We start from the raw sequence: 53,581 nt of genomic DNA, 5'->3' as shown, positions 1-53,581 counted from the left end.
TGGGCGCCGACTACGCGCTGGGGCAGAACGAATACCTGGCCGCCGCCACCTCCAGTGCCAACGCGGCGCTGGCGCGCGGCGTGGCCGCCCTGGCAGCCGAGGGCCTGCACAGCGACCAGCGGGTGATCGACGGCCACGTGGTGCACGAAGGCATCGTGGATACCGCCAATGCCCTGGGTTGCGACCTGATCGTGATGGGCTCGCACGGCCGCCACGGCATCGAGAAGCTGCTGCTCGGCAGCGTGACCCAGCGCGTGCTGCAGGACGCGCACATTCCGGTGCTGGTGGTGAGGAGCTGAGGCCGCCTCAGCTCAGAACGTCGAAGCCGCGCAGGATCCACGACACCTGGTAGGCCAGGCTGCCGGCGGCGAAGGCGCTGTGAAAGCGCCGGCTGGGCGTGGTCGCCGCCACCCACGACAGCAGCAGGTAGGCGCCGATGCGGATCGGGTACTCGATGCCGAAGGCAGCAAAGTGATCGCGCCCCTTGAGCAGCGAATCCACCGCGTCGAACACGATGGAGATCGCCAGGAGCGCAAAGAACCAGCGCCGGCGCGACATGAAATAGTCGCCGTAGTCGCGGTACTCGCGGATGTCTGCCGGAAAGAGCACGGCGCACATGAAGTAGTACAGGATGGCGAAGAGGATCACGAAGAAGTACAGCTCGAAGCGCCAGGCGACGATGCTGCTGAGCCGGTATTCCCACCACCAGAAGCTCAGCATCGACAACAGCATCGACAAGGTCCAGGCCAGGTGGATCCAGTCCGGCTTGTGGCGGTCAGGATGCTGAACGAAGCGCGCCACGCCGGTCAGTACGCTGGCGATCGCCAGGCTGACGACCATGCCGATCGCCACCTTGATGTGGATGAAAAGGGCGGGGTCCTGGATGCTGCTGTCCATGCTGACCGCAATCTTCCCTTACTTCGCCCCGGCCGCCTTCAGCTTGTCCACCATCTGGCGGTAGCCGCGCGCACTGGCCAGCTGCAGCGGCGTGCGGCCCTCGCGGTCGGCCAACTGCAGGTTGGCGCCGGCATCGACGAGCAGGGCCAGGGTGCGCTGGTGGCGCGGGCCGCCGTCGCCCAGCACGATGGATTCGATCAACGCCGTCCAGTGCAGGTTGTTCACGTGATCGAGCGGCGCGCCGGCGGCAATCAGCTGGCGCACCACCTCGTCGTGCCCCAGGTGGGCCGCGGCGATCAGCGCGGTGCCGTCGTAGCGGCTGGTGGTCTGGCCGGCGCTGGCGCCCAGCGAGAGCAGCAGGGCCAGGGTCTTGGGGTCGTCCGCCACCGAAGCGATGGTGACGGCGTCGTAGCGCTCCCCTTCGAAGGCGTCGAGCTTGGCGCCGGCCTGGGCCAGCAGGCGGATCGCCTGGCGCTGGCGCGCATAGGTGGCCACGTGCATCGGCGTGCGCCCGTCAGCGTCGCGCGATTCGGTGACGACGCCAGGCTGGGCCAACAGGCGCTTGAGCTCCGGCAGGTCGCCGCGCCAGGCAGCGCGGTGCAGGCCCTGGTAGGCCTGGGCCTGGGCGGGGGAGGGCGGAACCTGCGCGGCAGCCGGCGGGGCCAGGGCCAGCAAGGCGGCGCCGGCGAGCGCGAGAGCCGTGGCGCGGCGAAGAACAGTGGTCAGGGTGATCAAAGCGAAGTCTCCTCGCGAGGCACTATAGGTGCGGCGCGCCGCGGGCGGCAGTCGTGGCGCTACGGTCGGCGCTCCGTAGTGCTACGGAGCGCTACGGAGCGATATCGGCGCCGCCGAAGGGTGCCGCGCTCTCGAAGCGCAAGGCTTGCTGCGTGAAGGGGTGGACGAACGCCAGCGCGGTGGCATGCAGCAAGAGCCGCGGCGCACGCGCCTGTGCCGCCTCGCCGGCATACAGCATGTCGCCCAGGATCGGGTGGCCGATGTGGGCCAGGTGCACGCGCAGCTGGTGCGTGCGGCCGGTCTGCGGGGCCAGCTCCAGCTGGGTGGCGTTTAGCTGCGGCAGTGCCTGCTTGACGCGCCAGCGGGTCAGGCTGGGCTTGCCGCTCACCGGGTCGATCACGCGCAGCGGGCGGCGCGGCCAATCGGCGGCGATGGGGGCGTCGATCTCCTGCCACTGGCCATTGCCATCGTCCGGCAAGAGGCCGTCGACCACCGCTTCGTAGCGCTTGTCGACCTGCTGCGTCGCAAAGGCGTGGCTCAGCGCGCGCTGCATGTCGGCGCCGCGCGCCATCAGCACCAGGCCGCTGGTGGCCATGTCCAGCCGATGCACCACCAGGGCATCGGGCCAGCGCTGCAGGGCACGGCTGCTCAGGCAGTCCTGCTTGTCGGCCCCGCGGCCGGGCACGCACAGGAGGCCGGAGGGTTTGTCCAGCACCAAGAGGCCGGCATCTTCGTGAATGAGTCCAAGCAAGGGCGAAATCTGTATCGGGAATGAGGCACGGAGCGTAACCTGGGTCCTCCCGCCAGAGGATGCGCAGAGGGCGGGAGCGCCGCATGATGGTGCTCTCCGGCGCGGCCTGAGGGCGAGCACTCCAACATGACAAGCGTGCGACAGCCCGGCCCCGCTGGGGACTTCCATCCCTGTCATCGCTCGGCCATCCGACATGTCTAGTCTTCCGCCCGGTGCGACGTTCTTCGCGCCACGATCCACTGCCACATCTCGTCTTTCCGCCCCGGTCATGAGCTCTTCCGTCGTCCATCGCGTCCTGTCCACCACCGCCCTTGCCTGGCGCCTGGTGGACCCTTTGGGAAAAGGCCCCGCGCCTGCCGGCAAGTAAGCGCTGGCCTCGATTGGGCCCTCTAACACCGACGGTGGCATGGGGCTTTGTCACACTTCGACAGACCCTCCGGCCGCACAATCGCGCCTCCATAGGCGTCGTTGGAAGGAGGATCCATGAACGCGATCAAGCGTGCCCGCAGGTTCATCGAGCAAAGCCCGCAGGACAAGTCCGCCCTGGTGCTGTCGCGCCTGGTGCTGGCGCTCGAGACCGAGCACAGCTTCGAGCTTGCCGAACTCTACGAGCTCGACCTCGAGATGTTCGATCTGGCCATCGACATCCTGAAGGAATGGCGCTTGGACCGCTACTACGCGGGCAAGGCCAAGCTGTTCGACTTGTCCTTGCAGGTCACCGAATTGCAGCCCTGACGGCGCTCGAAACCCGCTGAAACCCGCTGTGTGTGACTTGCGTCACGCGCACCGGGCAGGCTTACTCGGTTCTGTCATGTAGCGCACGCAGCATGCGCGGCGCATGAAAAAGAACTCACTCGCCGCAACACCCACCCCTTTTGCAGCCGTGCAGCGGCGCCAACTCTTGCGCGGCATGGCAGCCGCGGCGGGCCTGGCCTCGATCTGCGCAGCCCCTTTGCGCCATGCCGCCGCGCAGGCCCGTCCGGCCGACGCCGGCGTGATGCGCATGACGCAACTCCTGGACATGTCGCCAGACCAGCAGCAGCTGTCGCGCGACTACGCCACCGGCATCCGCCTGGCCTTTGCCGAGCTGAAGAAGAGCAACATGGCGGTGCCGCTCTTGTCCACCGTCGAAACCGACGGCAGCGCCGCCGCGGCGCGCAGTGCCCTGCAAGCCATTCGCGACGACCCGGCGCAAGTGGCCATCCTGGGCACGGCGGGCGAGGGCCTGGCGCTGGCGAGCCTGACCGAATCGGCGCAGCTCAAGCTGGACATCGCGCATGTCGCGCCCTGGCTGGCCGACCCGCAGATGGACCACAACCCGCGCCTGTTCGCGCTCTTTGCCTCGCGCGAGGAGCAGATCCGCTACGTGCTCAAGACCCTGTCGGTGGTCGGCGTGACCGAGCTGGGCCTGGTCTATCCAAGCCAGCAGCATGCCGACACCCTGCAGGCCGGCATGGCGGTGATCGCCAGCCGCCTGCAGCTGAAGACGCGCAGCCTGGTCATTCCCAAGGGCCAGGACATTGCCGGCTACGCGGCCAAGCTGCCGGCCAGCGCGCCCTTCTTCCTGATGTTCATGGGCGGTGCCATCGAGCTGGCGCTGTTCACCCAGGGCCTGGGGCAGAAGAAGATGCAGCGCTACGTGCTGTGCCTGTCGGACGTGGACAGCAACACCTTCATGCAGCTCAACCCGGGCAAGTCGGTGCCGGTGATCTTCACCGACGTGGTGCCCAACCCGCACACCAGCAAGCTGGCGGTGGTGCGCAACTACCGCAGCGCGCTGCAGCGCCTGTTCGACGAGGCGCCGACGCCGGTGAGCCTGGCCGGCTACCTGGCCGGACGCTACGCCGCCGCGGTGCTGGCCGGCGCCGGACCGGGCGCGACGCGCGCCCGCGTACTGGCCGAGTTCCAGCGCCGCCGGCCGCTCGAACTCGACGGCTGGCACCTGGCGTTCAACCCGCAGGGTCGGGCCAGCAGCTTCGTCAGCCAGACCATGTTGAATACACGCGGTAACTTCGTCGGCTGACGGCGCCCGATTCACCGCGCTGTCACGGCGCATCCCTAGCCTCCCGGACTTCGACGCGCCCAGGGCCCACCTGGGTGCGCCGTCGACCACGCCTTCACGGCATTTCCGAGGAGTACCCACGATGCGATCCACTGCCAGCCCAAGCAGTTTCTCTTTTTCACTTTCATCCCTGGTCCGTTCGCCGCGCGCTCTGATCGCGGCGGTGTTCGTGCTCGCCCTGGCCGCCTGCGGCGGTAGCAGCGGCGGTGATGGCACGGCAAGCACGTCCACCTCGGGCAGCGCCAAGCCTGACGCCAGCACCAGCACCAGCAGCACCACGCCGTCCAGCAACAAGGACGACGGCGAAGTCCGCTACGCGCCCTGAACACCCACGCCACACGAGGAGGACCACTTCATGACCAACGACCGCCGCAAATTTCTGCAGCAAACCGGCATGGCCGCTGCCGCCATCGCCGCCTTTCCGCCCAGCATCCAGCGCGCGCTGGCCATTCCCGCCCACAACAAGACCGGCACCATCCGCGATGTGGAGCACATCGTGATCCTGATGCAGGAGAACCGCTCCTTCGATCATTACTTCGGCACCCTGCGCGGCGTGCGCGGCTTCGGTGACCGCTTCACCATTCCGCTGCCACAGGGCCGCAACGTCTGGCAGCAGAACGGCACCAACGGACAGCCCGTGCTGCCCTATCACCTGGACGGCAACACCGGCAATGCGCAGCGCTTTTCCGGCACGCCCCACAGCTGGGCCGACGGCCAGGCCGCCTGGGACGGCGGCCGCATGGAGCAGTGGGTGCGCTACAAGACGCCGGCCGCCATGGGCTATTTCAAGCAGGCCGAGCTTCCCTTCCAGTTCGCGCTGGCCAATGCCTTCACGATCTGCGACGCCTACCACTGCTCGATGCACACCGGCACCAACTCCAACCGCATGTTCCAGTGGACCGGCACCAACGGCCCAAGCGGCGCCGGCGTGGCCACGGTGAACAACGAATGGGACGGCATGGACAGCTCGGCCAAGGGCTACGAGTGGAAGACCTATCCCGAGCGCCTGCAGGAAGCCAAGGTGAGCTGGATGGTCTACCAGAACATGCCCGACAACTTCGAAGACAACCCGCTGGCGGGCTTCAAGAAGTACCGCCTGGCCAACGAGGCCTCGGGCAAGCCGGTGAGCAACAGGCCGGAGCTCTCGCCGGCCTACGACCCGGCCAGCGACGATGTCGGCAATCCGCTGTACAAGGGCATTGCCAACACCATGCCGGGCCCGCTGGGCGACGCGAACGCCTATCTCCAGACCTTCCGCAACGACGTCAAGAACGGCAAGCTGCCGCAGGTGTCCTTCCTGATCGCTCCGGCCACCTACTCCGAGCACCCCGGTCCCTCGAGTCCGGTGCAGGGCGCCTGGTTCATCCAGGAGGCGCTGGATGCGCTCACCGCCGTTCCCGACGTGTGGAGCAAGACCGTGCTGTTCGTCAACTTCGACGAGAACGACGGCTACTTTGACCACGTGCCTTCGCCCTCGGCGCCGGCGCTCAACGCCGACGGCACGCCCGCTGGCAAGACCACCATCCCGGCCGCCGACCTGGCCTTCGAGTACTTCAACCATCCCAAGCCGCCGGGCACCACCAGCCAGCCGCTGCCCGATGGCCGCGTCTACGGCCCCGGCGTGCGCGTGCCGATGTACGTGATCTCGCCCTGGAGCCGTGGCGGCTGGGTCAACTCCGAGGCCTTCGACCACACCTCGGTGATCCGCTTCATCGAGAAGCGCTTCGGCGTGAAGGAGCCCAACATCGGGCGCTTCCGCCGCGCGGTGTGCGGTGACCTGACCAGCGCCTTCAACTTCGCCAACCCCAACAACGAGCCGCTGCCCTCGCTTGCAGGCCGCAAGACCAAGTCGCAGGCCGACCAGCTGCGAGCCGAGCAGCAGCTGATGCCCAAGATCCTGCCCCCGGCCAACCCCATGCTGCCGGTGCAGGAGAGCGGCACCCGGCCGTCGCGCGCGCTGCCCTACGAGCTGCACGTGAGCGCCCGCACGCGCGAGCGCCAGGGCGTGGTTCGCCTGGTGTTTGCCAACAGCGGCGATGCCGGCGCGGTGTTCCACGTCTACGACAAGCTGCACCTGGACCGCCTGCCGCGCCGCTATGCGGTGGAAGCGGGCGAGAAGCTGGACGACGACTGGGACACCCTGGCCGACGCCGGCCTGTATGACCTGTGGGTGCTGGGCCCGAACGGCTTTCACCGCCACTTCAAGGGCGACCTGAACCGCATTCGCCCGGGCGGCGCGCCGCAGCCGGAGATCCGCGCCGGCTACCACCCGCGCCGCGGCGAGTTGCACCTGAAGCTGCGCAACGAAGGCGAGCGCGACTGCACCTTCACCATCACCGCCAAGGCCTATCGCAACGACGGCCCGTGGGTGGTGAAGGTCAAGGGCGGCGAAGATGCCGAGAAGCGCTGGAATCTGGACGCCAGCGGCCAGTGGTACGACTTCGAAGTCAGCTGCGATTCGGACACGGCCTACCTGCGTCGCCTGGCCGGCCGCATCGAGACCGGCCGCCACACGGTGAGCGACCCGGCCTTCGGCCAGCCCTTCTGAAGCGAACTTGGCCGACCGGCGATTCGGATAGTTCCCACGCGCTGGTCGGCCCGGAAAACCTAGGATCGGATTGCGGTCGTACTGTCTGCAACCGAATCCTCGACCGCTTTTCAGCTCCACCTGTGCGGTGGAGCTTTTTTGTCAACGCACCGCGGCCTTCCACTGGCGTGCCCAATTGATCATGGGCATCAGCGCCGCGTACAACTTGCGCCCCTCGTCGGTCAGCCGGTAGCCGCCTTCGTCATGTTCGACCAGGCCGAGCGCCCGCAACTCGGCCAGTCGCGTGTTCAACAGGCTCGAGTTGGTTTCGCAGGCCTCCTGCAGCGCGCGAAAAGTCAGATGCTCGGCACGCAGCTCCCAGAGAATTCGAAGCGTGGACCGTCTGCCCAACAGGTCCAGCGCCACCATGATGGGGCGGCCGGTCTTGGAGCCACGAACCGGGGCGCCGATCTTTGGCGTGTTTGGAGTGGCCATGCTTTACTTTTCAGAGCGGCATCGATAGAGTCATCATGCTTTAGAAAATGTAGCAGACACCGGAGGCTCGCCATGGTTGCCCGCATCGCTCCCGCTGAACCGCCATTCGCTGAAGGAATCCAGTCTTCGCTCGATCGGGTGATGCGTGGCAGGCCGCCCCTGCGGCTCTTCACCACGCTCGCCCGAGACCCGCGCCTGTTCCAGAAGTTCTTCGCGGGCGGTCTGCTGGACCCTGGAAACCTGACGCTGCGCCAGCGCGAGCTCGTCATCGCACGCACCACGTCGCTGTGCAAGTCGGAATACGAATGGGGCGTTCACATCGCGCTGTTCGCGGCGCGGGCCGGCATCGACGATGCCCAGATCCTGTCCCTGGCGTGCGGGCGGCCGCAGGATGCCTGCTGGACCCATGAAGAGCGGCTGCTGCTCGCGCTGTGCGACATGCTGCATGCCGACTGCACGATCGATGACGCACTGTGGCAGTCGCTGGCATCGGCGTTCAGCGACGAGGCCATGCTCGAGCTGCTGATGCTGGCGGGCTTCTATCGCACGGTCAGCTACTTGACGAACGCGCTGCGCCTGCCGAACGAAGCGGGTTCGGCGCCGTTGCACAGCCTGCGATGCCAAGGAGGCTGACGCGGCCCGCCGTCATCCTCATTGGCCCGAAGCCACTTCCATCGACTCCCGCGCGCAATTGCCGAACTCGCAGCGCAGGACGACCTGCTGTCCGCTGCTGCTGCAGGCGACGCGGTAGCGCTCGAAGCCGGGCCCCTTGCTCTCGAGCACGGCGCGGGCGGAGTCCTGATGGCAGAAGCTCGACCGGGCGTAATGTTCGGCGACGTACGTGTCGCGGCCGCCTTGCTGCATGCCGGGCCCCGAACGCTGCGGCGGCGCCACGTAGGTGACGGTCACCTGAGGGTCGATGTTGCGGTAGCCTTTGCGGGCCATGCAGTTGACCAGGGTGCTTTGCTGCAGCTTGGCGCCTGCGGGTTTGGCGGTGGGAACTTCGTCGGCGAACTCCGCCGCGATGCTCGAAATCAGGGTCATGCCCACGAAGCCGAAGGGCACGAAGATCCCCACGCCCAAGAGGACCGCGTCGGCGATGTCGTTGCTTTCGCCCTTGAGCGGCATCACGCGCACGTTCGAAGCCACGTCGCGGCAAGCGGCCACGTCCGTGGCAAACGCGTCGGCATCCACGCCGTGCATGTCGACCAGGGGCGCGTACCCGGCGCCTGCCCCCGTCCCCGGCGTCGTGGAGGGGTGTTGTGTGGCGCAAGCGCAAACCAGCGCTGTCGCGCAGACGGATGCGAAGACCCTGCTACCCATGAATGCACTCCTGCCTGTCCCAAGCCAAGCGGGCTGCGATTTGAGCACACGTTTCGTTACCTGTGAACGGGAGGCGTCTCGCTTGCCCAACGCCGTGGCGCCAACTTAGTACCTTGGGCCTAGCATCGGCATTCCACGCCCTTGCCTCACTACACTGGCCCCCGAATGAGCCACAGCCCTCAACCGCAACATCGCGTGCGAGACCTCCTTGCTTCGTACTTCCGAAGTAGCGGCGATGCCATCCGCAGCCGCAGCGTGAGCGATGTTGTGCTGACAGGCACGCTCGACATCCCTGCGCCGCCTGCCCGTTTGGTGGCGGATTGGGAAAGAGAGACTTCCTCGCGCCTGGGCTTGGAGCCCGGAGACGTCGAGGCCTTGCCCTTGGCGCGAGCACGTGCACGCTGGCCGGCCTTGCGGCACTGCGTGCAGTCGGTGTCCGACTGGATACGCACGCTCGGCTTGCACGAGCCGCTGCTCGCCTCCAGCGACATCGCGCTGATGGCCTGCCGCGGTGCCAGGTACCACCATGACGGCGCGCAATACGGCGGCGCAGCGTTCTGCAATCTCTTCCTGACCGAAGACCGGGGACTGGATCTGCACTTTCCGTTTGCAGGCCATCGAATCCCTCTTGTCCGGGGGACAGCCGTGATCTTCGACACGGGCCAGCCCCACGCCGTCATCCCGCGCGGCAGCGAGGGCTTCGATGCGGCCGACTTCGCGCCCGAGCGCGAATGCATGCAGGTGTTCCTGACCTGGGAGCTGCCCATCGAAGATGTGCATGTCGGGCGCGCACTTCGAGTCGCCTTCGACGTCGATCCTTCGACCGCGTTGCAACTGGATGAAGAGCAGGTGCGGCTGAACGGCGCACCAGCCGTGGTCTGCGCGGATTCCGGGCGGTGGCGCGACGCTGACTGAATGAAGGTCAGGCCGCGGCTGCACCCGCGAACGCTTGGCTGATTTCGCGCGTTGTCTCCAGGAAGCGGTCGATGTCCGCGACGCCATGACAGTGCAGCGGCGACACGCGCACCGCGCCTTCGAGACCGAAGGAATCCAGCATCCGCTTCGAGTAGAGGCTGGTCGCGACCCGTTCATAGACGATGACCCCGCGCTTCTCGTATTCGCGCACAGCCTGGGCGTGCTCGAGCTTGTCAATGCCGATGGCGAGGATCAGGTCGCGCTTTGTCAGGTCTTCGTGGTCGAGGAACACGTTCACGTTGTCCATTCGGCGTAAGCCGGGCGTGCGCTCGTTGCCGTCGAGCATGCGCGAAAGCAGCGCGCGCTCATGCAGCTCGATGCTTCGAATGCCGGCGGCGAAGAGCGCCCGCCTGTCGCCGCCCGCGACGAAGTGGCTGCCGAGCCAGCAAACGTAGTTGACGACTTCGGTGATGACCGCAAACTGCCACGGCGCCGCGCTCCCCAGGTCCCAGAAGTCCCGCTTCTTGCCCGCCAGCTTGTGGTGCGGCAGCACCGACGCTCGCTCCGACAGCCAGGAAATGCCGGAGCCCCGGCAGCCAAAGAACTTGTAGGGTGCGATGTTGATGCCGTCCACGGGTGTGGACTGCAGGTCGATCAGTCCGTGTGGCGCGTGCTGCACCGCGTCCACGACGATGTAGAGATCCGGCTTGACGGCGCGTGCTTGTCGCACGATCTCCTGGATGTCGAGCTTCGCGCCCGAGATGTTGGATGCATAGATCACGCTCAGCACGGAGGTGTTGGCGTCGATCAGGCTGACGATGTCCTGCACGTCGACCCCGCCCGTGACCGGGTTTGACTTTGCGATCCGCAGTTCCTTGCCGAGCCGCTCGGCATAGAGGGACATGGCGTCAAACGAGGACGGGTGCTCCAGCACCGTCGTCACCATGTTCGTTCCGGGAACGTGCTCGGCGATCGCGCGGACCATATCGAACATCGCGCCGGAGGCCGTGAGCGACGCGTAGACGCTGCCGCCTTTGGCGTTCAGGATCGTGCGAACATCTTCGGTGCCCCGCGCTTGCACCTCCTGCAGATACAGCGCGAGCTCGTGGATGCGTTCTGGGCAATCCGGCAAGGCGTCGATGCGCGCCAGCGCGTCGACCGCTGCCTTGAGGCGGAACGACCCCCCCGCGTTGTCGAAGAAGAGCCGTTCGCGTCCGTTCATGTCAAGGTCGACGTAGTGGAAGCGGCCCTTGATCTCCTGCAGCAGCGCGTCGGAAAAGAGTTGGCCTTTATCGGTGTTGTTCATGTGCGGGAGCTCCTTGACGATGACGAATTTTCGAAGCAGTCATACATTTCTAAAAGCGATATTTTTCGATGAGATAAGATGAGCAAAAGCGCTTATTCAAGTTGCTCCGGGAAGCTGCTGCGATGATGACGTTCAAGCAACTCGAGGCCCTGTACTGGATCGGCGAGCTCGGCAGCTTCGCCTTGGCCGCTCACAAGCTGCATACCTCGCAGTCCGCGGTATCCAAGCGCGTGCATGAGCTGGAAATGGTGTTCGACACCGAGCTGTTCGACCGCAGCCAGCGCAACGCCCGCCTCACCGACAAGGGCGAAGAGATGTTCATGCTGGCAAAGAAGCTGCTCGAGCAGCGCGATGCCGCGGTCGAGCAGTTCAGCCGGGTCGATGTGATCGAGCGGCGCGTTCGCATCGGCATTACCGAGCTCACGGCGATGACCTGGTTTCCCCGGTGGGTCGAGCTGATCCAGGAGCACTACCCGAAGGTCACGTTGGAGCCGGACGTGGACAGCAGCATCAATCTGCGCGAGAAGGTGCTGGCCGACGAACTGGAGCTGATCGTCCTGCCCGACGCATTTGCCGATACGCGCATTCCCAAAAAGGCCATCGGCACCGTCGAAAGTGCCTGGATGTGCAAGCCGGGCCTCGTCAAGAATTCGAAGCCGATTCGCCTGCATGAGCTGGCCGGCCACCGCATGCTGATCCAGGGCGCCAAGTCCGGGACGGGGCTGCTCTACGACAGCTGGATGAAGGATTTGGGCGTTCAGCCTGCGAATGCCATCGTCGTTCACAACCTGGTGGCCTTGATCGGTTTGACCATCGCCGGCCTGGGCGTGAGCTATCTGCCCAAGAAGGCGGTCGGACAGATGCTCGAAGAAGGTTCGCTGGCGCTGCTCAAGGTGACGCCGGCCTTGCCCCCGGTCACTTATGTGGCCATGTACAAGGGTGAGCACCGAAGCTCGCTGCTGGCTTCGATCATCATGCTGGCTCAGGAATGCTGTGACTTCACTCGAATGTTCCAGGCGACGGGCAGTGGTGACGGCCGCTAGGCGAGCCGCGCCCTCGCAATCTCAAACGCCCTTGTTGTTGGGGTTCTTGTAGACCTCCTTGATCGCCTCGGTCATCGGAAAGTTGAGATTCGCGTTGGCCGGGGGGATCGGCTGGGTGAACCACTTGGCATAGATCTGCTCGATGGCGCCCGATTTCATCAGGCCCGTCACCGACTTGTCCACGAGCTCCTTGAATTGCGGATCGTCCTTGCGATACATGATGCCGTACGGTTCCTGGCGCAGCGATTCTGACGTGAGGATCCTGAAGTCGTCCGACTTGGGCGATGTGGCGATCAGGCCCGCGAGCTGTACATCGTCGAGGATGTAGGCCGCCGCACGGTCGGAGGCCAGGAGCAGAAAGCCGTCCGCCGTATCCTTTGCCGCGAGTTCCTGGACCTCGATGCTTCCGGACTTGCGATAGGCGCGCAGAAGCTGCACGCCGGTGCTGCCGGCAACCGTCGAGACTGTCTTTCCGTTGAGATCCGCCAGGGAGTTGATGCCGGAGTTCTTCTTGACGGCCGCCGTGATGCTGGTGACGAAGTGACTCGGCGCAAACGCCACCTGCTGTTGGCGCTGGACCGTGTTCGTGGTGGTTGCGCAATCGAGGTCGACGGTGCCGTTGGTCAGCAACGGGATGCGATTGGTCGAAGTCAGGATCGTGTAGCGAACTTCGAGATTCGGCATGCCGAGTTTGGCTTTGACCGCATCCACGATCTTCATGCAGATGTCAGTGGTGAAGCCGATCGGATCGCCGCCGCCATTGGGCTTGTAGGAGAACGGAATCTGGCTGTCGCGTCCCCCGATCGAAATAGCCCCACTCGCCTTGATCTTGGCCAAGGTGTCGCTTTGGGCCAGCGCGGTCGAACACAGCAGGGCGGCGCAGAGGCCGAAGGTTGCAGACAGTCGGGATTTCATGGGGGCTTCCTGGAAAAGTGGGCGGCGGCAGGCCGTGCCGCAAATTCTGGAAGTGCTGAACGTTTTCCAAAAGCGATTTATTTTCATTAACTATGACGAAATAAAGTAACCTAAATCCCCTCCGCAGGGGCGGATGTCAGCTTCCCCCCCGCCTGGCGACTCAGCCGCCGTTCTTGCCGACCCAGCGCCCCGGCCAGGCCCGCGACAGCACCATGCTCTGGATCACCTCCTGCGTCAGCGCGGTGACCGCCGCGCTGGCCAGCGTGGCGGGCCGCGTCACGCTCGTCGCGCAGACCACGCGCCGCAACATGCCGGGGCTGTCTATCTTTGCCGCCAGCAGCTTCCCCGCCGCGATCTCCTGCGCCACCGAGCCCAAGGGCAGGATCGTGCTGCCGATGCCTTCTTCGGCGGCGCTCTTGACGCTGGGCAGCGAGTCGATCTCGGCCACCACGTCAAGCTGCAACCCGAGCGGTGCGCAGGCTTCATCGATGATGCGGCGCAGACCGTGCTCGCGGCTCGGCAGAACCAGTGGCCAGCGCGCGAGCTTGTCCAGCGTGAGCTTCTTCGGCAGCCTCGCAGCCTGGGCGCTGGTGACAAAGACGAGTTCCTCGTCGAGCAGCGCGCGCTTGGCCAAGCCGCTCTCTGGCTTGTCGCCGTACAGGATGGCGAGGTCGAGCCGGCCCGACTGCAGCCATTCGCGCAGGAAGCCGCTGTAGGCCTCGACCACCTGTAGCCGCACCTGCGGCAGGCGCTCGCGGCAGGCGCGCAGGATCGGCAGCGTGGCGCCCAGCGAAACCGTGGTGGGCAAGCCGATGGCCACCTCGCCGCTGGGCACCGATGCCGATTCGCGCACCACCAGCCGTGCGCGCTCGACGTCGGCCAGAACCACTTTCGCGTGCTCGAGGAAGGTCTTGCCACTGGCCGTGAGGCTCACGCCTTTGCTCGAGCGGTCGAGCAAGCGCACGCCCAGTTCGTCTTCGAGCGCGGACATCTGCTGGCCCAGCGCGGGCTGGGCGACGTGCAGCCTGGCCGAAGCCTTCAGCAGGCTGCCGGACTCGCTGACGCCGACGAAGTAGCGCAGTTGCCGAAGTTCCATGGGCTATCTCGATTACGTCTAGGTGATAGGCGCAATAAGTATTTCACAAATATCGGAGGCATCCCGACAATTTGAACCAGGCCATGGCAATGCCATGCGAATGAAGGAGACAAGTGATGAGCTTGGACATCGAACATCTGCGCACCTGGATCGGCCGCACCGAAACCATGGAAGACGTGGCCACGCTGGCACCGTTGCTCGCGCTGACCGCGACGCTGGACCGGGACGATGCCCCACAGGCCGGTGACGCGGTGCCGCCGTGCTGGCACTGGCTCTACTTCCTGCCCACCCACCGGCAGTCCGAAATCGGCGCCGATGGCCACGCCCGCCGTGGCGGCTTTCTGCCTCCGGTGCCGCTGCCCCGCCGCATGTGGGCCGGAAGCCAGATCGAATTTCTCGTGCCGCTGCGTGCCGGCCAGCCGCTGGCACGGCTGTCGCGCATCGACGATGTGCGCGTGAAGGAGGGCCGCACCGGACCGCTGGTATTCGTCAACGTGCAGCACGAGATCCGCGCCGATGGCGAACTGGCGATCCTGGAGCGTCACGACATCGTCTATCGCGGCATGCCGGAGCCCAGCGAGCCCGCGCCAGCGAGCGTCGCCGCGCCCACGGGCGAACAATGGTCGCGCCGCATCGAGCCCGACGACGTGCTGCTGTTCCGCTATTCCGCGCTGACCTTCAACGGCCACCGCATCCACTACGACCGCCGCTACGTGACCACGGTGGAGGGCTATCCGGGCCTGATCGTTCATGGTCCGCTGATCGCGACGCTGCTTCTGGACCTGCTGCGCCGCGAGTTGCCGCAGGCGCAGGTCAAGGCCTTCAGCTTCCGTGCCGTGAAGCCGCTGTTCGACATTGCCCCCTTCGAAGTTTGCGGCCGGCGCGAGGGTGGCGACAAGACGATCAGGCTGTGGGCCCGCACTGCCGAGGGCCACCTGGCCATGGATGCCAGCGCCACGCTGGCCTGAATGAAGAACGAAGAAGGAAGAGCCCACCATGTTCAACGAGCCCGACGACTACCAGGACATCCGCGATGCCGTGCGCCAGCTTTGCCGCGAGTACCCGGACGAGTACTTCCGCAAGATCGACGAACAGAAGGCCTATCCCGAGAAGTTCGTCGACGCGCTGATCGAGGCCGGCTGGCTCGCCGCCATGATCCCCGAGGAATACGGCGGCACCGGCCTGGGCCTGACCGCCGCCAGCGTGATCATGGAAGAGATCAACCGCTCGGGTGGCAACGCCGGGGCGGTGCACGGCCAGATGTACAACATGGGCACGCTGCTGCGCAACGGCAGCCAGGCGCAAAAGGACAAGTACCTTCCCGGCATCGCCGCCGGCAAGCTGCGCATCCAGTCCATGGCCGTGACCGAGCCGACGACCGGCACCGACACCACCAAGATCAAGACCACCGCCGTCAGGAAGGACGGCCGCTATGTGGTCAACGGCCAGAAGGTCTGGATCTCGCGCGTGCAGCACTCCGACCTGATGATCCTGCTGGCGCGCACGACACCGATTTCGGAAGTGAAGAAGAAGTCCGAAGGCATGTCGATCTTCATGGTCGACCTGCACCAGGCGGTCGGCAATGGCCTGACGGTTCGGCCGATTCCGAATCTGGTGAACCACGAGACCAACGAGCTGTTCTTCGAGAACCTGGAGATCCCCGAAGAGAACCTGATCGGCGAGGAGGGCAGGGGCTTCAAGTACATCCTGGATGGCCTGAACGCCGAACGAACGCTGATCGCCGCCGAGTGCATCGGCGACGGCTACTGGTTCATCGAGCGTGCCCGCAAGTACGCCAACGAGCGCATCGTGTTCGACCGCCCGATCGGCAAGAACCAGGGCGTGCAGTTCCCCATTGCCGACGCATTCATCGAGGTGGAGGCGGCCAATCTGATGCGCTTCGAGGCGGCGCGCCGCTTCGACGCCCACGAGCACTGCGGTGCCCAGGCCAACATGGCGAAGTACCTGGCGGCCAAGGCGAGCTGGGAGGCGGCCAACGTCTGCATGCAGACGCACGGCGGCTTCGGCTTTGCCAACGAATACGACATCGAGCGCAAGTTCCGCGAGACGCGCCTCTACCAGGTCGCGCCGATCTCCACCAACCTCATCTATGCCTACGTGGCCGAGCATGTGCTCGGCTTGCCGCGGTCCTTCTGAACGGGTTCAGGCCATGACGCGCCCTCTGGACGGCATCACCGTCGTCACGCTCGAGCATGCGATTGCCGCGCCTTTCTGTACCCGCCAGCTGGCTGACCTCGGGGCTCGGGTGATCAAGGTGGAACGCCCGGGCACGGGCGACTTCGCCCGCGACTATGACGAACGGGTCCAGGGCATGGCCTCGCACTTCGTCTGGACCAACCGCTCCAAGGAAAGCATCACGCTGGACGTCAAGCATCAAGAGGCGCAGAAGGTGCTGGCCAAGCTGCTCCAAGGGGCCGACGTGCTGGTGCAGAACCTGGCACCCGGCGCGGCCGCACGCCTGGGCCTGTCCTTCGAGGCGCTGCATGCAATGCACCCGCGCCTGATCGTCTGCGACATCTCCGGCTATGGCGATGACGGGCCGTATCGCGACAAGAAGGCCTACGACCTGCTGATCCAGAGCGAGTCCGGCTTCCTTTCCGTCACCGGATCGCATGCCGAGCCCGCCAAGGCAGGCTGCTCCATCGCGGACATCGCCGCCGGCATGTACGCGTACAGCAGCATCCTGGCCGCGCTCCTGCAACGGGGCAAGACCGGCAAGGGCAGCCGCATCGACGTCTCCATGCTGGAGAGCATGGTCGAGTGGATGGGCTTTCCGATGTACTACGCCTTCGAGGGTGCAGAGCCGCCCCCTCGCGCGGGCGCCGCGCACGCCACCATCTACCCCTACGGCCCCTTTGCCGCCGGCGACAGCGCCGCGGTGATGCTGGGCCTGCAGAACGAGCGGGAATGGGCGGCCTTTTGCAAAGTGGTGCTGTTGCGGCCGGAGCTGGCGGCCGACGAGCGCTATTGCTCCAATTCGCGCCGCGTCGCCAACCGTGATGCCCTGAGCGCGCTGATCCTTCGGACCTTCTCCCAGCTGACGGCCGAGCAGGTGGTTTCGCGCCTGGACGAAGCGCAGATCGCCAACGCGCGGGTCAACGACATGCACGGCGTGTGGCAACACCCGCAGCTCAGGGCGCGCGAGCGCTGGACGCAAGTGCCCACGCCCAACGGACTCATTCCCGCGCTGCTGCCGCCGGGGCGCACCGATGCCTATGCGCCGCGCATGGACGGGGTGCCAGGTCTTGGTCAGCACACGCAGGCCATCCTGGAAGAGATCGGGTGGCCGGCAGAGGCCATCGAAGCCATGCGGCGCGATGGCGCCATCTGATCCCCATCGACAAATCCACGGAGACAAAACATGAGAACTTGCATCGTCAAGGCCTGCGCGATCGTGCTGGCTGCATCCACCGGCACGGCGGGTGCCTGGGCGCAGACCTATCCGGCCAAGCCCATCACCCTCGTCGTGCCCTTCGCGGCCGGCGGCCCCACCGACGTGGTGGCACGCACCCTGGGCGCGGCCATGACCAGAACGCTGGGCCAGACGGTGGTGATCGAGAACAAGACGGGGGCAGGGGGAACGATTGCGGCGGCCTACACCGCGCGTGCCACGCCCGACGGCTACACACCTTCCTCATTCATCACAACGGCATGGCCACGGCGCCCGCGCTGTATCGCAAGCTCAGCTACAAGCCGCTGGCCGACTTCGAGTACGTGAGCCAGGTCATCGACGTTCCCATGACCCTGGTGGGCCGCAAGGACCTGCCCGCCAAGGACTTCAAGGAACTGATGGCCTACGCCAAGGCCAATGGGGACAAGGTCAATCTGGCGCATGCAGGCTTGGGCGCGGTGTCGCACCTGTGCGGCATGCTCTTGCGCCAGGCGATGGGCGTGGAGATGACCACCATTCCATTCCAGGGCACCGGTCCGGCCATGAATGCGCCGCTGGCCGGACAGGTCGACCTGCTGTGCGACCAGACCACCTCGACCACGCCCTACATCAAGGCGGGTTCGGTCAAGCTCTACGGCGTGACGACACCGGCGCGCCTGAAGACGCTGCCGGACACGCCCACGCTGGCCGAACAGGGCCTGAGTGCTTTCCAGGTGGTCGTGTGGCACGGCATCTATGCGCCCAAGGGCACGCCCAAGGATGCGGTGGAGAGCTTCGGCGCCGCCCTCAAGACGGCCCTGAAGGATCCGGCGGTGGCGCAGCGCCTGGTCGATCTGGGGGCGGTCATCCCGAGCGACGACAAGCTGACGCCCGCCGGCCTGCAAAGCTGGCTCGAGAAGGAAACCCAGCGCTACGCGCCGGTCATCAAGGCCGCAGGCCAGTTTGCCGATTGATTGATTGATGAGCACGCCGACCTCCCTGGCGGACGCCCGCAGCTTTCTCTTCGTTCCCGGCAATCGGCCGGAACGCTTCGAAAAGGCCGTCCGGAGCGGCGCAGATGCCATCGTGCTCGATCTGGAAGACGCCGTGCCGCTGCAGGACAAGGCGGCGGCGCAGTTCGCCATCGAAGCCGCCTGGCCGGCATTGCAGGCGATGCCTGTGCCCTTGGTGGTGCGCATCAACGCGCTCGAGCAGGCGCTTGGACAGGACGACCTGCGCTGGCTGGCGCGGCTGCTGCCGGCGCCGGCAGGTGTGATGGTGCCCAAGGCCGAATCCGCTACCGCATTGGCACGCGTGCGCTCTGGTCTGCCGGCGCTGCCGATACTGCCGCTGATCGAGAGTGCCGCGGGTTGGAGCGCCTTGCAGGAGATCTCGCGCGCAGGGGTGTTGCGCCTGGTCGTCGGACACATCGATTTCATGGCCGACACCGGATTGCTCTGCGGCGAAGACGAGGCCGAACTGGCGCCGCTTCGTTTTGCGGTGGCCATGGCGACGCGCGTGCAGCAGCTTGCGCCGGCCGTGGATGGCGTGACGGCGGCGATCCAGGACGATTCACGTTTGCGCCAGGACACGCGGCGTGCGCTGCGCTTTGGCTTCGGCGCCAAGCTGTGCATTCACCCGCGCCAGGTGGCCATCGTCCACGAGGTGCTGGCACCGACCGCGCAGGAGGTCGATTGGGCCCGCCGCGTGGTGGCGGCGGACGCCGCCGCGCTCGGCGCCGCAGTGCAGATGGACGGGCGCATGGTCGATCTGCCGGTGGTGCTGCAGGCGCGCCGGCTGCTGGTGCGGCACGCGGCCCAAGGGGCTAGACCCAGCGCCTGACGGCTGTGCGCCGTCGGACGCCACCATGCCCGCTTGCTGCTACCGGTTGGGCAACAGCAGCGCGCGCTGCGTCAATGCATTGCGGATGTGCAGCATGTCGCCGGCCTCGACCTCCACGTCCCTCGGCTTGGGCGTCTCGCAACTGAAGCTGGCAGCGCTGTTGATGTCGCCCTGGCCGTCATGAACGGCCTGGGCGGGGTACGGGCAGAGCGGCCGCTGGCGGCGCACGCCGCCGGTGGCGTCGAAGGCCGTGGCAATGATCTGCTCCGGCGCCACGCCTTGCTCCACCCACTTGATCACGGCGCTGACCACATGCGTGTCCGCCTTGCGAAAGGCCTTCGGCGGTTCGGGCGCTCCGCCGCCGATCGCGCTCGGCCCGGTGCTGCCGCCGCAGTGGCCCACCGCGGGCAGCATGAACAGGCGGTGGTAGTCGCGTACCTTGTGGCCGAAAGCGCGCGCCGTGGCTTCCACGGTCTGCGGCGACAGCTTGTCGATGAGCTTGTCGGCAACCCCTGGCGGCAGCGACTGCAGCCACTCGAACTGGGTGAGTGCGTAGTGATAGCCGATCGATCCGTCGGGCGTCACCACCGAGTCGTTCCAGCCGTGGTACTGGATGATCTTGCCGCCGCGACTGGTGAACGCGCGCAGGTCGGGGCTGGGCGCCGCGGTGATCGGCGTCAGCGCCTGCTTCACGACGTCGTACACGCCGGAAAAGTTGATGTCGCGCCGCCAGTCGAAGGGCGGGCTCTCGAGCGAATAGACGTAGTGCCCGATGAAAGGCCCATAGCCGCCGTTGTCGGCGAACAGCGGGCTCCAGTCGGCCTCGGAGCCCAGGCGCGCGCCGGTGTAGCGCTGCACGCCCGCTTCGCTCGTGGTGCCGGCGTACATGGCCTTGAAGACGGCGAGCTCTGGCGCGCTCAGCGTGCCGTCACCAGCCGGCCCCATGCTGTCGATGTCGAAGGTGCAGGCGCGCGGATTGGTGATCTGCGCGTCTGCCAGGCCGTCGGCCGCATCGCAAGCCTGCAGCACGCGCTGCGTGACCGCCTGGCGCTTGGCCGTGCTCACCGAGGGCGGCCCGAACGGGGCGCTCGGCGTCAGTTGCTTGCCCGTCCACAGCAGCCACATCAAGAGGTCGGGATAGAAGTTCGACGGTGCGCCGGCGACGATGCCGTCGAAGAGCTGCGGGTAATTCTGCGCCATCATCAGCGCCTGCCGGCCGCCGTTGGAGCAGCCCTCGAAGTACGAGTACTTGACCGGCTCGGCATAGAAGGCGTTGCTCAAGGCCTTGGCGGCGGTCGCCACCGAGTAGTGCGCGCGCAAGCCCCAGTCTTTGACCTTTTCCGGCCGGTTGAGCGTCCAGCTCGCCGACTCGCCGCCGTCGTGGCCCATGTTGCTGCCCGCGCTCACGATGCCGTCGGCCACGTCCTGTGCCAGCCTTGCATAGGGAACGGAGCCTGCATAGCCGCCGGTGCCGTTGACCTTCATTCGCTTGTCGGTCCAGTCGGCCGTTGTCGGCGGCAGCCACACCTCGAACTTGATCTCCGAATCGGACGAAGGCCGGGCAATGCCCTGCACGCGGCAGAACGGCACCGTGACCGAGGCGCCGCCGATGACCGCCGGCGGGCTGGTGAGCGTGGCAGACGTGATGGTCGAATCGGCGGTGGTGACGGCCGTCAGGCTGGCGCAGTCCCAGGCGGCCTGCGCCGTGCCTGCCAGGGCGGCAATGCCGAGGGCAAACGCCATTCGATGCACTTTGATGTCCGGATTCATCGCGATCCCTTCGTTCAATGCATTTCGCGCCTGCGGCACGGGGCCGCGAGTCTGCCGTGCCCGCTCGCTGCGCGCAAACGGGGTTTCTACGTAGCGACGTTTCGCGCTGGGGCCTGTTCACAGGCCCTAGAAGCTCACCCGCGCCGTGAGCTTGTAAGTGCGCGGATCCGCCACCGCCAGGATGCCGGACTGCGCGCTCGACCAGTAAGCCTTGTCGGCGATGTTCTCCACATTGAAGTACAGCGTGGTCGGCGCATTGCCGATGCGGGTCTCGTAGCGCATGCCGGCGTCCAGGCGGGTCCAGCTTGGCACGCGCTGCAGGTTGGCGCCGTCGACGAACTGGCTGGATGCGTAGTAGATGCCGCCATTGACATACAGGCCCGGCATGGCTGCGATGCGGTAGTCGGCGAACAGATTGGCGATCAGCCGCGACACGCCCACCGGCCGCTTGCCCTCGGTGGCCGGATCGCCGGTGTTGCTCACCGTGGGATCCAGCCACATGAGCCCGGTCACCAGCGACAAGTTGCTGGTCAGCCGGCCATTGGCCAGGAGCTCCAGCCCGCGATGGCGCTGCTCGCCGTTTTGCACATAGGCCAGCGAAACCGGATCGACATACTCCAGCGGCTTGCGCAAGTCGAACAGCGCCGCCGTGTAGAGCACGCCGCCGGTCTCCAGCTTGGCGCCCAGCTCGATCTGCTTGCTGACGATGGGCGGCATGAGCTGATTCTGGTTGACCGTGCCGAGCGGCGCGGTGCCACCGGGCTCGATGCCCTCGGCGTAGTTGAGGTACAGCATCGACGAAGCCGTCGGCTTGAACATCAGCGCGCCGATGGGCGAGGTCTTGGTCAGCGAACTGTTGTTGGCCAGCTCGCCCGACAGCGGGTTGTAGTTGTCCAGCGTCAGGCGCGCATGCCGCAAGCCCACCAGGGCCGACCACTGCTCGTTGAAGCCCACGATGTCGCTCGCCAGCAAGCTGTTGCTGCGGCTTTTCTGCGTCGTCGCCAGCGGCGTGTCGGGCGCGCCGATCGGCTCCGGCGAATCGATGGGCGCATAGATGTTGGTGGCAAACATGCCCAGCGGATTGTTCGTGCCGCTCTTGTTCTCGGTGTGGGTGCTGGCCGCCGCGAAGCTGAGCGCATGCGACAGGCCGCCCGTCTGCGCCTTGCCGCGCAGCGCCACTTGGGCCGTGTCGCCAACCGTCTTGCTGCCGCCGTCCTGTGCGCCGAACAGAAAGGCCGAGCCGTCCGCGGCGTAGATCTGGCCGAAGCGCGCCTCCTTGGTGTTGGGGCGCTCGTTGGTGCTGTGCAGGCCCTGCGCCGTCAGCGTCCAGTCCGGGGCCAGTTGCCAGTCGGCGCGCAGCCAGCTGTTGCTGCCCTTGACCTCGAAGTCGTCCCAAGGCTGCGCCACGTTCTGACGGCCGTTGTAGGCCGCCGGCACGTCGATGCCGGGCGCCAGCACGAAGAAGGGCTGCAAGGCCGGGTAGTGGTTGCGCGCGTAGTCGGCGCCGGCCGACAAGGTCAGCGCGCGGTTCACGCGCCAGTCCAGCGCCAGGCTGGCGGCCTGCTGCTCCCAGTCGGCATTCTTGGGCGCCTGCTCGCCGTCCTTGACGCCGACGTTGAGCCGCACGCCAAACTGCTTGCTTTCGCCAAAGCGCTCGCCAATGTCCAGCGCCAGGCTGCCGACGGTGCGCGTGGTCCAGCCGGCCGCAATGGAGCGGATGGAGCCATCGTCCGGCTTCTTGGGCACGAAGTTGAGCGTGCCGCCGAGGCTGGTGGAGCTGCCCAGGCCGTTCAGGAACGCGCTCGGGCCCTTGTAGATCTCGACGCGCTCGAAGCCGATCAGCTGGTAGCGCCCATCGCTCAGCGGCTGGCTGCCGGGCAGGCCGTCGTACAGGTAGCCGGCCGTGCCGAGGCTGAAGCCGCGCAGGGTGGTGAAGCCCACCGGCACGTTGCCGGTATTGGCCGAGGGGTCGTTCTTGAGGTAGTCGTTGTAGGTGGCAGCCTGCTGGTTGTCGAGCAGGTCGCGCGTCAGCACATTCACCGAGAAGGGCGCGTCCACCGGCTTCAGGTCACCCAGCACGCCCAGCGACACCGACGGCGGCCGGTACTCGCCGTTGCCGGCGCTGTCGCTGATGGTGAGGGCAGGCAACTCGGCGGAAGAGGGCGCCGCAGTGCCCTGCGCGTGTGCCCACTGGAGGGCGGAACAAAAAGCGAGGGACGCCGCCGAGGCCGCGCGAGGTCTGAAGTAGGGCATTGCCAACCACCTGGTCGAAATGAGGCGTTCGAGGGTTGGCTGGCTAAGGCCCGAACAAGGGCCTGGCTGGCTGCGCGCAGGATTTTAAGGGCCGGCGCCGCCATCGCCCCGCAGCACAATGAAGCCATGGATGGACTCGACCTCATCAAGACCTTTCGCGAAGTGGCGTTTCGGCGCAGCTTCTCCCGCGCGGCCCTGTCGCTTGGCATGTCGAAGGCAACCGTCAGCCGCTACGTGGCCGAGCTCGAGGAGCGCAGCGGCGTGCGCCTGCTCAATCGTTCGACCCGCTCGCTGAGCCTGACCGACGCCGGCGAGATGCTGCTGGAGCGCAGCGCGCAATTGGTGGCCATGGCCGAATCCACGCTGCACGACCTGCAGGCGCACGGCGCACTTCCCCGCGGGCGGCTGCGCATCAGCGCGCCGCATGGCCTGATCGCGGGCTGGCTGTCGGACGTGATCGCGCAATTCATGCGGCGCTACCCGGACGTGTACGTGAGCCTCGTGTTCACCAACGACGCCGTCGATCTCATCGCGGAAGGCATCGATATCCACCTGACTGGCGGACGCATCGATGACCTGAACCTCATCGTGCGGCGGCTGGCTCAGTTCGACCTGGTGGTCTGCGCGTCGCCCGCCTACTGGGCCAAGCGCGGCATGCCGAAGACGCCGGAAGACATGAGCCAGCACGACGTGCTGAGCTTCTCGGCCATGCCCACCACGCACCTGCCCTTCGAGACCGCGGGGCGGCAGTACGAGGTGGCGGTGCGCAGCCGCATGGAAGCCAACGATCCGCTCGCGCTGATCGAGCTGGCGCTGCGCGGTGCCGGCGTGGCCTGCGTGCCCGAGCCGCTGGTGCAATCGCATCTGGAACGCGGCGCCCTGGTTCCGGTGCTGCGCGAGCACATGCGCAGTGACCATTGGGTCTACGCGGCCTATTCGCAGCGTCGCCACAACAGCGCGGCAATGCGCGCGATGCTCGAGTTCCTCGAACAGTCGGCGGCCTCGGCCAGCAGCCTGGTGCAGTGATCGCGCCCGGTGCGCCGGCCTGCCCCATCGCTGCAGGCGCCGCGCATGGCGGCTGGCCTTCGCGTTGCATTTTCTTGCGCAAAAGGCTGGCGCTTGTGACACGATTGACGATCCAGCCACCCCAAGGGGAAGCCAATGGTCCATGTCATCACGGTCAACGGCAAGGCGCGGCGCGTCGATGTGGACGACGACACGCCGCTGCTGTGGGCGCTGCGCGATTCGCTGCAGCTCACCGGCACCAAGTTCGGCTGCGGCATCGCGCAATGCGGAGCCTGCACCGTCTTTCTGGGCGGGCAGCCCGTGCGCTCGTGCGCCATCCCGATTTCCGCGGTCGGCAAACGCGCCGTCACCACCATCGAAGGGCTGTCCGGGCCGGAGGCCAAGGCGGTGCAGGCCGCCTGGGTGGCGCGCGACGTTCCCCAGTGCGGCTACTGCCAGTCGGGCCAGGTCATGAGCGCGGTGGCGCTGCTCAGGCAGGTGAAGAAGCCGAGCGACCGCGACATCGACCTGGCGATGAACGGCAACATCTGCCGCTGTGCCACTTACGACCGCATCCGCGCCGCCATCCATGACGCGGCGCGCACCCTGGGAGGCTGAGCCATGTCGTCCCTTCCTGTTGTCCTCAACCCATCCCCGAGCGATCCCTCGCGCCGGGCCGCGCTGCAGGCGGGCGCCGGCCTGGTGATCGGCGTCTGGCTGGCGCCCTTGACTTCCGGCAACGCGCTGGCAGCGGCCAAGGCGGCCAAGCCGTCCCCCGAAGTCTTTGCGCCCAACGCCTTCGTGCGGGTCGGCACCGACAGCCGCGTCACGGTGCTCGTCAAGCACATCGAATTCGGCCAGGGCCCGTTCACGGGCCTCACCACCCTGGTGGCCGAAGAGATGGACGCTGCCTGGTCGCAGATGCGCGCCGAGCACGCGCCGGCCGACGCCAAGCTGTACAACAACCTGGCTTTCGGTCCCTTCCAGGGCACCGGCGGCTCCACGGCCATCGCCAACTCCTATGAACAGATGCGCATGGCCGGCGCCACCGCGCGGGCGCTGCTGGTGACGGCGGCCGCCAACGCCTGGGGCGTGCCGGCCAAGGACATCACGGTGCGACGCGGCATGCTGCACCACGCGTCCACCGGCCGCCAAGGGCGCTTCGGCGATTTCGCGCTGGCGGCCGCCAAACTGCCGCCGCCCACCGACGTGAAGTTGAAGGACCCCTCGGCCTTCACCCTGATCGGCCGCGAGGGCGCGGTGAAGAAACTGGACGTGCCGGCCAAGACGGACGGCTCTGCGCAGTTCACCATCGACATCCACGAGCCCGGCATGCTGACGGCGGTGGTGGCGCATCCGCCGCTGTTCGGGGCCAAGGTCGCCAGCGTCGATGCCGCCGAGGCGCTGAAGGTGAAAGGCGTGGTGGCGGTCAAGCCGCTGCCCATCGGCGTGGCCGTGTATGCGGAGAGCACCTGGCCGGCCATCAAGGCACGCGAGAAGCTGCGCATCACCTGGGACGATTCCGCGGCCGAGAAGCGCGGCAGCGAGCAGTTGCTGGCTCAGTACCGCGAAGTGGCGCGCACGCCCGGCAAGGTGGCGGGCAGCCACGGCGATGTGGATGCCGCCTGGGCCTCGGCCGAGAAGGTGGTGGAGGCCGAATACGCCTTCCCCTACCTGGCCCATGCGCCGATGGAGCCGCTCGACGGCTACCTGCGCTTCGACGCCCAGGGCGCGACGGCGCGCTTCGGCAGCCAGGTCCAGACCGCGGACCAGGGCGCCATTGCCGCGGTGCTGGGCATGAAGCCCGAGCAGGTGGCCATCCAGACCATGCTGGCCGGCGGCAGCTTCGGCCGGCGGGCGCAGGCGGGCGCCGATTTCGCGGTGGAGCTGGCCATGGTGGCCAAGGCTTTGGGCCCGCAGCGCCCGGTCAAGCTCATGTGGACGCGCGAGGACGACGTGCAGGGCGGCTTCTACCGGCCGCTGTTCGTGCACCGCCTGCGCGGGGCGCTGCGCGGCGGCAAGGTGGTGGCCTGGTCCGACACCATCGTCGGCCAGTCCTTCATCCTGGGCTCGCCGATGGAGTCCATGGTGGTCAACAAGGCCGGCATCGACGAGACCATGGTCGAGGGCGCCGCCGAGACGCCGTACAAGTTCGACGCCTTCCGCTGCGACGTGCACGTCCAGAAGGTGGGCGTGCCCACGCTGTGGTGGCGCTCGGTGGGTGCCACCCACACCGGCTACGCGGTGGAGTGCTTTGTCGACCAGCTGCTGCAGACGCTGGGCCAGGACCCGGTGGCCGGGCGCCTGGCCATGTTCGGCGAAGACCCGCGCTTTGCCCGCACCCTGCGCGCGGTGGCCGAGCTGTCCCAATGGTCGGGGCCCAACGCGGGCAGCGGGCGGGCGCGCGGCGTGTCCATCGTCAAGTCATTCGGCACCTACGTGGCGCACGTGGCCGAGGTGTCGATGGGCGAGAACGGCGAGCCGCGCGTGCACAAGGTGTGGTGCGCGGTGGACTGCGGCCGCGTGGTCAATCCCGACGTCGTGCGCGCGCAGATGACCGGCGGCATCGGCTTTGGCCTGGGCCACGTCCTGTTCGGCGAGATCCGCATGGAGCAGGGGCTGCGCGTGCAACGCAACTTCGACAGCTACCGCTCGCTGCGCATCCACGAGATGCCGGTGGTCGAGGTGCGCATTGTCGAAGCGACCGAGAAGCCCACCGGCGTGGGCGAGCCCGGCGTGCCGCCGATCGGCCCGGCGGTGGCCAATGCGCTGGCGCGCTTGCCGGGCGGCGAGCGGCCGCGCCAGTTGCCGATGGTGCGGGAGGCCGCGTGATGAAAAAGAAAAAGAACATTCATGCGGGCTGGTTGGTCGTCGCGCTGCTTCTGCTGCTGGCGCCCGTCGCCGCGTCGGCACAGGAGGCTGCTGCTGGCGGCACGCTCAAGCCGGTGTCCGAGTTCGACAAGATCGCCGACCGGCAGGAGCGTGCCATTGCGCTTTTCAACGAGGCCGGCAAGGTGATCCAGAGCCCGCGCTGCCTCAACTGCCACCCGGCCGGCGAGCGGCCGACACAGGGCAATGCGCTGAGCCCGCACCAGCCCTGGGTGGTGCGCGGCAACGATGGCTTCGGCGCCGCCGCCATGCGCTGCGCCACCTGCCACCAGGCCGCCAACTACGACGTCGCGCGCGTGCCCGGCCACCCCAAGTGGCACCTGGCGCCGCTCTCGATGGCCTGGCAGGGCAGGACGCTCGCGCAGATCTGCGAGCAGATCAAGGACAAGTCCCGCAACGACAACATGGACATGGCCAAGCTGGTGCACCACATGGCCGAGGACTCGCTGGTCGGCTGGGCCTGGCAGCCGGGGGCTGGGCGTACGAGTGCGCCGGGGTCGCAGAAGGAGTTTGGAGCGCTGATTCGGGCCTGGGCGGATGCGGGGGCGTTCTGCCCGCGGACGTGAGCTGGCGACGCCGGCATGACATATGGCTGTCACATGCGCGGTGGAGCATCCCAGTCTTGTCCTGCCGTCATGAGCCCGTCGTCTTCCTCGCCGAAGGACGCCCCGACCTCACTTGCCCCTGAACTCCCTCGATGCCAGCGCCGCCGCCAACTACGGCGGCGATGAAGCCGGCCTGATCTGCGGCTTTCTGTTCGGCGCGGACGGCATCGGCCGCCCGCTGGGCTCGGCCGCCGCCGCGCAGTGGCTGGAGGGCGGCATGCAGGCCAGCGGCTTCGCCTGGCTGCACTTCAACCTGGCCCATGTGTCGGCCGAGCGCTGGCTGGCGCGCCACGCCGGGCTGTCGCCCGACTTCTTCGAGATGCTGCACGACGGCATCTATTCCACGCGCATCGAGCGGGTGGAGGACGCACTGAATGCCGTCATCAACGACGTGCATTTCGACTTCGAGCTGGACGCTTCCGACATCTCGACCCTGTGGATCAGCGTGGACCGGCGGCTGGTGCTGACGGCGCGGCGCAATCCGCTGCGCTCGACCGACCGGCTGCGCACCGCCATCGGTCGGGGTGAATCGATCCGCTCCACGGCCGACCTGCTGGAGCGGCTGATGCGCACCCAGGCGGACGTGCTGGTGGGCATCGTGCGTGCGGCCACCGCCCGCGTCGACAAGATCGAAGACCAGTTGCTGGCCAGCCGCCTGAACACCAAGCGCTCGCGCCTGGGAGGCCTGCGCCGCGTGCTGGTGCGGCTGCAGCGCCTGCTGGCGCCGGAGCCCGCGGCGCTTTTTCGCCTGCTGCAGAACCCGCCGGCCTGGATGGTCGCCGGCGACGTGCAGGAACTGCGCGCCGCCACCGAAGAGTTCTCGGTGGTGCTGCGCGACATGCAGGCTTTGCAGGAGCGCATCAAGCTTTTGCAGGAAGAGATCGCCGCCAGCGTCAACGAGGACAACAACCGCAGCCTGTTCGTGCTGACCATCGTCACGGTGCTGGCGCTGCCGATCAACATCCTGGCCGGCCTGTTCGGCATGAACGTGGGTGGTATTCCCTTGGCCGAGGACAAGGACGGCTTCTGGATCCTGGTGGCGGTGGTGCTGGGCTTTACCGTGATCGCCGGTTGGATCACCTTGCGGCGCCACCGCAAGGACCGCAGTTGATGGCGTTGCGTTGACGCCGCGGTTTCAGGTCTGTCACCCAAGATTCATGGCGCCGACACGGCGGCGACACCGAGCGACGCAAACATGAGCGTCCATGCAAAGAGATGACGCCTTTCTTGCCGCATGGCGCGACACCGCCGCAACCGACGATGTCGACGCGAGCGGGCCGGATGACATCGTCACCCGTCCGCCACAACGCTTTCGAACACTGTGGATTTCCGACCTGCACCTGGGCACGCCCGGTTGCCAGGCCAAGGCGCTGCTCGACTTCTTGAAGCACACCGAGTGCGAGACGCTCTTCCTGGTGGGCGACATCATCGACGGCTGGCAACTGCGCCGCCAGTGGTACTGGCCGCAGGCGCACAACGACGTCATCCAGAAGCTGTTGCGAAAGGCGCGGCGCGGCACCCGTGTCATCTTCGTGCCGGGCAACCATGACGAGTTCGCCCGCAAGTACATCAACCACACCTTCGGCGGCGTCGAGGTGGCGGAAGAATGGGTGCATGAGACGGCCGATGGGCGCAAGCTCTGGGTCATCCACGGCGACCTGTTCGACGCAGTGATCCAGTGCGCCAAGTGGCTGGCCTACCTGGGCGACACGCTCTACGAATTCACCCTGAAGCTCAACCGTCATCTCAATTCGATGCGGGCGCGCATGGGGCTGCCTTACTGGTCGCTGTCCAAGTACCTGAAGCTCAAGGTCAAGCGCGCGGTGAGCTACGTCGGCGACTTCGAATTCGCGGTGGCGCGCGAGGCGCGCAAGCGCGGCCTGCAGGGCGTGGTGTGCGGCCACATCCACCACGCCGAGATGCGCGACATCGACGGCATCCTGTATTGCAACGACGGCGACTGGGTGGAAAGCCTCACCGCGCTGGCCGAGCACGCGGACGGGCGCCTGGAGATCCTGCAGTGGTCCGAGCACCTGCCCGTTTCGACCAAGGCAGGGGCGCGCGCAGCCCGCGCGGCTGCTGCGACGACGACGCAGACGGCATGAGTGCGGAGCCGTCCGCGCCCATCGTCGACCTGATCTATTTCAACGCCGGCGGCGGCCATCGCGCCTCGGCGCTGGCGCTGGCGTCGGCGATCGAACGCGCCGGACTGGGCTGGCAGGTGCGCCTGGTGAACCTGCGCGAAATGCTCGATCCCAGGGACGGCTTTCGCAAGCTCACCGGCATGGACCCGGAAGACCTTTACAACAAGCGTCTGGCGCGCGGCTGGACGGTGGGCCTGGCGCAGGAACTCAAGCTGCTGCAGGGCCTGATCCGCTGGGGCCACGCGCCGCTGGTGCGTCAGCTGCAGCGTGCCTGGCTGGAGCGCGAGCCGGACCTGGTCGTCTCGCTGATTCCCAACTTCAACCGGGCGCTGTACGAGTCACTGGCCAGCAGCCTGCCCGGCGTGCCTTATGCGACGGTGCTGACCGATCTGGCCGACTACCCGCCCAACTTCTGGATCGAAAGCGGCCTGCCCATCCACCTCGTCTGCGGCTCGGCGCGCGCGGTGGCGCAGGCCAGGGCGGCGGGCCATGCGCCGCAGCACATTCATGCGACCTCGGGCATGCTGATCCGCACGGCCTTCTACGACCCGCCGCCGCTGGATCGGGCGGCCGAACGCGCGCTCTTGAGGCTCGACCCGCATCGCCCGACCGGCCTGGTGCTGTTCGGCGGCCAGGGCGCCAAGGCGATGCGCCAGATCGCCAGGCGCCTGCCGGACACGCAGCTGATCCTGGCCTGCGGCCACAACGCCGCACTGGCCGACGCGCTGCGCGAATTGCCATCGCGGGCACCCCGGCTGGTGCTCGGCTTCACGCCGGATGTGGCGCGCTACATGCAGCTGGCGGACTTCTTCATCGGCAAGCCCGGCCCCGGCAGCGTGAGCGAGGCGGTGCAGATGCAGCTGCCGGTGATCGTGGTGCGGAACCGCCACACCCTGCCACAGGAGCGCTACAACACGCACTGGGTGCGCGAGCAGGGCGTGGGCATCGTGTGCCCGAGCTTTGCGAAGGTGGACGAGGCGGTGCAGGACATGCTGGCGCGCCTGCCCGAGCTGCGCGAGGCCACGCGGCGGGTGCGCAACCGGGCCGTGTTCGAGGTGCCGGCGATCCTCAGGACGATCCTGGAAGCGGCGCAGCTGCCGCCGGCCGAACGCGCCTTCAGCGCGCCTGCGCCCGCTACATCGAATGCTGCTGCGCCCAGTGCACGATATCGGCCGCGCCCATCGCGCCGGCCTGACGGGCCACCTCGCGTCCGCCCTTGAACAGGGCCAGGGTCGGGATGCTGCGGATGTTGTGGCGCGCCCCCAGCGCGGGCACCGCCTCGGTGTCGACCTTGGCCAGCCGCATGTGCGGCTCCAGCCGCGCCGCGGCCTGCTCGAAGCCCGGCGCCATCTGCCGGCAGGGCGCGCACCAGGGCGCCCAGAAATCGACCAGCAGGGGGATCTCGTTGCGCGCCAGGTGGCGGTCGAAACTCTTCTCATCGAGCGCCACCGAACGCCCGCCAAACAGTGGCTGGTGGCAGCTGCCGCAGTCGGGCGCGCTGCCGAGCTGCTCGGCCCGCACCCGGTTGGTGGTGTGGCAATGCGGGCAGACGATGTGCAGGGTGTCGGCGGTGGTCATGGCGCAATAGGTACGGGCGGGTGAGCCGGATTGCAAGTGTGCGCTTGCGCGTCATGCACTGCTTCACTGGACTAACATGCCGCAGCCCATTGCCCGCCAGGGCGACAAGGAGACCGCCATGACCACCCGCCCCCTGTTCAGCGCCACCATTGCCGGCAGCCTGCCCAAGCCGTCCTGGCTGGCCGAAACGCAAAAGCTCTGGCCCCAGTGGAAGGCCGAGGGCGCCGAGCTGGCCCAGGCCAAGCAGGATGCGACCTTGCTGTGGATCAAGGCGCAGGAAGACGCCGGCCTGGACGTGATCGGCGACGGCGAGCAGTCGCGCCAGCATTTCGTTCACGGCTTTCTGGAGCAGGTCGAAGGCATCGACTTCGCGCACAAGGTGAAGATGGGCATCCGCGACAACCGCTATGACGCGATGGTGCCGCAGGTGGTGGCGCCGCTGCGCCTGAAGGGCCGTGTGCACGCCGGCGAAGCGCAGCTGCTGCGTGCCCGCACCGGCAAGAAGATCAAGTTCACCCTGCCGGGCCCGATGACCATCGTCGACACGGTGGCCGACCGCTTCTATGGCGACAAGGTGAAGATGGCGATGGCTTTTGCCGAGCTGCTGAACATCGAGGCCTTGGCCTTGCAGGCCGATGGCGTGGACATCATTCAGTTCGACGAGCCGGCTTTCAACGTCTACATGAAGGACGCCGCCGACTGGGGCGTGCAAGCGCTGGAACGCGCGGCGCAGGGCCTGACCTGCACGACCGCGGTGCACATCTGCTACGGCTACGGCATCCAGGCCAACGTGGACTGGAAGGCGACCTTGGGCGAGGAATGGCGCCAGTACGAGCTGGTGTTTCCGGCGCTGGCCAGGAGCAGCATCGACCAGGTCAGCCTGGAGTGTTTTCACTCGCACGTGCCGCCGCAGCTGATGAAGCTCCTGGACGGCAAGGACGTGATGGTGGGCGTGATCGACGTGGCCAGCGACGTCATCGAGACGCCCGAGCAGGTGGCCGACACCATCGGCGAAGCCTTGAAGTACGTGCCCTTGCAGCGGCTGCTGCCCTGTACCAATTGCGGCATGGCGCCGATGGACCGGGAGGTGGCGCGCTTGAAGCTGGAGGCCTTGGGCAAGGGCGCGGCCTTGGCCCGCGCCCGCTACGGTTCCTAGCGCCGTACGGCCCCGCTGGGGAGCAAGCCGCTATCCTCGGCACCCCCATGCACGCCGACCCGACCCAGCCCGCCTTCTCCGACCTCACCCGCGAACGCCCCTATATGCACCTGTGGGCGTCCCGCGTCTTCGGGACGGCTGCCATGCAGATGCTGATGGTGGCCATCGGCTGGCACATGTACGAGCTGACCTCGAGCGCCTGGGACCTGGGCCTGGTGGGCCTGTACCAGTTCGCGCCCGCCCTGGCCCTGGCGCTGTGGGCCGGGCACGTGGTCGACCGGCATCATCGCGGGCGCATCGTCGCCATCTGCCTGGCGGTGCAGGGCGTGGTGGCTCTGGTCCTGTTCGCGGCGGAGGCCTCGCACCAGGCCTCGCGCGGATTGCTGCTGGGGCTGTCGCTGGTGCTGGGCGCGGTGCGTGCCTTCCAGATGCCGGCGCAGCAGGCGCTGGTGCCGCTCCTGGTGCCGCCGCTGGCGCTGCCGCGCGCGATGGCCTTCAGCTCGGCCGGCACGCAAGGGGCCATCATCGGCGGGCCGGCACTGGGCGGCCTGTTGTTCGTGGCGGGCGCGGGTGCGGTGTACGGCGCGAGCCTGCTGCTCTTCGTCGTCGCCGCGCTGCTGGTGGTGCGGCTGCGCTATGTGCAGCCCGAGCGATCCAGGGAGCCGGTGACCGTGCAGACGCTGCTGGCGGGCGTGCACTTCATCTGGCAGCGCAAGACCGTGCTCGGCGCGATCTCGCTCGATCTCTTTGCCGTGCTGTTGGGCGGCGCCGTGGCGCTGCTGCCGATCTATGCCAAGGACATCCTGCACACGGGGCCCTGGGGCTTGGGGCTGCTGCGCAGCGCGCCGGCGGTGGGCGCGCTGGTGATGTCCATCGTGCTCACGCGCCGGCCGGTGGAGCGGCACGTGGGGCGCACGCTGCTGGCGGCGGTGGCGGCCTTTGGCGTCTGCATGATCGTGTTCGGGCTCTCGCGCAGCTTCACCTTGTCGCTCATCGCGCTGGCTGTCTCCGGCGGCGTCGACATGGTCAACGTGGTGATCCGCCAGACGCTGGTGCAATTGGAAACGCCGGATGAGATGCGCGGGCGCGTCAGCTCGGTCAACTCGATCTTCATCGGTGCCAGCAACCAGTTGGGCGAGTTCGAATCGGGCGCCACTGCGGCCTTGCTGGGGCCGGTCGGCTCGGTGGTGGCGGGCGGCATCGGCACCGTGCTGGTGGCGCTGGGCTGGGTGAAGTTGTTTCCGACGCTGGCGGAGCGCGACCGGATCGTGGCGGCGCCTATCAGGAAGGAATGAGTGTTCAGTCGGCCAGCAGGGCGAAGGGGATCTCCAGCGTGAGGTCGGCCAGCGGCTCGGCGATGCAGGGCAGGGTCCAGCCCTCGGCCTTTTCCTCGGCCGACAGGCCCGGCCATTCGATGCGGTAGCGCACCGAGCCGCCGCCCCTGATCTCGCAGATGCAGGTGCGGCAGGTGCCGTTGCGGCAGGAACTGGGAATCTCGATGCCGGTGTCCTCCGCCGCCTGCAGCAGGGTGAGCCCGGGCGCCGCCTCGAACTCGTAGCCCGCGGGCTCGATGCGGATCTTCATCCGGGCGGCTCTTGGCGTTGTTGCTGCTGCTCGCGCTTTTGTTCGCGCAGCATGAAGAGGTACAGGCTCTCGACCTTCTCGCGTGCCCACGGCGTCTTGCGCAGAAACTTCAAGCTGGAGCCGATGCTGGGGTCGACGTTGAAGCAGCGCACCTGGACGCGGTCGCCCAGCCCCGGCCAGCCGTAGTACTCGACCAGCGCCGTGAGGATCGCCTCCAGCGTGAGGCCGTGCAGCGGATTGCGCGGCTGCGCCGAAGGGGTGTTCATGGGCGTGACCGGAGGCGCTTGGGCCAGCCTTACTTGTTCTTGTCCTTGCCGCGCGGAATGATCGCGGTGGTCATGGGTGGCGCCATCGGCGCGCCCGAGATCGGCTTGGGCGGTGCGCCGCTGTCCTTCTTGGGCTTCTTGCCTTCCTTGTTGCTGCGTTGCTGACCTTTTGCCATGGCGGGTTCTCCGTATTTGCTGTGTATCCGGAAGTTTAGAGGCGAAAACCCCTGCCGCCATCGCAGGCGACAATAGAGGGCTTTTCCGCTTCTTCTTTCTTTCTCCCTCTCGTTCATCATGTCCGACTACGAAGTCCGCCCCGCCACCCTGCGCGACGCCAAAGCCGTTGCCGAAGTTCATGCCGTTGCCGCGAAGGCTGCCTACAAGGACATCCTCCCCGAAGACCAGCTGAGCGTCATTGCTCCCGCCTCGCGCGAAGCCAAGTGGCGCGAAGCCATCGAGTTCAGCGAGCCGCAGATCCACGTGGCCGAGGTCGACGGCGAGATCGTCGGTTTCGTCGGCTTCGACCGTTCGCGCGACCCCAAGACGCCCGCCACGACCGGCGAGATCTGGGCCCTGCACATCAAGCCCGAGCATTGGGGCAAGGGCGTCGGCGTGGCCCTGTGGGATGCTGCGCGCGAAGGCCTGGAAGAAGAGGGCTGCACCACGGTCACCATCTGGGTGCCCCTGCGCAATGACCGCGCGATCCGCTTCATGGAACTGGCCGGCTTCAAGCGCGAAATGAAGACCGCCAAGACCACCGCCATCGGCACCGTGCGCATCGAGGAGATCCGCCTCAAGCGCGACGTGACCTGAGTTTTTTCGGTTGACCGACGGGCAGGCTGCCCCCACAATCGCGCCTGCTCCGGGGTGCACCAGTGTGCTGAGACGGCCTGATTGAAGGCCGGACCCGAGAACTTGATCCGGTTAATACCGGCGGAAGAAGAGCTGAACCTGAGAAGCCTGCCAAGGCGCGCGTCCCTCTCCACAGGGGGTAGTTCGCAGACGGCAAGCACCTCTCCAGGGCACTTTCCGGAGCAACGTCTTAGTGCAGTTGCTACCACCCGGAAAGGACCCCCGATGAACGCCCCCCTCGATCCGAAACTCGCCAGCTTCACCGAACTGCTGGCGCGCACCCGCGAGCCGTTTCCCGCCTCCACCAAGACCCACATCCAGGGCGCGCTGCACCCCGAGATCCAGGTGCCGATGCGCGAGGTGTTGCTCACCAACGGCGAAACGGTGTCGCTCTACGACACCTCCGGCCCCTACACCGACCCCCAAGCGGAGATCGACATCCGGCGCGGCCTGCCGCCGCTGCGGCGCGGCTGGATCGACGCGCGCGACGATTCCGCCTTCTATTCGGGCCGCACGCTCCAGGCGCTGGACGATGGCACCAAGGACGAGGCCAGCGCGCGCGTGGCCGACCTGCGGCGCGAGGCCGCCAGGCTGCAGCGCATGCCGCGCAAGGCCAAGGCGGGCGCCAACGTCACGCAGATGCACTACGCCCGCAAAGGCATCGTCACGCCCGAGATGGAGTACGTCGCCATCCGCGAGAACGGTCGGCGCGAATGGATGGCCGAGTACATGGGTGACGCCGCACGCGAGGCCAGGCTCGCTGGCAACCCGCTGGGCGCCAAGATCCCGAAGATCGTCACGCCCGAGTTCGTGCGCGACGAGGTGGCGCGCGGGCGCGCCATCATCCCGGCCAACATCAATCACCCCGAGATCGAGCCGATGGCCATCGGGCGCAACTTCCTCGTGAAGATCAACGCCAATATCGGCAACTCGGCCGTCACCTCGAGCATCGAGGAAGAGGTGGAGAAGCTGGTGTGGGCGATCCGCTGGGGCGCCGACAACGTGATGGATCTTTCGACCGGCCGCAACATCCACACCACGCGCGACTGGATCGTGCGCAACTCGCCGGTGCCCATCGGCACCGTGCCGATCTACCAGGCGCTGGAGAAGGTGGGCGGCGTGGCCGAAGACCTGACGTGGGAGATCTTTCGGGACACGCTGGTGGAGCAGGCCGAGCAGGGGGTGGACTACTTCACCATCCATGCCGGGCTGCGCCTGCCCTTCATCCACCTGACTGCGGGGCGGCGTACCGGCATCGTCTCGCGCGGCGGCTCGATCATGGCCAAGTGGTGCATCTCGCATCACAAGGAAAGCTTCCTGTACACGCACTTCGAAGACATCTGCGACATCATGAAGCAGTACGACGTGAGCTTTTCGCTGGGCGACGGCCTGCGCCCGGGCTGCGCGTCGGACGCGAACGACGAAGCGCAATTTGCAGAGCTGCGCACCCTGGGCGAGCTGACGCAAATCGCCTGGAAGCACGACGTGCAGACCATGATCGAAGGCCCCGGCCACGTGCCCATGCACCTGATCCAGGCCAACATGGAAGAGCAGCTCAAGCACTGCCACGAGGCGCCCTTCTACACGCTGGGCCCGCTGACCATCGACATCGCGCCGGGCTACGACCACATCGCGAGCGCCATCGGCGCGGCCATGATCGGCTGGTTCGGCACCGCCATGCTGTGCTACGTCACGCCCAAGGAGCACCTGGGCCTGCCGGACCGCGAGGATGTGAAGGCCGGCATCATCGCCTACAAGATCGCGGCGCATGCGGCCGACGTGGCCAAGGGGCACCCGGGTGTGCGGGCACGCGACGACGCGTTGAGCAAGGCGCGTTTCGAATTCCGCTGGCACGACCAGTTCAACCTGAGCCTGGACCCGGAGACGGCGCGCGACTTCCATGACGAGACCTTGCCCAAGGACTCGAGCAAGGAGGCGCATTTCTGCTCCATGTGCGGCCCCAAGTTCTGCTCGATGAAGATCACGCAGGAGGTGCGCGAGTTCGCTGCCGCGCAGGGTGGCCTGTCGGACGACGACGCGCTCGCGCGCGGCATGACGCAAAAGGCGCAGGAATTTCGCCGCGCCGGCGGCGAGTTCTACATCCCGATCGCGCCGGCCGGTGAAGGCCGGGGCGAAGCCTGATCAGTACGGCGGGTTGACGACGACGTACTGGCCCGCCTGCGGCATGTACCACGCGCCGCCGCATTGCTGGTAGACCATGCCGCCGTAGTTGACCGGCACACAGCCTGCCGGCACGGTACGGACCATGGAGCCGACGATCGCGGAGGTCACGGCGACCGTCGCGGTGACGGCGGCGGCCGTGGCCACGGGGTGGTAGTCGTTGTCCCAGCCGCAGCAGCCGCCGTGATTGTCGACGTTCACATTGACGTTGCGGTTGGAGTTGACGTTGACGTTGCGGCTGGCATTGACGTTGGTGTTCGACACGCTGTTGACGCTGTTGCTGCGCACGTTCTGCGTGCGCGCATCGGCGTGCGCGTTGTTGACCTGTGGCCGCGCGCCGCCACCGCCACCGCCACCGTGCGCGCGCGCCCCACCGCCGCCGCCGTGCCTTTGGGCTTCGGCGGGGGCCATGGTGCTGGCCAGGAACAGCGCGACTGCGCAGGCGACGAGCGGGCGTCCGATCGAGAGCGTCTTCATGGTATGTCCCTTCATTGCTTCTTGACCGGCACCATGTCGATGCTCTTGGCGCCGCTTCGCGGCACGAAGGTGAAGCTCGAATCCGCAAATGCCGGCTTCAGGTTCCAGTGGAACAGGGTGGTGGATTGCGGGCGCGCATCGTCGCCCAGATTGGTGACCACCAGCTTCTGGGGCAGCGGATTGCTGCCGGTGCTCAGCCAGATCTGCCAGTCGATGCCGGCCTGGCGGAATGCGTAGTGGTCGCACAGCTTGCCCCCGACCACGGCCTGCCCGGCGTTCATGGCCGACTGCAGATTGTCGAAGGGCGCGGCAGGGGTGCCCCAGGCGAACAGGTCCGCCGCGGGAAGCTCGACGCCGTAGTTGCTCTTGAGCCGGCCGACGAGATCGCCGACGGTGCCGGAGAAATCGACGGCGGAGTAGTAGTTCGCGTCCGGGAACTGCAGCGTGACCTTCTTGCCGTCGTAGTACATCACGCGTTGCGCCATCGGCGTGGCGGTGTGGGCCCGCAGGCGGTTGGGCTGCGCGACCTGCAGGTCGGCCTGGGCCGAGTGCATCAGCTTCTGTCCATCCTGCAAGACGCGTTCGCCGGTGAGATCCAGCGACACCTCGTAGCGCCGCAGGGACTGCAGGGCGGCCCCCATGGCCTTCAAGGCCTGGACGGCCGCCGGGTCCACCGCATTTTTCTGCGCGGTCGACTGGGGCGCAGCGGCGGCGGCGCTTGCGCTCGGGCTCGCGCTGGAGGCCGGCGGCGTGCCGGGCGTCGCTGCAGGCGGCGAGGTGCCGCAGGCGCCCAGCAGCAAGGCGGCGCAGAGGACGGTACTGAATTTCGTAGGCGTCATAGGTGAACTCCGGATGCGTAAACGTGAACGAGTGTGCGAAGGCGCGAACCATACGATGCCCGCCGCACGCTGTCCAGCTTGCCAATTACCATCGGATCATTTCGGCAACTCAGCAAAAACATCCATCTGCCATGGCCTCCAGCCTCCTGCTCCTGCTTGATGACATCGCCACCGTGCTGGACGATGTCTCCATCCTCACCAAGGTCGCGGCCAAGAAGACGGCCGGCGTGCTGGGCGACGACCTGGCGCTTAACGCGCAGCAGGTGTCGGGCGTGAAGGCGGACCGCGAGCTACCGGTGGTGTGGGCGGTGGCCAAGGGCTCCTTCGTCAACAAGGCGATCTTGGTGCCGGCGGCGCTCCTGATCGGCAGCTTCCTGCCCTGGGCGGTGATTCCGCTCTTGATGATCGGCGGCGCCTTCCTGTGCTTCGAGGGCGTGGAAAAACTGGCCCACAAGTTCCTGCACAAGGAAGAGGCGCAGGCAGATCAGGCGCAGCTCGAAGCGGCCCTGGTCGACGAGAAGATCGACCTGCGCGCGGTCGAGAAGGACAAGATCAAGGGCGCGATCCGCACCGACTTCATCCTGTCGGCCGAGATCATCGTCATCACCCTGGGCACGGTGGCCGGCAAGCCCTTCACGACGCAACTGGCGGTGCTGGTGGGCATCGCCGTCGCGATGACGGTGGGCGTGTACGGCCTGGTGGCCGGCATCGTCAAGCTGGACGACCTGGGCCTGTACCTGAGCCGGCGCGCCGGCGCCCTGGCGCGGGCCATCGGCAATAGCCTGCTGCGCGTGGCGCCGTGGCTGATGAAGGCGCTGTCGGTTGCCGGCACCGCCGCCATGTTCCTGGTGGGCGGCGGCATCCTGGTGCATGGCGTGCCGATGCTCGGCCACCCGATGGAGGAATGGCTGGCGCAGTGGGGCGGCTGGACGGCGACCTTGGGCGGCATGCTGGCCAATGCGCTGGTGGGCATCGTGGCCGGCGCGATCGTGCTGGCGGTGGTCGAGGTGGTCAGGAAGCTGCTGCCAAAGCGCGAGGCAACGGCCTGATCGCTGCGCGGGGGAGTGGCCCATGCGGCTGCGGCCAGCTCATCCGTTCCACTCTTACTTTTGGTAGACAGAAAAAGCAGGTGCGCTGGCGCATACTTTTGCCCCTGCGCCTTTCTCGCGGTGTGTGCATCCCGTCCTTGTCGGAAGGAGCCGCCATGTTGGAATCCCTGCGTACCGATCCCACTTTCCACCCCTCGCCGCGCCTGGCGATGGAGGCGGAACCCGAGCGCATCGCCTACACCGCGCTCTTGTCGCCTGACGGGTCGCGCCCCGATGCGCTGGCGGTGGTCGACGTCGATCCGTCTTCCAAAACTTACGGCAGCGTGCTGCACCGGCTCGACATGCCCCACAAGGGCGACGAGTTCCACCACTTCGGCTGGAACGCCTGCAGCTCGGCCCTGTCGCCCATGTCGGGCCATGCCTTCCTGAAGCGCCGCTATCTCGTCATCCCGGGCATCCGCAGCTCGCGCATCTACATCGTCGACACGCAGCCCGATCCGAAGAAGCCGCAGATCGTGCGCACCATCGAGCCGGAAGAGGTGGTGAAAAAGACCGGCTACTCGCGCCCGCACACGGTGCACTGCGGGCCCGAGGGCCTGTACATCAGCACCCTGGGCGGGGCCGGCCCCGACGGCACCGAAGGGCCGCCCGGCGTGTTCCTGATGGATTGCGAAAGCTTCGAGATCTTGGGCAAATGGGAGATCGAGCGCGGCCCACAAAAGCTGCACTACGACTTCTGGTGGAACCTGCCGCGCGACTACATGGTGTCCAGCGAATGGGGCCTGCCGCCGCAGTTCGAGAACGGCATCATTCCCGAAGAACTGCTGGGCAACCGCTATGGCCACCAACTGCATTTCTGGGACCTGCGCGGACGCAAGCACCTGCAGACCATCGACCTGGGCGCCAATCACCAGATGGCGCTGGAGGTGAGGCCCGCGCATGACCCGGTGCGCGAATGGGGCTTTGTCGGCGTGGTGGTCGACACCAGCAACCTCGAAGGTTCCATCTGGACCTGGTGGCGCGAGAAGGACGGCACCTTCAACGCGAAGAAGACGGCGGTGATCCCGCCCGAGCCCGCCGAAGCCGACCTGCTGCCGCCGCTGCTCAAGGGTTTCGGCGCGGTGCCGCCGCTCATCACCGACATCGACTTGTCGATGGACGACCGCTTCCTCTACGTGGCCTGCTGGGGCACCGGCGAGCTGCGCCAGTACGACGTGAGCGACCCGATGAACCCGCGCCTTTCCGGCAGCGTGCGCATCGGCGGCATCGCCAGGCACACGCCGCATCCCAACGGCACGCCCTTCGGCGGCGGACCGCAGATGACCGAGATCAGCCGCGACGGCAAGCGTGTGTACTTCACCAACTCGCTCTACAGCAAGTGGGACCCGCAGTTCTATCCCGATGGCATTCCGGGACGGCAGGTGATGTGCAACGTGGGCGCCGACGGCGGCATCGCGCTCGACCCGAAGTTCATGGTGGACTTCGGCGCCGAGTACGGCTCGCACCAGATCCGTCTGCAGGGCGGTGATTGCTCCACCGATTCCTTCTGCTATTCGTCGGCGTGAGCCAGGCTGCAGAAAGCGCGCAGCTTCTTTTTTCCACGGCGTCGCTGTGGGCCGGCGTGGTGGCGCTGGGCCTCTACCACGGGCTCAACCCGGCCATGGGCTGGCCGCTGGCCGTGGCGCGTGGCCTGGAGGACCGGCGCGGCGCGGCCGTCTGGATGGCCTGGCTGCCGCTGGGCGCGGGCCACCTGCTGGCCATGGCGCTGGTGCTGCTGCCCTTTGCGCTGCTGAGCTGGCTGGTCGACTGGAGCCGCGAGATCCGCATCGGCGCGGGCCTGCTGGTGCTGCTGTTCGGTACAGCGCTGCTGGTCTTCGCGCCACGCGGCCTGCACCGGCACCGCTGGCTGGCGCGCATCCGGCCCACCGAGCTGGCGCTGTGGTCCTTCCTCATGGCCACGGCGCACGGCGCGGGGCTGATGCTGCTGCCCATCTTCATGGGCCTGTGCGATTCGCCAAGCGCCGCCGCGACGGAGGTGGCGACGCTGATGATGCGCGCCAGCCTGGGCACCGCGCTGCTGGTGTCGCTGATTCACACGCTGGCGATGATCGGCGCCGGACTGGGCCTGGCCTGGCTCGTCTATCGCTACCTGGGCCTGCGCATGCTGCAGCGCACCTGGCTGAACCTGGACAGGGTGTGGGCGCTGGGCCTGATGGCGGCAGGGGCGGCGGCGCTGGCGACGGCTTGAAGAGGGCGGCCAGTCAGCCCGTCAGTGCCGCCGCGGCGCAGCCGCAGGCGACCGTCGAGGCGACCGTGCGCACGTGGTTCCAAAACGTCCATTCGCGCACATACACCGGCCAGTAGGCCAGCGCTTCGGGCGAGTCGGCGCGCAGGCCGGCCAGCCGGTTGTTGCGCGGCACGTTGCAGGCAATGGTCACGCCGAAGCAGGCGATCACGTAGCTGAGCCCGGCGGCGGCCGACATTAGCGAAAACCTTGCACTTGCCCAGCCGGCAAAAAAGGCAGCTGCCAGCACGCACAGCAGCCCCAGCAGCGCCGTGCCCATGAAGACACCCAGGAAGAGGGGGTTCAGCACCACCACATTGATGCGCTGCATGGCCGCCACGCCTTGTTCGGCTGGCAAGTCGGCCAGTGCCTTCATCACGAAGCTGGAGAAGGCGAAGAACACGCCGGCGATCAGGCCGGCACCGAGGCAGGTGGCAAGCAGAAGAAGGTCGAGCATGGCCGGCCTTGAAAAAAACTAGTTGAGAAAGCGCGCAGCATGGCGCGCATCGGGCATCAGGCAAGTTTCCGAGCGCCCGAACAGCCGGTAGCGATTGCGGGCCAGCGCGCCATACAGCGCATCGCGCAGCGGCGCCGGAATCAACCACGCCAGCCAGGCCAGGCGCCAGGGCCAGCCGAGTGCGCCCAGCACACGCAGGATGGCGGCGGTTTGCTGCCAGGTGCGCTGGTTTTCATCCACCAGCAGCAAGGTCTGCAACGTGTCGACCCGCAGGCCGGCATCGGCGAGCAGCTTCTTGCCGGCCGCGCCCTGGATCGAGGCGAAGCGGAACACCCCGCGCCGGTCATGCTTCAAAAGGAACTTCACCCAGCCGTTGCACAGAAGGCACTGGGCGTCGAAGACGACGATCATGGTTGGCTCGCGCAAGCGGAAGGCAGCATCAGCTGGCCATGGTAGCTGGCGACCAGGCCCACCAGCGGCACCGAGGCAGAGACCCTGAACGCCAGGTGCTTGCCATGCCCGGTCTCTTGCGCCACGATGCGCGGCATCAGCCAGGACGGGCAGGGGATGCCGATGAAGCGCATGCGCGTGAGCCGCATCGCCAGCATGCCGCCCTGTTCCTGCAACTCGAAGCGCAGCCGCGCCGCGCCCAGGTGCTCCTCGATCACCTCGCGCGCCCGCAGCCGCAGCTGCGAGCGCATGAGCCGGTGCGGGAACAGGCGCGTCCAGGTCTCGACCTCCGGCCGCGCATCGAGCTCGAAGCGGATCGGGCCCCGCAGGCTGCGCAGCGGCGTGCCCAGGCACAGGGCCAGCAGCTTGCCCGGCATCGAACGCGGCGCCACCGTCTCGACCCAGCCGAGCAGCACGTGCCGGCCGGCCAGCTGGTGAAAGCGCTGCACGGTCGGATGCAGGCGCGTGAACGCGCTGCCCATGGCGCGCTCGTACATGGATGGCTCAGAGATTTGCATCAAGGCTTCTGTTCTTCTTTTCATGCGGCGCGGCAGCATGGCGCCGCCGCGGCGCATCCGCCTACAACTTGGGGGCGCACTGTGCCTTACCCTGGCCTCCCCGGCAAGCCCAGGTGCAGGGAGAGCGCGGCAAGGAGGTGTTCATGAAGAAGCTGTTTTTGAGGTGCTCCGTGTTGGCGCTGCTGGCGACCGGCAGCGGCACCAGCGCATGGGCGCAAAGCGCGCCGGGCGCCCCATCGTCCGCCTGCGATGGCGTGCAGCAGGACAAAGCTGCTTGCCAGCGCGAGGCCGGCGCGGCGCGCCAGGCGGCGGGCCAGCCGGGCGGGCTCACCAGCGGCAGCCCCGGCGCGCTGGATGCCAACGCGCTGGCGCGCTGCCAGCAGTTGCCCGCTGCCGAGCAGGCGGACTGCGAGGCGCGCATTCGCGGTGGCGCGAGCAGTTCCAGCAGCGGCAGCGTGATGGGCGGCGGCGTGATCCGCGAGACGGTCACGCCGGTACCGGCACCCGAGGCCGGCAAATAGAAATCAGGCTCCACGCTAACTGCGCATGAACCCCGGCCCCCACAAATTGAGCGTGCGCTCCTCGTGCCGCCAGCGGCGCTTGACCACGCCATCGGGCACCGTCTCCAGCTCGGCCGACAGCTCCACCAGGTAGCCCTGCGGGTCCTGCACCATGAAGAAGAGGTTGTTGCCCGGTCCGTGGCGGCCGGGGCCCCACCAAAGCTTGATGTGGAGGCTGGCCATGTGGTCGGCCCAGTCGCGGATGTCGTTCCAGCAGTCGACTTCGTAGGCGTGGTGGTCGGGCCGCGTCTCGGGGCAGCGGAACACGGCAAAGCTGTGGTGCTCGGGGCTCGTGCGAAAGAAGCCGACCGTCGGCGTCTCGCCCCCATCGAACACGTAGTCCGACACGACGAAGCCCAGGTCCTCTTCATAGAAGCGCAGCATCGGCGCCAACGCGCTGGAGGCCACCACCACATGCTGCAGGCGGGCGGGTAGGCGCGCGGCTGCATTCCAGTTCCCTGTGCCGGGCGCTGGCGGCAGGTCGCCGGCCGGCAGCCCAAACACGATCTGCCGCCCATCGGGGTCCTGCAGCGCAAAAGCACCCGGCGAAAACAGCGGCGTTGGACTGGGCAGCGGTTCGAGTCCGCGCCCCATCGCATGCTCGCGTAGCGCCTGCAGCTGCGCATCGTCGCGCAGCCGGAAGGCGCTGTAGGGCTGGCTGCGGCGCTGGCCCAGGCCCAGCACGATGCGGCGCCGCGGCGCCTGCATCAGCACGCTGCCGTCGGCCAGCGGCGTGGGCTGCATGCCCATGGCGTCGCGGTAGAAGGCGACCATGGGTTCCAGCTGCTCGGCATCCAGGCGGATGTGATCGAGCGCGGCCGGCCATACGGGGCTACTGGCGTTTGCGGTACTTGGCATCGCGGGTCTCCTCTCATAAAGAGATGAAGAAAGAGCGCGATGCGCAGTATGCGCGCCCCTCAGTTGCCCGGGAAGAAGCTCCCGTTGGTCAGCGCAAAGCCCGGCCCGCCGCTGAAGTCCTTGGTCCAGTTGGCCGGGTCCTTCACGCGGGCGGCGAAGGCCGTCAGGTCGGAGCGGTCCAGCGAGCCGCTGTAGATCACGTTGGTCTGGATCGCCGGCACGATGGTGAAGCTCATGGCGGTGCCGGCCGTCACCAGTTCGGCCGGGATGGTGCCTGCCGCGCCGCCCAGGGTGATGCTGGCCAGATGGCCGCTTACCGCCGAAATCTCGCCGGCCAAGCCGGTGCCCAGGCCGGCGATGCTGGCGCTGGCAAAGGCGTAGTAGGTCTCGCTCTTGCCGATGCCGCCCGGTGCGCCCAGGGTCGTGCCCTTGTCGGCGACCGGGTTGCCCGTGACGTCGGTCTGGATGGTGACGATGCTGCCGGCCGGCAGATTCTGGTCGGCCGTCCAGGCGAAGGCGGCCTCGTTGATGACGCCGGCAAATTCCGTGGTGCCGCTCTTGCGGTCGCGGTCGGTGAAGTAGATGCGGGTGCCGCCGTTCACCGCCTTCATCAGCACGAAGGCAAAGGCATCGGTGGGTTGCGCGTTGGCCGCCATGAACAGCACGTCCCCCGGCGCCAGGCTGCTGGCGCCTGCGGTGCTGCGGAAGTTGAGCGTGCCAGCGTCGCTGAAGCCGGCGAAGGCGTTGCCCTTGGCGTCCACGATGGCGTTGCCGTCCACCGTGACGTAATAGTCGATGCCGGCTTCCAGCGGCTGGCTGGGCGTGAGCGTCAACACGTTCAAGCTGATCTGCGCGCGTGCCGCCGGGCTGGCGGCCGAGAAGCTTTCGACCACGCTGCCATCGCTCTTCTTGCGCAGCACCACCGCGCCGGCGCCGAAGCGGATGCCTTCGTTGAAGCTCAGCACGATGGGGCTGTCCAGTGGCACGCCGTTGCGCTCATCGGGCGGCGTTGCCGCCTTCAGCAGCGGGCCGGCGTTGTCGGCCAGCGGCGCGCCCAGGCGCACCGTGAAGCCCAAGAACTGCTGCTCCGCGGCCGGCAGATCCTTGGAGATGGACGATTTGCCGTCCCATAGCGTGTCGCCGTTGTCCAGCAGCAGCTGCACCTGCGTGCCGGCCGCCACCGGGCCGGCCACCTCGACGATGGATTCGAAGCTGCCCTTCGATTTCTTGCGCAGCGTCTCCAGGTCGTTGGCCAGTTCCACCGGCGCGTTGGCGGCGTTGCCGTCCCATGAGAACAACGCGAAGTTGCGGTCCACCAGATCGCTGGCGGCACCCGCCGGGCCGGCCACGATCAGGTAATGCCCGTCGCTGCCCTTGTCGATGGAGCGGATGCCGCGTCCGCCCAGGTCCAGCTCGATCGGCGTGCCGAAGGTGGCCTGGGCGGCGCTGCCCGCGACCAGCGCGGCGTGGTTCTGCACGGGCACGATCAGCGCCTTGTTGCGCGCGCTCGAATCGGTGAGCGGGGCGCGGAAGCCCAGCCACAGCGCGCCGTCGCCCGGCGCGGCTGCCATGCCTTCGATCGAGAAGCCGTCCACCCGCTCGGGCACCACGCCGGCGCCGGCGGATGCGGCAAAGCCGAAGCGGTTGGCGCCCAGGCCGTGCACATTGCCGCTGTCCCAGGCGATCAGCTGCGTTTCCAGGCCCGAGAACTGGCCCACGTAGCTGAACTGCGTGGCCGCGCCGGTGCCGCTCAGCTGGATGGCGAACAGGTGCGCGCGGTCGGCCACTGCGTCGGCGCCGTCCTTCTTGTTGCTGTGCGATCCGGCCAGGTACAGCGTGTCGCCGATGCGCGTGCCGGCTTCCAGGTCCAGCTCCTTCAGATACATCGGGCCGTTCTGCTCGTAGCTCCACTCCAGCACCGCAGCGCCGCCGGCGCGTGGATAGACGCGCAGCATGTTCGATTCGTCGTCGGCCACCAGCATCCAGCCCTCGGGCAGGGCAAAGGCGGTCGATGCGTCGGACGAGCCCTTGGTGGTGCCGGCGTTGGGCGTGAGGATCTGGGATGCGACCAGCTCCGGTTCGGGCTCGGGCGCGGGTGCAGGGGTCGGTGCGGGCGCCGGAGCTGGTGCAGGTGCAGGTGCAGGTGCAGGTGCAGGTGCAGGTGCAGGTGCAGGCGCGGGCGCGGGCGTGGGCGCGGGCGCGGGCGCGGGCGCGGGCGCGGCGGCCGGCGGCGTGGTGGCGTTGGCCGGCGTCGTGTTGTCGCTGCTGCCGCCGCCGCAGGCGGCAAGCCCGAATGCGATGGCAGTGCAAAGGACGATGCGCTGGAAGGGAGGAAGGTAGCGGGCAGGAGCAGCGGTGTTCATTCTTGTGGCTGTTACAAACGCAAACAGCCGGCGATGCTCACGCCCGTGTGTGACACCTCTGTGAAAAAGCACAGGCGCACGGCTCAGGCCGCTTCGGCCGCCAGCAGCAGTTCCAGCGCGTCCTCGCGCCACCATTGCAGCGCGGCGAAGTAGCTTTCCCACACGCAGCCGTTGCAGCCGCGGCCGCAGCAGCCGGTGGGCTCGGGCGGCGGCCGGCGGAAGTCCTGTCCGGTTTCGATGCCGGCGCTGCGCAGGCGTGCGACCAGGGCCTCGATCAGCGCGCGCCCCGATGCGGCGTCGACCACCTGGGGCAGCGGGGCCATCGCGCCTGCGTTCTTCATCATCAGACGCGCGGCCGGCCCGCCGCACCCGTCGCGGTGGCCGACAGCGACACGCCCGCAGCCCGCGCCGGCCACAGCACCGAGGCGATGGCCACCATCATCAGCGCCACCGCCGCCCAGTCCTGCCAGTGCACCGTCTCGCCCAGCCACAGCGCGCCGGCAAAGACGCCGATCACCGGGATCAGCATCACGCTCAGGGTCGAGGCGATCGGCGGCAGGCCGCGCGCCAGGTAGAACCAGGCGGCATGGGCAAAGCCGAAGATCAGCACTGCGTTGTAGACGATGGCGCCCCAGGTGGCGCTGCCGGGCGCCTTCCACTGGCCGCGCTCCAGCAGCAGCGCAAGCAGCGACATCACGATCGCCGCCAGCGTGGTCATCCAGAAGGAGATGGTGAGCGTGGGCACGGTGAGCGTGGTGCGGCGCAGGAGCTGCGTGCCCAGCGCCCAGGTGCAGGCCGCCACCAGGGCCAGCGCCACATAGCCGGGCCGGCCGGCCAGCGTGCTGAACTCGTGCCACAGCAAGAGGGCCACGCCCAGCGCCGCCGCGCTCACGCCAAGCCAACCGCGCCGGCTGAGCGCGGTCTTGAACAGCCAGGCACCCAGCAGTGCCGAGAAGATCGGCATGCTGTAGCCGAGGATCGCCGCGCGCCCGCTCGACAGGTGCTTCACCGCCAGGATGATGCAGGCATGCCAGACGAACATGTTGGTGGCCGCCAGCCACAGGAGTTGCGGCCAGTCCTTGCGCGCCACCTTGAATGGGACCTTCATCGCCACCAGCGCCAGGCCCAGTACCGGCACGCCGAGCCAGATCGAGATGGCGCGGAATGTGAGCGGCGGGTAGTCGGCCACGCCCAGCTTCATCACCGGCCAGTTGAGGCCCCAGACCAGGGTGAGGGGAATGAGCAGGGCGAGCTGGAGGCGGGAGAGGGCGGGCATGGGGCCGCATTGTTGCAGCGGCACGGGAATGCTGCTGGGGTGGGGGGAAGGTTCTACCTGGCCCAGTTTCCTCACTGGCCAGCGCTGAGGCCGTGGGGCTTCGCGCCTGGTTCTTTGAAGATGTGTTCTTGGGGTTTGTTCGAGAAGGACGGCTATGGGGCCCGATGCAGTCCTACCCTAAGTCGGAGGGAACGTCCGGTCCCAGCTATCAAGCTGCCGATCAAGTCGCAGCGCATTGCCGTCAGGATTCGTCGCACAGCAATCGGCGAGAACGCGGGCCCACGCTTACATAACGAAAACCGTTGTCGTAGTTACTGCTTGTCCTCCAAGGCCCCCGGGTCCCGCATGCGCACTCAACGGGCTTCAATGCGGCCCATTACTTGGGGCGTTTCCCGAGTTTCGGTTCTCGATAGTGCTCGAACGTTCGCTTCACGAGAGCACGCAACCAACTCACCGCCGGGTCGTTGTGAAATCGGGGATGCCAATGCTGGCTCAACGCGAACTGAGGCAGCTCGATCGGCGGCTTCAGTATTCGCAGCGTGCCGTAGTTGGAAAAGACGCTTGCAAGTTCCATTGGTACGGTAGCAATGAGGTCGGGATGCCGCTCGAGCAGTAGCGGCACAACAAGAAAATGAGGCGTCGTCAGGAAGACATTGCGCTCCAAGCCCTGCTCTTCGACCAGCTTGTCGTAGGCAGTGCCAAGCTTGCCTTCAAGGGATACCACCACTTGGGGCATCTGCTGGAACTGCTCCATCGTCAGACTGTCACCAATCGAAGAGTTGCGCGCGCTCACGATGGTGACGAACGTATTGAGGAAGAGGCGCTGGCGGTAAAGGCCTTCTGGGGCCGACCTGATTGAGCCCAAGGCCAGGTCCACTTCTCCAGAGGCCAGCAAACCTTCGATTTGCTCGATGGGCACTTGCACCGTCCGTACCGTGCAGTGAGGCGCCTCGTGCCGCAGTTCGGTAAGAAGGGGGGGAAGGAACACCAACTCTCCGACGTCCGTCATCGCAAACACGAACGCTCTGCGCGAGCGCGCAGGGTGAAAGCCAGCTTCCGCCAAGACGTGCTGCCGGACGGTGGCCATGATGTCCATGACAGGTTGGCGCAGTAGCTCTGCTTTACGCGTGGCGACCATGCCCTTGGACGACTTCACGAACAGGGCGTCGTCGAAGAAGATCCGAAGCCGGCCAAGCGAGTGACTGATAGCGCTCTGGGTCGTCCCAAGCGATTCGGCGGCACGCGTGACGCTCTGTTCGCGCAGTAGTGCGTCCAGGACCCCCAGGAGGTTGAGGTCAAGTTGCTTCAGGCTTGAGTCGGTAGGAGCCATAGGGAGCAAGCGTGCCGCGACGCAGCATGAATGGCGCTCATTCTAGGCATGAGCGTCATCGCGTTGTCTCATTTCCAAGCCGCCCGTATCGTCTGCCCGCTACACCAAGGCAGACCAGAATGAGACAAGCGCCCCCTGCAAGATGGCCTCACGGAGGCCAAGAATGAAGTTCGCCGATTTGCCTGATGCAGGTACGAGCGGATTGAACTATCAGGCCCTCCAATTCGACTTTCAGCGGTCTCCCGACCAAGACATTTCCTATCCCGCGCATAGGCCGGTGGTCGTGGTCGGGGCTGGGCCCGTTGGGTTGAGTCTCGCAATTGACTTGGCACAGAGAGACGTACCGGTCGTCTTGCTCGATAACGACTTCCGGCTTTCCACAGGCTCACGTGCAATCTGCTTCGCCAAGCGAACCCTCGAGATTTTTGACCGGCTCGGCTGCGGCGACCGAATGGTCAGGAAGGGCGTGTCTTGGAATCTCGGGCGCGTCTTCTTCGGGGACGAGCAGATCTATCAGTTCGACCTGTTGCCAGAGGACGGGCACGAAAGGCCCGCCTTCATCAACCTGCAGCAGTACTACGTGGAAGGCTACCTGGCCGAGCGCGCCGCGCAACTGCCTCATATCGACCTTCGTTGGCACAACCGGGTATTCAACGTTGACCAAAAGGACGACCACGTCCTGGTCACCATCGAAACGCCTGACGGTCCCTACCAATTGGCCGCTGACTACCTGGTTGCCTGTGACGGATCTAGGTCGGCGGTGCGCCAACTGATTGGCGAAGAAAGCAAGGGCCGAGTGTTTCGCGACAGGTTCCTGATCGCGGACGTGAAGATGAAGCTGGAGCAGCCCGCCGAGCGGTGGTTCTGGTTCGACCCTCCGTTCCATCGCAATCAAAGCGTGCTGCTGCACATGCAGCCCGACGGCGTGTGGCGCATTGATTTTCAGCTGGGATGGGAGGCCGACCCGGATGAGGAGAAGAAGCCAGAGAACATCATCCCGCGGGTCGAGCAGATGCTCGCGCACACCTCGCTGAAGGACGCCGAGTTCGAGCTTGAGTGGGCAAGCGTCTATACGTTCTCATGCCTGCGCATGGACGAGTTCAGGCACGGGCGCGTCTTCTTCGCGGGCGACTCTGCGCATGGTGTGTCGCCCTTCGGGGCCCGCGGCGCGAACTCTGGCGTGCAGGATGCCGAAAACCTGGCATGGAAGCTTGCAGCAGTCTTGAAGGGGCAAGCGCCGGATGCGCTGTTGGATAGTTATGCGGCGGAAGGCGAGTACGCCGCCGACGAGAACATCCTCAACTCCACAAGAGCCACCGACTTCATTACGCCCAAGAGCGAAGTCAGTCGCCTCTTTCGTGACGCAGTCCTGGACCTTTCTAAGAAGCACCGATTCGCGCGCACGCTGGTCAACAGCGGTCGACTTTCGGTGCCCTCCACGCTTCGCGACTCAGCCCTGAATACGCCAGTGGCAGACGGTGCTTGCGAACGCATGGTCCCCGGTGCGCCGGCGACGGACGCACCTGTGCGACTACCCAATGGCAGCGCTTCTTGGCTGTTGCGCCAACTCGGGGCCGATTTCACCGCGCTTGTCTTGGTGGATGGCAAGGAGATCAAGCAATTGGCAAGCCTTCGTGACGCAGCAGGAGCAACCGGTCAGTTGAAGGTGCTTGCAGTGTCCAGTTCTCCTGGCGTCGACGCCGATTTGATTGACGCCGATGGACTCGTGGCGAAGCGGTACGAGATGCAGCCAGGGTCGGTCTTGCTTCTGCGTCCCGACCAGCATGTGTGTGCACGAGGCAGCCTTTCGGACCCGCGTTGGCTCGCCTCCGCCCTGCAGCGTGCGCTCGCGGTGCATTGAAGGAGCGGTATGGCACTGATTACCACCCCGAACCTGACAGCACCCGACGAGTTCTACCAAGCGCTGATCGAGACGCACCAAGACCTGTCGCTAGCGCAAAGCCAAGCATTGAACGCGAGGCTTGTGCTGCTGCTCGCAAACCACATTGGCTCGCTCGACGTTCTGCGCGAAGCGCTTCGCGCTGCACACACGGCTAGCGCCTACTGATTTCGATCTACCAACGGAGACAAGATGAATCGCATACAACTTTCACGGCGCAGCGTGCTGCAAGCCGGGCTTCTCGCAGTCGCGGTGCCTGGCCTGGCATTCGCGCAGAACAGCCGCCCCATCGAATGGGTCGTTGGATATGCCGCCGGCGGGGGCTCAGATGTCGTGGTCCGAACGGTTGCGGATGCCATGAGCAAATCGCTGAACCAGCCCATCGTCATCAACAACAAGCCGGGCGCTGCAACCAATATCGCCGCAGGGTACGTTGCCAACTCCAAAGACTACGGACATGTCATGCTGTCCGCTGATTTCGCGACCTTGGCTGTCAATCCGTGGTTGTTTGCCAAGCTACCGTACGACCCGGTGAAGGACTTTCAGCCGGTGGGAATGCTCGCTCGATTTCCCATGCTGTTGGTGATTAGCCCGAATGTGCCAGAAGAACCTCACGGAGTTTCTTGCGTGGGCCAAGGCCAACGGCCCGGTGACCTATGCGTCGGCCGGCGTCGGAAGCCCACACCATCTGGCTGCAGAGCTCTTTCGCGATCGCACTGGCTTGAGTTTGCAGCATGCGCCGTATCGTGGCGCCGCTCCGGCCGTTCAGGATTTGATGGGTGGGCAGATTCCCTTCGGCTTCATCGATACGGCGAGCGTGCAGCAATACATCGCCACCGGAAAGCTACGCGCGCTCGGCGTCGCAAGCCCATCTCGCTTGGCCACGATGCCTGACGTGCCCACTATTGGCGAGCAGGGCGTCAAGGACTTCACCGCGTATGCCTGGCAAGGCCTGGTCGTCCCAACCGGCACGTCCGCTGAGGTCGTTTCGAAGCTGAGTAAGTCGCTGCAGGACGCGCTCAACTCGACGCAGGTTAAGGCCCGCTTCCAAAGCCTCGCGCTGGAAGGAATGCCTGGCACGCCACAACAGATGACCGCCTACGTCGACGCGGAGCGGGGACGCTGGGGCAAGGTCATCAAGGCCAATTCCATCAGGCTCGATTGAGTTTCCGAAATCAAATCCACAACAACCACAGGAGACAACGTGATGATTCTTCAAACTTCGGAACGTCCTTCGCTGCGCGTGCCCCTGGCTTGCTTCGTTGCAGCAACCGCGCTCATTGCGGCCTGCGGCGGAGGCAGCGGGAATACGCTCCCAGCAAGTTCCGGTACAGCTGGCGGCGGCGCACCTTCGGTTGGAACCGACCCGGGCACCAGTGGAGGCGGTGAGTCACTCACCGCCGACGTTTCCCCGGCAATCTCGTGCGATTCATTGGCAGGACAAACCATCGGGGACGTCCAGGTCACGGGCGCGGTGAACGTTCCCGCCACAGCAACGTTGCCAGCGTATTGCAAAGTCAACGGGACGCAGGTTGGCACGCAGCACGACATTGAAGTCCGCCTGCCCGACGTTTGGCAGCGGCGGTTTGTTCAGCAGGGGGGAGGAGGGTTCGATGGCTCCATTCCTAGCGTGGGAACG

At 66.8% G+C, this 53,581-nt stretch carries 54 protein-coding genes, 2 pseudogenes and 1 riboswitch (2 of these 57 only partly in view); of the genes and pseudogenes, 32 read left to right on the top strand and 24 right to left on the bottom strand.

All coding sequences use genetic code 11. The features are described 5' to 3' along the window. On the top strand, positions 1-299 hold the 3' portion of the coding sequence (locus ACIPRI_RS22355; protein ID WP_068643739.1) for a universal stress protein. The gene continues 139 nt to the left of window position 1, outside the view; the window shows 299 of its 438 coding nt (coding positions 140-438); its start codon lies beyond the left edge, outside the window; its stop codon occupies positions 297-299. 7 nt (positions 300-306) lie between these two features. On the opposite strand, the gene ACIPRI_RS22350 is transcribed toward ACIPRI_RS22355, so the two are convergent. The 3 genes from ACIPRI_RS22350 to ACIPRI_RS22340 all read right to left on the bottom strand — a co-directional run bounded on the left by ACIPRI_RS22350 (position 307) and on the right by ACIPRI_RS22340 (position 2,383). Further along, on the bottom strand, positions 307-897 hold the full coding sequence (locus ACIPRI_RS22350) for a hypothetical protein (protein ID WP_446623680.1): 591 nt from the start codon (positions 895-897) through the stop codon (positions 307-309). 18 nt (positions 898-915) lie between these two features. Continuing rightward, positions 916-1,632: an ankyrin repeat domain-containing protein gene (locus tag ACIPRI_RS22345; protein WP_446623679.1), complete on the bottom strand. Its 717-nt coding sequence runs from the start codon at positions 1,630-1,632 to the stop codon at positions 916-918. Between the two features lie 91 nt (positions 1,633-1,723). Beyond that, entirely contained in the window at positions 1,724-2,383 is a 660-nt protein-coding gene (locus tag ACIPRI_RS22340; protein WP_446623678.1) for an RluA family pseudouridine synthase, read from the bottom strand. Between the two features lie 483 nt (positions 2,384-2,866). Between ACIPRI_RS22340 and ACIPRI_RS22335 the strand changes: the two genes are divergently transcribed. The 4 genes from ACIPRI_RS22335 to ACIPRI_RS22320 all read left to right on the top strand — a co-directional run bounded on the left by ACIPRI_RS22335 (position 2,867) and on the right by ACIPRI_RS22320 (position 6,993). Beyond that, on the top strand, positions 2,867-3,118 hold the full coding sequence (locus ACIPRI_RS22335) for a hypothetical protein (RefSeq protein WP_446623677.1): 252 nt from the start codon (positions 2,867-2,869) through the stop codon (positions 3,116-3,118). 103 nt (positions 3,119-3,221) lie between these two features. After that, the gene (locus tag ACIPRI_RS22330) at positions 3,222-4,406 is read left to right on the top strand and encodes an ABC transporter substrate-binding protein (RefSeq protein WP_446623676.1); all 1,185 of its coding nucleotides are present in this window, start codon (positions 3,222-3,224) and stop codon (positions 4,404-4,406) included. 121 nt (positions 4,407-4,527) lie between these two features. After that, the gene (locus tag ACIPRI_RS22325) at positions 4,528-4,770 is read left to right on the top strand and encodes a hypothetical protein (protein WP_446623675.1); all 243 of its coding nucleotides are present in this window, start codon (positions 4,528-4,530) and stop codon (positions 4,768-4,770) included. A gap of 30 nt (positions 4,771-4,800) precedes the next feature. Then, a complete protein-coding gene (locus ACIPRI_RS22320) occupies positions 4,801-6,993 on the top strand; it encodes a phosphocholine-specific phospholipase C (RefSeq protein ID WP_446623674.1) in 2,193 nt (730 codons plus the stop codon). Positions 6,994-7,134: 141 nt separating this feature from the next. On the opposite strand, the gene ACIPRI_RS22315 is transcribed toward ACIPRI_RS22320, so the two are convergent. After that, positions 7,135-7,401 carry a winged helix-turn-helix transcriptional regulator gene (locus ACIPRI_RS22315; RefSeq protein WP_446623703.1) on the bottom strand — a complete coding sequence of 89 codons (267 nt, stop codon included), beginning with the start codon at positions 7,399-7,401 and terminating at the stop codon, positions 7,135-7,137. Between the two features lie 138 nt (positions 7,402-7,539). Between ACIPRI_RS22315 and ACIPRI_RS22310 the strand changes: the two genes are divergently transcribed. Continuing rightward, a complete protein-coding gene (locus ACIPRI_RS22310; RefSeq protein WP_446623673.1) occupies positions 7,540-8,100 on the top strand; it encodes a carboxymuconolactone decarboxylase family protein in 561 nt (186 codons plus the stop codon). Between the two features lie 18 nt (positions 8,101-8,118). Here ACIPRI_RS22310 and ACIPRI_RS22305 read toward each other — a convergent pair whose 3' ends face one another. After that, entirely contained in the window at positions 8,119-8,790 is a 672-nt protein-coding gene (locus ACIPRI_RS22305) for a hypothetical protein (protein ID WP_446623672.1), read from the bottom strand. A gap of 165 nt (positions 8,791-8,955) precedes the next feature. Here ACIPRI_RS22305 and ACIPRI_RS22300 point away from each other — a divergent pair, with 165 nt between their 5' ends. After that, positions 8,956-9,705: a hypothetical protein gene (locus ACIPRI_RS22300; protein ID WP_446623671.1), complete on the top strand. Its 750-nt coding sequence runs from the start codon at positions 8,956-8,958 to the stop codon at positions 9,703-9,705. A 7-nt stretch (positions 9,706-9,712) separates the two neighbouring features. Here the strand turns inward: ACIPRI_RS22300 and ACIPRI_RS22295 are convergent, their stop codons facing one another. Further along, entirely contained in the window at positions 9,713-11,011 is a 1,299-nt protein-coding gene (locus ACIPRI_RS22295) for an aminotransferase class V-fold PLP-dependent enzyme (RefSeq protein ID WP_446623670.1), read from the bottom strand. Positions 11,012-11,136: 125 nt separating this feature from the next. On the opposite strand from ACIPRI_RS22295, the gene ACIPRI_RS22290 reads away from it, so the two are divergent. Then, on the top strand, positions 11,137-12,054 hold the full coding sequence (locus ACIPRI_RS22290; protein WP_446623702.1) for a LysR family transcriptional regulator: 918 nt from the start codon (positions 11,137-11,139) through the stop codon (positions 12,052-12,054). 21 nt (positions 12,055-12,075) lie between these two features. On the opposite strand, the gene ACIPRI_RS22285 is transcribed toward ACIPRI_RS22290, so the two are convergent. After that, positions 12,076-12,969, bottom strand: a complete 894-nt coding sequence (locus ACIPRI_RS22285) for an amino acid ABC transporter substrate-binding protein (RefSeq protein ID WP_446623669.1) — start codon at positions 12,967-12,969, stop codon at positions 12,076-12,078. A 160-nt stretch (positions 12,970-13,129) separates the two neighbouring features. Further along, positions 13,130-14,065, bottom strand: coding sequence for a LysR substrate-binding domain-containing protein (locus ACIPRI_RS22280; RefSeq protein WP_446623668.1), 936 nt, complete (start codon positions 14,063-14,065; stop codon positions 13,130-13,132). 116 nt (positions 14,066-14,181) lie between these two features. Between ACIPRI_RS22280 and ACIPRI_RS22275 the strand changes: the two genes are divergently transcribed. From ACIPRI_RS22275 to ACIPRI_RS22255, 5 genes and pseudogenes are all read left to right on the top strand, one after another. Next, on the top strand, positions 14,182-15,033 hold the full coding sequence (locus ACIPRI_RS22275; protein ID WP_446623667.1) for an FAS1-like dehydratase domain-containing protein: 852 nt from the start codon (positions 14,182-14,184) through the stop codon (positions 15,031-15,033). Positions 15,034-15,061: 28 nt separating this feature from the next. Further along, entirely contained in the window at positions 15,062-16,222 is a 1,161-nt protein-coding gene (locus tag ACIPRI_RS22270) for an acyl-CoA dehydrogenase family protein (RefSeq protein ID WP_446623666.1), read from the top strand. A 13-nt stretch (positions 16,223-16,235) separates the two neighbouring features. Continuing rightward, positions 16,236-17,417 carry a CaiB/BaiF CoA transferase family protein gene (locus tag ACIPRI_RS22265; RefSeq protein ID WP_446623665.1) on the top strand — a complete coding sequence of 394 codons (1,182 nt, stop codon included), beginning with the start codon at positions 16,236-16,238 and terminating at the stop codon, positions 17,415-17,417. A 30-nt stretch (positions 17,418-17,447) separates the two neighbouring features. Further along, positions 17,448-18,430 (top strand): annotated as a pseudogene (locus ACIPRI_RS22260) (tripartite tricarboxylate transporter substrate-binding protein). Positions 18,431-18,437: 7 nt separating this feature from the next. Next, positions 18,438-19,298 carry an HpcH/HpaI aldolase/citrate lyase family protein gene (locus ACIPRI_RS22255; protein ID WP_446623664.1) on the top strand — a complete coding sequence of 287 codons (861 nt, stop codon included), beginning with the start codon at positions 18,438-18,440 and terminating at the stop codon, positions 19,296-19,298. Positions 19,299-19,337: 39 nt separating this feature from the next. Here ACIPRI_RS22255 and ACIPRI_RS22250 read toward each other — a convergent pair whose 3' ends face one another. Together ACIPRI_RS22250 and ACIPRI_RS22245 are read right to left on the bottom strand one after the other, a co-directional pair. Further along, positions 19,338-21,068, bottom strand: a complete 1,731-nt coding sequence (locus ACIPRI_RS22250) for a tannase/feruloyl esterase family alpha/beta hydrolase (RefSeq protein ID WP_446623663.1) — start codon at positions 21,066-21,068, stop codon at positions 19,338-19,340. A gap of 126 nt (positions 21,069-21,194) precedes the next feature. Then, complete coding sequence (locus ACIPRI_RS22245; RefSeq protein WP_446623662.1) at positions 21,195-23,216, bottom strand: TonB-dependent receptor; 2,022 nt, start codon at positions 23,214-23,216, stop codon at positions 21,195-21,197. A 231-nt stretch (positions 23,217-23,447) separates the two neighbouring features. Between ACIPRI_RS22245 and ACIPRI_RS22240 the strand changes: the two genes are divergently transcribed. From ACIPRI_RS22240 to ACIPRI_RS22210, 7 genes are all read left to right on the top strand, one after another. Then, positions 23,448-24,347 (top strand): LysR family transcriptional regulator, encoded by a 900-nt coding sequence (locus tag ACIPRI_RS22240; protein ID WP_446623661.1) that lies wholly within the window; start codon positions 23,448-23,450, stop codon positions 24,345-24,347. A 135-nt stretch (positions 24,348-24,482) separates the two neighbouring features. Next, positions 24,483-24,944, top strand: coding sequence for a (2Fe-2S)-binding protein (locus ACIPRI_RS22235; protein ID WP_446623660.1), 462 nt, complete (start codon positions 24,483-24,485; stop codon positions 24,942-24,944). Between the two features lie 3 nt (positions 24,945-24,947). Further along, positions 24,948-27,158: a molybdopterin cofactor-binding domain-containing protein gene (locus ACIPRI_RS22230; RefSeq protein ID WP_446623659.1), complete on the top strand. Its 2,211-nt coding sequence runs from the start codon at positions 24,948-24,950 to the stop codon at positions 27,156-27,158. Continuing rightward, the gene (locus ACIPRI_RS22225) at positions 27,158-27,781 is read left to right on the top strand and encodes an Isoquinoline 1-oxidoreductase subunit (protein WP_446623658.1); all 624 of its coding nucleotides are present in this window, start codon (positions 27,158-27,160) and stop codon (positions 27,779-27,781) included. Before ACIPRI_RS22230 ends, ACIPRI_RS22225 begins: the two co-directional genes overlap by 1 nt. A 118-nt stretch (positions 27,782-27,899) precedes the next feature. Then, positions 27,900-28,931 (top strand): transporter, encoded by a 1,032-nt coding sequence (locus ACIPRI_RS22220; protein ID WP_446623701.1) that lies wholly within the window; start codon positions 27,900-27,902, stop codon positions 28,929-28,931. 94 nt (positions 28,932-29,025) lie between these two features. Then, the gene (locus tag ACIPRI_RS22215; protein ID WP_446623657.1) at positions 29,026-29,925 is read left to right on the top strand and encodes a UDP-2,3-diacylglucosamine diphosphatase; all 900 of its coding nucleotides are present in this window, start codon (positions 29,026-29,028) and stop codon (positions 29,923-29,925) included. Then, a complete protein-coding gene (locus ACIPRI_RS22210; RefSeq protein WP_446623656.1) occupies positions 29,922-31,184 on the top strand; it encodes a glycosyltransferase in 1,263 nt (420 codons plus the stop codon). Before ACIPRI_RS22215 ends, ACIPRI_RS22210 begins: the two co-directional genes overlap by 4 nt. On the opposite strand, the gene trxC is transcribed toward ACIPRI_RS22210, so the two are convergent. Further along, a complete protein-coding gene (gene trxC, locus ACIPRI_RS22205) occupies positions 31,099-31,542 on the bottom strand; it encodes a thioredoxin TrxC (RefSeq protein WP_446623655.1) in 444 nt (147 codons plus the stop codon). The genes ACIPRI_RS22210 and trxC overlap by 86 nt on opposite strands. Positions 31,543-31,675: 133 nt before the next feature. Here trxC and ACIPRI_RS22200 point away from each other — a divergent pair, with 133 nt between their 5' ends. Both ACIPRI_RS22200 and ACIPRI_RS22195 read left to right on the top strand, forming a co-directional pair. Then, complete coding sequence (locus tag ACIPRI_RS22200; protein WP_446623700.1) at positions 31,676-32,698, top strand: methionine synthase; 1,023 nt, start codon at positions 31,676-31,678, stop codon at positions 32,696-32,698. Positions 32,699-32,745: 47 nt separating this feature from the next. After that, positions 32,746-33,993, top strand: coding sequence for an MFS transporter (locus tag ACIPRI_RS22195; RefSeq protein ID WP_446623654.1), 1,248 nt, complete (start codon positions 32,746-32,748; stop codon positions 33,991-33,993). Positions 33,994-33,997: 4 nt separating this feature from the next. On the opposite strand, the gene ACIPRI_RS22190 is transcribed toward ACIPRI_RS22195, so the two are convergent. Genes ACIPRI_RS22190 through ACIPRI_RS22180 form a run of 3 tightly spaced genes read right to left on the bottom strand, consistent with a single transcriptional unit; the run spans position 33,998 to position 34,724 of the window. Beyond that, on the bottom strand, positions 33,998-34,282 hold the full coding sequence (locus ACIPRI_RS22190; protein WP_446623653.1) for a 2Fe-2S iron-sulfur cluster-binding protein: 285 nt from the start codon (positions 34,280-34,282) through the stop codon (positions 33,998-34,000). Further along, positions 34,279-34,548, bottom strand: coding sequence for a VF530 family protein (locus tag ACIPRI_RS22185; RefSeq protein ID WP_446623652.1), 270 nt, complete (start codon positions 34,546-34,548; stop codon positions 34,279-34,281). The genes ACIPRI_RS22190 and ACIPRI_RS22185 overlap by 4 nt, the downstream gene beginning before the upstream one ends. Positions 34,549-34,577: 29 nt before the next feature. Then, the gene (locus tag ACIPRI_RS22180) at positions 34,578-34,724 is read right to left on the bottom strand and encodes a hypothetical protein (RefSeq protein WP_446623651.1); all 147 of its coding nucleotides are present in this window, start codon (positions 34,722-34,724) and stop codon (positions 34,578-34,580) included. A gap of 118 nt (positions 34,725-34,842) precedes the next feature. On the opposite strand from ACIPRI_RS22180, the gene ACIPRI_RS22175 reads away from it, so the two are divergent. Together ACIPRI_RS22175 and thiC are read left to right on the top strand one after the other, a co-directional pair. Continuing rightward, complete coding sequence (locus tag ACIPRI_RS22175) at positions 34,843-35,361, top strand: N-acetyltransferase family protein (RefSeq protein WP_446623650.1); 519 nt, start codon at positions 34,843-34,845, stop codon at positions 35,359-35,361. Between the two features lie 40 nt (positions 35,362-35,401). Continuing rightward, positions 35,402-35,507, top strand: a riboswitch (TPP riboswitch). A gap of 118 nt (positions 35,508-35,625) precedes the next feature. Further along, the gene (thiC, locus tag ACIPRI_RS22170) at positions 35,626-37,542 is read left to right on the top strand and encodes a phosphomethylpyrimidine synthase ThiC (RefSeq protein ID WP_446623649.1); all 1,917 of its coding nucleotides are present in this window, start codon (positions 35,626-35,628) and stop codon (positions 37,540-37,542) included. Here the strand turns inward: thiC and ACIPRI_RS22165 are convergent, their stop codons facing one another. Beyond that, a complete protein-coding gene (locus ACIPRI_RS22165; protein ID WP_446623648.1) occupies positions 37,543-38,058 on the bottom strand; it encodes a hypothetical protein in 516 nt (171 codons plus the stop codon). A gap of 11 nt (positions 38,059-38,069) precedes the next feature. Continuing rightward, on the bottom strand, positions 38,070-38,897 hold the full coding sequence (locus ACIPRI_RS22160) for a DUF2092 domain-containing protein (protein WP_446623647.1): 828 nt from the start codon (positions 38,895-38,897) through the stop codon (positions 38,070-38,072). Between the two features lie 131 nt (positions 38,898-39,028). Between ACIPRI_RS22160 and ACIPRI_RS22155 the strand changes: the two genes are divergently transcribed. From ACIPRI_RS22155 to ACIPRI_RS22145, 3 genes are all read left to right on the top strand, one after another. After that, positions 39,029-39,946, top strand: coding sequence for a DUF808 domain-containing protein (locus ACIPRI_RS22155; protein WP_446623646.1), 918 nt, complete (start codon positions 39,029-39,031; stop codon positions 39,944-39,946). Between the two features lie 155 nt (positions 39,947-40,101). Further along, entirely contained in the window at positions 40,102-41,511 is a 1,410-nt protein-coding gene (locus ACIPRI_RS22150; RefSeq protein ID WP_446623645.1) for a selenium-binding protein SBP56-related protein, read from the top strand. Beyond that, positions 41,508-42,194 (top strand): hypothetical protein, encoded by a 687-nt coding sequence (locus ACIPRI_RS22145; protein WP_446623644.1) that lies wholly within the window; start codon positions 41,508-41,510, stop codon positions 42,192-42,194. Before ACIPRI_RS22150 ends, ACIPRI_RS22145 begins: the two co-directional genes overlap by 4 nt. Positions 42,195-42,207: 13 nt before the next feature. On the opposite strand, the gene ACIPRI_RS22140 is transcribed toward ACIPRI_RS22145, so the two are convergent. Genes ACIPRI_RS22140 through ACIPRI_RS22130 form a run of 3 tightly spaced genes read right to left on the bottom strand, consistent with a single transcriptional unit; the run spans position 42,208 to position 43,655 of the window. Continuing rightward, a complete protein-coding gene (locus tag ACIPRI_RS22140) occupies positions 42,208-42,687 on the bottom strand; it encodes an anthrone oxygenase family protein (RefSeq protein WP_446623643.1) in 480 nt (159 codons plus the stop codon). Between the two features lie 18 nt (positions 42,688-42,705). Continuing rightward, positions 42,706-43,098: a thiol-disulfide oxidoreductase DCC family protein gene (locus ACIPRI_RS22135; RefSeq protein WP_446623642.1), complete on the bottom strand. Its 393-nt coding sequence runs from the start codon at positions 43,096-43,098 to the stop codon at positions 42,706-42,708. Beyond that, positions 43,095-43,655 (bottom strand): DUF4166 domain-containing protein, encoded by a 561-nt coding sequence (locus tag ACIPRI_RS22130; RefSeq protein WP_446623641.1) that lies wholly within the window; start codon positions 43,653-43,655, stop codon positions 43,095-43,097. Before ACIPRI_RS22130 ends, ACIPRI_RS22135 begins: the two co-directional genes overlap by 4 nt. A gap of 143 nt (positions 43,656-43,798) precedes the next feature. On the opposite strand from ACIPRI_RS22130, the gene ACIPRI_RS22125 reads away from it, so the two are divergent. After that, complete coding sequence (locus ACIPRI_RS22125; protein ID WP_446623640.1) at positions 43,799-44,176, top strand: hypothetical protein; 378 nt, start codon at positions 43,799-43,801, stop codon at positions 44,174-44,176. Between the two features lie 15 nt (positions 44,177-44,191). On the opposite strand, the gene ACIPRI_RS22120 is transcribed toward ACIPRI_RS22125, so the two are convergent. The 5 genes from ACIPRI_RS22120 to ACIPRI_RS22100 form a co-directional block, all read right to left on the bottom strand. Continuing rightward, complete coding sequence (locus tag ACIPRI_RS22120) at positions 44,192-45,073, bottom strand: VOC family protein (RefSeq protein WP_446623639.1); 882 nt, start codon at positions 45,071-45,073, stop codon at positions 44,192-44,194. 59 nt (positions 45,074-45,132) lie between these two features. Further along, a complete protein-coding gene (locus ACIPRI_RS22115; RefSeq protein WP_446623638.1) occupies positions 45,133-47,436 on the bottom strand; it encodes an Ig-like domain-containing protein in 2,304 nt (767 codons plus the stop codon). Between the two features lie 83 nt (positions 47,437-47,519). Further along, entirely contained in the window at positions 47,520-47,777 is a 258-nt protein-coding gene (locus ACIPRI_RS22110; RefSeq protein WP_446623699.1) for an oxidoreductase-like domain-containing protein, read from the bottom strand. A gap of 2 nt (positions 47,778-47,779) precedes the next feature. Next, positions 47,780-48,712: a DMT family transporter gene (locus ACIPRI_RS22105; RefSeq protein WP_446623637.1), complete on the bottom strand. Its 933-nt coding sequence runs from the start codon at positions 48,710-48,712 to the stop codon at positions 47,780-47,782. A 376-nt stretch (positions 48,713-49,088) separates the two neighbouring features. Continuing rightward, entirely contained in the window at positions 49,089-50,042 is a 954-nt protein-coding gene (locus ACIPRI_RS22100; protein ID WP_446623636.1) for a LysR family transcriptional regulator, read from the bottom strand. Positions 50,043-50,205: 163 nt separating this feature from the next. On the opposite strand from ACIPRI_RS22100, the gene ACIPRI_RS22095 reads away from it, so the two are divergent. The 4 genes and pseudogenes from ACIPRI_RS22095 to ACIPRI_RS22080 form a co-directional block, all read left to right on the top strand. Beyond that, complete coding sequence (locus tag ACIPRI_RS22095) at positions 50,206-51,903, top strand: FAD-dependent oxidoreductase (RefSeq protein ID WP_446623635.1); 1,698 nt, start codon at positions 50,206-50,208, stop codon at positions 51,901-51,903. 9 nt (positions 51,904-51,912) lie between these two features. Then, positions 51,913-52,110, top strand: a complete 198-nt coding sequence (locus tag ACIPRI_RS22090) for a DUF2783 domain-containing protein (protein ID WP_446623634.1) — start codon at positions 51,913-51,915, stop codon at positions 52,108-52,110. A 24-nt stretch (positions 52,111-52,134) separates the two neighbouring features. After that, positions 52,135-53,107: pseudogene (locus ACIPRI_RS22085) on the top strand (Bug family tripartite tricarboxylate transporter substrate binding protein). Positions 53,108-53,149: 42 nt separating this feature from the next. Next, positions 53,150-53,581 carry the 5' portion of a tannase/feruloyl esterase family alpha/beta hydrolase gene (locus ACIPRI_RS22080; RefSeq protein WP_446623633.1) on the top strand. The gene runs 1,131 nt beyond the window's last position, so the window shows 432 of its 1,563 coding nt (coding positions 1-432); the start codon lies at positions 53,150-53,152; its stop codon lies beyond the right edge, outside the window.

The organism is Variovorax sp. LARHSF232 (genome assembly GCF_052871435.1).
This window is presented reverse-complemented; position numbering and strand designations above follow the sequence as displayed.

What these genes read in the sequence shown, in the direction of transcription:
- thiC (WP_446623649.1), top strand. Translation starts at nt 35,626, where the DNA reads ATGAACGCCCCCCTCGATCCGAAACTCGCCAGCTTCACCGAACTGCTG.
- ACIPRI_RS22350 (WP_446623680.1), bottom strand. Translation starts at nt 897, where the DNA reads ATGGACAGCAGCATCCAGGACCCCGCCCTTTTCATCCACATCAAGGTG.
- ACIPRI_RS22195 (WP_446623654.1), top strand. Translation starts at nt 32,746, where the DNA reads ATGCACGCCGACCCGACCCAGCCCGCCTTCTCCGACCTCACCCGCGAA.
- ACIPRI_RS22105 (WP_446623637.1), bottom strand. Translation starts at nt 48,712, where the DNA reads ATGCCCGCCCTCTCCCGCCTCCAGCTCGCCCTGCTCATTCCCCTCACC.
- ACIPRI_RS22265 (WP_446623665.1), top strand. Translation starts at nt 16,236, where the DNA reads ATGACGCGCCCTCTGGACGGCATCACCGTCGTCACGCTCGAGCATGCG.
- ACIPRI_RS22280 (WP_446623668.1), bottom strand. Translation starts at nt 14,065, where the DNA reads ATGGAACTTCGGCAACTGCGCTACTTCGTCGGCGTCAGCGAGTCCGGC.
- trxC (WP_446623655.1), bottom strand. Translation starts at nt 31,542, where the DNA reads ATGACCACCGCCGACACCCTGCACATCGTCTGCCCGCATTGCCACACC.
- ACIPRI_RS22225 (WP_446623658.1), top strand. Translation starts at nt 27,158, where the DNA reads ATGAAAAAGAAAAAGAACATTCATGCGGGCTGGTTGGTCGTCGCGCTG.
- ACIPRI_RS22310 (WP_446623673.1), top strand. Translation starts at nt 7,540, where the DNA reads ATGGTTGCCCGCATCGCTCCCGCTGAACCGCCATTCGCTGAAGGAATC.
- ACIPRI_RS22115 (WP_446623638.1), bottom strand. Translation starts at nt 47,436, where the DNA reads ATGAACACCGCTGCTCCTGCCCGCTACCTTCCTCCCTTCCAGCGCATC.
- ACIPRI_RS22095 (WP_446623635.1), top strand. Translation starts at nt 50,206, where the DNA reads ATGAAGTTCGCCGATTTGCCTGATGCAGGTACGAGCGGATTGAACTAT.
- ACIPRI_RS22315 (WP_446623703.1), bottom strand. Translation starts at nt 7,401, where the DNA reads ATGGTGGCGCTGGACCTGTTGGGCAGACGGTCCACGCTTCGAATTCTC.
- ACIPRI_RS22335 (WP_446623677.1), top strand. Translation starts at nt 2,867, where the DNA reads ATGAACGCGATCAAGCGTGCCCGCAGGTTCATCGAGCAAAGCCCGCAG.
- ACIPRI_RS22190 (WP_446623653.1), bottom strand. Translation starts at nt 34,282, where the DNA reads ATGAAGATCCGCATCGAGCCCGCGGGCTACGAGTTCGAGGCGGCGCCC.
- ACIPRI_RS22140 (WP_446623643.1), bottom strand. Translation starts at nt 42,687, where the DNA reads ATGCTCGACCTTCTTCTGCTTGCCACCTGCCTCGGTGCCGGCCTGATC.
- ACIPRI_RS22240 (WP_446623661.1), top strand. Translation starts at nt 23,448, where the DNA reads ATGGATGGACTCGACCTCATCAAGACCTTTCGCGAAGTGGCGTTTCGG.
- ACIPRI_RS22180 (WP_446623651.1), bottom strand. Translation starts at nt 34,724, where the DNA reads ATGGCAAAAGGTCAGCAACGCAGCAACAAGGAAGGCAAGAAGCCCAAG.
- ACIPRI_RS22300 (WP_446623671.1), top strand. Translation starts at nt 8,956, where the DNA reads ATGAGCCACAGCCCTCAACCGCAACATCGCGTGCGAGACCTCCTTGCT.
- ACIPRI_RS22165 (WP_446623648.1), bottom strand. Translation starts at nt 38,058, where the DNA reads ATGAAGACGCTCTCGATCGGACGCCCGCTCGTCGCCTGCGCAGTCGCG.
- ACIPRI_RS22100 (WP_446623636.1), bottom strand. Translation starts at nt 50,042, where the DNA reads ATGGCTCCTACCGACTCAAGCCTGAAGCAACTTGACCTCAACCTCCTG.
- ACIPRI_RS22305 (WP_446623672.1), bottom strand. Translation starts at nt 8,790, where the DNA reads ATGGGTAGCAGGGTCTTCGCATCCGTCTGCGCGACAGCGCTGGTTTGC.
- ACIPRI_RS22275 (WP_446623667.1), top strand. Translation starts at nt 14,182, where the DNA reads ATGAGCTTGGACATCGAACATCTGCGCACCTGGATCGGCCGCACCGAA.
- ACIPRI_RS22135 (WP_446623642.1), bottom strand. Translation starts at nt 43,098, where the DNA reads ATGATCGTCGTCTTCGACGCCCAGTGCCTTCTGTGCAACGGCTGGGTG.
- ACIPRI_RS22125 (WP_446623640.1), top strand. Translation starts at nt 43,799, where the DNA reads ATGAAGAAGCTGTTTTTGAGGTGCTCCGTGTTGGCGCTGCTGGCGACC.
- ACIPRI_RS22175 (WP_446623650.1), top strand. Translation starts at nt 34,843, where the DNA reads ATGTCCGACTACGAAGTCCGCCCCGCCACCCTGCGCGACGCCAAAGCC.
- ACIPRI_RS22160 (WP_446623647.1), bottom strand. Translation starts at nt 38,897, where the DNA reads ATGACGCCTACGAAATTCAGTACCGTCCTCTGCGCCGCCTTGCTGCTG.
- ACIPRI_RS22215 (WP_446623657.1), top strand. Translation starts at nt 29,026, where the DNA reads ATGCAAAGAGATGACGCCTTTCTTGCCGCATGGCGCGACACCGCCGCA.
- ACIPRI_RS22325 (WP_446623675.1), top strand. Translation starts at nt 4,528, where the DNA reads ATGCGATCCACTGCCAGCCCAAGCAGTTTCTCTTTTTCACTTTCATCC.
- ACIPRI_RS22150 (WP_446623645.1), top strand. Translation starts at nt 40,102, where the DNA reads ATGTTGGAATCCCTGCGTACCGATCCCACTTTCCACCCCTCGCCGCGC.
- ACIPRI_RS22320 (WP_446623674.1), top strand. Translation starts at nt 4,801, where the DNA reads ATGACCAACGACCGCCGCAAATTTCTGCAGCAAACCGGCATGGCCGCT.
- ACIPRI_RS22130 (WP_446623641.1), bottom strand. Translation starts at nt 43,655, where the DNA reads ATGCAAATCTCTGAGCCATCCATGTACGAGCGCGCCATGGGCAGCGCG.
- ACIPRI_RS22110 (WP_446623699.1), bottom strand. Translation starts at nt 47,777, where the DNA reads ATGAAGAACGCAGGCGCGATGGCCCCGCTGCCCCAGGTGGTCGACGCC.
- ACIPRI_RS22090 (WP_446623634.1), top strand. Translation starts at nt 51,913, where the DNA reads ATGGCACTGATTACCACCCCGAACCTGACAGCACCCGACGAGTTCTAC.
- ACIPRI_RS22155 (WP_446623646.1), top strand. Translation starts at nt 39,029, where the DNA reads ATGGCCTCCAGCCTCCTGCTCCTGCTTGATGACATCGCCACCGTGCTG.
- ACIPRI_RS22250 (WP_446623663.1), bottom strand. Translation starts at nt 21,068, where the DNA reads ATGAATCCGGACATCAAAGTGCATCGAATGGCGTTTGCCCTCGGCATT.
- ACIPRI_RS22290 (WP_446623702.1), top strand. Translation starts at nt 11,137, where the DNA reads ATGACGTTCAAGCAACTCGAGGCCCTGTACTGGATCGGCGAGCTCGGC.
- ACIPRI_RS22255 (WP_446623664.1), top strand. Translation starts at nt 18,438, where the DNA reads ATGAGCACGCCGACCTCCCTGGCGGACGCCCGCAGCTTTCTCTTCGTT.
- ACIPRI_RS22230 (WP_446623659.1), top strand. Translation starts at nt 24,948, where the DNA reads ATGTCGTCCCTTCCTGTTGTCCTCAACCCATCCCCGAGCGATCCCTCG.
- ACIPRI_RS22235 (WP_446623660.1), top strand. Translation starts at nt 24,483, where the DNA reads ATGGTCCATGTCATCACGGTCAACGGCAAGGCGCGGCGCGTCGATGTG.
- ACIPRI_RS22185 (WP_446623652.1), bottom strand. Translation starts at nt 34,548, where the DNA reads ATGAACACCCCTTCGGCGCAGCCGCGCAATCCGCTGCACGGCCTCACG.
- ACIPRI_RS22295 (WP_446623670.1), bottom strand. Translation starts at nt 11,011, where the DNA reads ATGAACAACACCGATAAAGGCCAACTCTTTTCCGACGCGCTGCTGCAG.
- ACIPRI_RS22270 (WP_446623666.1), top strand. Translation starts at nt 15,062, where the DNA reads ATGTTCAACGAGCCCGACGACTACCAGGACATCCGCGATGCCGTGCGC.
- ACIPRI_RS22210 (WP_446623656.1), top strand. Translation starts at nt 29,922, where the DNA reads ATGAGTGCGGAGCCGTCCGCGCCCATCGTCGACCTGATCTATTTCAAC.
- ACIPRI_RS22120 (WP_446623639.1), bottom strand. Translation starts at nt 45,073, where the DNA reads ATGCCAAGTACCGCAAACGCCAGTAGCCCCGTATGGCCGGCCGCGCTC.
- ACIPRI_RS22330 (WP_446623676.1), top strand. Translation starts at nt 3,222, where the DNA reads ATGAAAAAGAACTCACTCGCCGCAACACCCACCCCTTTTGCAGCCGTG.
- ACIPRI_RS22285 (WP_446623669.1), bottom strand. Translation starts at nt 12,969, where the DNA reads ATGAAATCCCGACTGTCTGCAACCTTCGGCCTCTGCGCCGCCCTGCTG.